This is a genomic window from Flavobacterium piscis, from assembly GCF_001686925.1.
Classification (GTDB): Bacteria; Bacteroidota; Bacteroidia; order Flavobacteriales; family Flavobacteriaceae; genus Flavobacterium; species Flavobacterium piscis.
In genome coordinates this window covers 403,700-461,370 of record NZ_LVEN01000046.1, presented here as the reverse complement: position 1 = coordinate 461,370, position 57,671 = coordinate 403,700, and the positions used below count along the sequence as shown (strand labels likewise).

The window sequence follows — 57,671 nt, the reverse complement described above, 5'->3', positions numbered from 1 at the left end:
CGAAATTCGACTTTATAGCTGCAATGGCTTCACGCATTAAGTCATGCCCCCATTTTCTGTCGCGATAATTGGCATCGACTACAACTCTGCCAATTGAGGCATTGTCAAAACTAATTCCAGCGTCGAATAAGCGTACATAAGCGACGGTTTTACCATCATATTCGCCAATTAGGTGTAATGCTTTCTTATCTTTTCCGTCAAGGTCCAAATAAACGCAGTTTTGCTCTACTACAAAGATCTCGCTTCTTAGTTTGAGTAAATCATATAACTCATGAACGGTTAATGCCTCAAACGGCTTTATTTTCCATTTTAATTCCATTATCTCTTCTGTATTCAATTATAATAAAAAGTTGCAGCAAAATTACATTAAATAAAAATCCCGAATACAAAATTGTAATCGGGATTTTACTATTCGAAAAAAATCAAAACTTTATTTTTTCTTCATAACGATTTCCATGCTTTTATATTCTTTTCCGTTTTTTACGTCAAACATTTCCATTTTACGGGTTGTGGCGTCTACAATGGTATAAATTTCCCTATACGGGGTTTTCTTACCGTTTACGGGATTTACAACATCCCCTTTCAACTCCATACTTTTTGCTTTTTCATCATATTTACCAACAGCCACCATCATTCCGGTGCCCATATTATCAATAAAAGTAGTGGTATATTCTTTGCTGGCATTATTATAGGCAAGAGTACTTTTTCCTTCAAAGGGCTGTCCCATAATCTTTCCCTGAAAATTGGTTTCCTGATAACGCCCGCCAAGAATCATTTTAACATTGGCTGTAGAGCTTGCTTTTTCAGGTTTGGCATCTGGCTCGTACCAAAAAGTCATTTCGCAATTCCAGTTTCCTGTTTCATCTGCCATTAGTTTATGAGGTTCACCGGGTGTGGCATAAGCTTCCCAGGCTTTCATTTGTGCTGCTGAATCTACTGGTTCTTCGGTAATTGGTTCTGTTGTCGAAATGCTGTCTGTAGCATTTATAGTTCCGGATTCTGCTTTTACCTCTTTTTTACACGAAGTAAAAAACAATACTAACATTACTAATACTGTGATCAAATTTTTCATAAGTCTTTGTTTTAATGTTTGTTACAAACAAAATTAAGAAAAATATGAGTTGATCGCATGTAAATTTCAGCTCTTATCGTTTATCAATTTTTACTGATTTTATAATGGCTTCTAAATCGAACATTAAATCTCTTTCCTGATTAGAAGGCGAATAACAAAATCCCTCGATGACCAAAATTCGATTGTATGTTTTGTCTACAATGGCGTAATTGATAAATGGTCCGGCCATGAAATCATTTTTCAGCTCCCAGGTTCCTTTGGTTTCATAGGCTTTTTTTCCGTCCAGCATAGTAGTCGAAAAATAAGGTGCATAAGCTTCTCCTGTTATCATTCGAGTATTGGGTTCGCGGCCTTTTATATAATAGCCAACTGAATCACGCATTTTGGTAATGCTGTTGACCAGGTCTGAACTTTTCTTAAAACTGCGAAGTGGAATCTGATAGATAAGTAAACTTGTATTACCGCTTATAATGTCTTTTTTAAGCCAAATAAAATTCCTTTTGTGCAACATATATTCATAGCCTGTTGGGATTTGCAGATCGATATGAAATTTGTTTTTTATCACTGTTGGATTCAATAGTGATTTGCTGTTATCTTCCTGAATTTTCTGAATTTCGGCATCGCGAATGATCTTAATAATTTGGCCCGAATTGAGTTCGATACTGCAAAGAATATCATCGACTGATTTTCCGTAAATACGAAATGTGTTATGCGGCAAAGATTTACTGTGGGTAATCTCGAATTTTTCTGTAGTTGCTTTTTTAACTACAATAATACTTCGGCTATCGGTGACAAAACCTTCAAGCAAACGCGCGGGATATTGATTTATGGTAAATAAAGGTTCCTCCTGGGTGAGGCCTAATACGGGTGAGGCAAATTTATTTCGAATACTATCTCCTACTTCTCCATACCACAACTGATCGTCTATAATAATAGAAATCGAGTTGGTTTTACCGGATACGGGCTGAGGTTTCTCGCTTTTTAAACAAGAAATTACGAGAAACGGGATGAACAGCAATAAAAAATGGGTTTTATTCATTTTCTTAATTTATGAAATAAAACCCAAATTTATGTAAGATTTTTTAACTATCCGTTTATTTTAAGTTTCATTCCTGGTTTAATCTCTCCGTCTTTAATATTATTCCATTTTTTAATATCCGAGATTGTGACCCCAGGATATTTTTTAGAAATACTATACAACGAATCTCCTTTTTTAACGTAATAATCTTCTCCAAGATTTTTGGCAGAAGTCGCTTTCTTTCTGAATGAATCAATAGACGAATTTGAAGCGATGGCAGTAGTTACATTCTCCTCAACAATTTCCGGAACTGCTTTGGCCACTACTAAACTTTTACCTAAACCAATGTTATTTGAAGTTAGATCATTAAGTTCTTTTAACTCCGCAATAGTCGTACCGAATTTTTTAGCGATGCTTCCTAAATTGTCTCCGGCCGCTACAATATATTCCTGAGGATGTTTATTGTCCTTATCTTTATCATCAGCTGCAGCAATTGCTTCTTCTGATTTTTTCTCAATTGCAATAGTTGATTTTAGTTCTTTAAAGTTTTTAGTAACTGGATCGTAATCTGTTTTAAGTTTTAAATTTCTTCCTAGCGCAACTGCATTTGATTTAAGATTGTTCCATTTTTTTAAATCAATAACATTCACTTTATACTTTGCGGCAATAGTGCCCAGATTATCACCTTTTTGCACTTTATACCATTTAACATCGGTATCAACTGGCTCTACTGTTTTCTCTAGTTTTGCTTTTGCTTTAGGCATAACTTTCAAGGCCAACTGTGCAGGCATTGTTTTATTTCGTGATTGATAAGCTACATAATCATAAATCTTATTTTCGTTTGAAACGAATGTGGCTATTTTATCTTTAGGTAAACGCAGATAATGTGCTTCGCCCTGATAAAATGGAACTACATTTAGTTTATAAGATGGATTTAGAAGTTGTATTTGAGATTGCGGCATGTCTAGCAAATCTGCAATTTGCTTGAATGACATTTGATTTTTAATCTGTACTGTATCTGTTTCAAAATTTTTAACTACAGCTCTTTGCGGATTGATTCCGTGTTCTTTATGATATTCAAAAAGATACATTGTAGCTAAAAAAGCGGGAACATAACCTTGGGTTTCTTTTGGAAGATGGTTACGTATGTCCCAGTATTTTGTTTTTCCGCCAGAGCGACGAATTGCTTTGGTAACATTTCCCGGTCCTGAATTGTAAGATGCTAAAACAAGTTCCCAATCGCCAAAGATGTTGAACATCTTGCTCATGTATTCTGATGCGGCAGCTGTAGCTTTAAGAGGATCACTACGCTCATCAATATACGAATCGATTTTAAGGGCGTATTGTTTACCGGTTCCGTACATGAATTGCCAAAGTCCGGTGGCGCCCATTTTAGAAACTGCTTTAGGATTTAAAGCAGATTCTACAACGGCTAAATATTTAATTTCTAAAGGCACATTTTGTCTGGCAAAAGCGTCTTCGAATATTGGAAAATAATATTCTGATAAAGACATTAATCGTGAAAATGATTTTTTACGATTTTTAAGAAATGACTTTATTATGTTTTCTAAACCCTGATTGTATTCAATGTTAAAGGGTGATTTCTCGTTCATTGCCTGAAGACGCTGTTTAAGCAATTCTGTTGGCAGTTCCTGATCTACAGTAAAATCTGTATTGATCGTCTGAATGTCTTTTGTAAGATCATCGTAAATATCTAAACTTACTAATTCGTTCATCCAGAGACTATCTACGCGAGTTGCAAGTTCATCTCTTTTAAAAGTATTTTTAACAGAATCTAAATACGATATCTTTACAATTGGCTTAATTTCTACATTTGTGTTTGCAACATCCTGCGCAAACATCGACATAGAAAAAAACACCGAAACCACTATTGATATTTTTTTTACAATCATATAACATTTTTTTAAAATTCTATAATTCAAACAATTACAGAAACCTTACTTTTGCAAACTTAAAGAGTTTATGCATGTAAACTATCTAAAAAAATGTTAATTGTGATTTTTTAGTCTAAAATCGCAGCGATTCCAGGTAAAACTTTTCCTTCTAACATTTCAAGCATAGCCCCACCACCAGTGGATACATAACTCATTTTATCTTCGAATCCGAATTGTTTTACAGCAGCAACTGAATCTCCACCACCTACTAATGAAAATGCTCCATTTTCTGTAGCTTCGGCAATATAATCACCTAATGCAATTGTTCCTTTTGCGAATGATTCCATTTCAAAAACTCCTAATGGACCATTCCATAATATAGTTTTTGACTCTAAAATTACTTTTTTGAAGTTTTCTAAAGATTTAGGACCTGCATCAAGACCTTGCCATCCGTCTGGAATTTCTTTTACGTCTACCACTTTTGTATTTGCTGTATTTGAGAAATCATCTGCAGCAATAACATCAACAGGAATATGAATTTGAACTCCTTTTTCTTTAGCCAGTCTTAAAATTTCAAGTGCTAATTCTTGTTTGTCATCTTCACAAATAGAATCTCCAATTTTACCACCTTGTGCTTTAATGAATGTAAAAGTCATTCCGCCTCCAATGATCATGTGATCTACTTTGTCTAAGATATTTTCGATAACGGTAATTTTTGATGATACTTTAGATCCTCCAAGAACTGCTGTTACCGGTTTTTCGCTATTTTTAAGTACTTTATTTAAGCTTTCTATTTCTTTTGCCAACAATGTTCCGAAACATTTTTCTGTTGGAAAGAATTGTGCGATAATAGTTGTTGAAGCGTGCGCTCTGTGTGCAGTACCAAAAGCATCGTTTACATAGATATCTCCAAGTGACGCTAATTCTTTTGCGAAAGCAACATCTCCAGCTTCTTCTTCGGCGTGAAAACGTAAATTTTCAAGTAATAACACTTCTCCTGGTTTTAAATCTTTGGCAGCAGCCTGAGCTACTTCTCCAACACAGTTTTCAGCAAACTTAACCTCAACTCCTAAAATTTCTGAAGCTGTTTTTAAAATGTGTTTTAAAGAGTATTTTTCTTCAACTCCTTTTGGTCTTCCTAAATGCGACATCAAAATTACGCTTCCGCCTTGTGCCAAAATAGCATCAATTGTTGGTTTTGCAGCTTCGATACGTGTAGCATCAGTTACTTTAAAATTTTCATCCAATGGTACATTAAAGTCAACACGGATAATTGCTTTTTTATTCTTAAAATCGAAATCGTTTAAAGTTTTCATTATATAGTTTTTTAGTTTTTTTTGAAAGAAAAACAAATATAGAACTTTTAAAGTATCATAAATATAAAAATAACCTATCTATAACAGCGAAAACGTTATAAGTTAAGAAAAAAAACAAATTTGCCCGTAAAATGATGAAAATGCTCCTTAATCGTGAACCGGACTTTGCGTACAAGGACAGTTACTGATGGATTGTAAGAAATCAAAACCAATAGTTACAGAGTGCGTTCCGGTATTATAGTTTCCTAAATCGTTGAACATTACCTGATACGAATATCCGAAGTAAAATTTAGATTTCATGAAACCTACCATTGGTCCAACTGATAATGGTTTTGGGAACTGATCGTTTAGGAAACGGTATGAAACTCCTACCCAATAGTAATCTTCGTAGCGGTTGTAACGTCTGTACTTGAAATTAAAATCGGTTGTTGAACGTCCGTCACTTGCAAAGTATTGGTAGTAAACAGATGGTTCGTATTCAATACGGCTGTTTTCTCCGTCTTTAAAAACGTATCCGGTATATACCTGATAGTTTGAAAGCAAGTTAGGTTCTACTCCTCTGTATTTGTCTGTGTTTTTCTTTAAAACGTTATTGGCATTAAAACTTACATAGAAGCTTTTATTACGGTATAAGGCACTAATATCAAAATTGTTATTGGCGTTATAACGATTGTCTGTTACAGAAGGATCTATAACAGGATGCTCTATTGTAGTATTGAACTCGTCAGTATCGATACGAAATGTATTGAAGTTGTACGAAAGTCCAAAAGACAAATATTGTTTTGAATAGTAATCTAAAATAATGTGGTGCGCAAAGGAAACTTTAGCTCCTGTTTGGCGGGTATAACCGTTTCTGTCATTGTAAAGTGAGATACCCACTCCGGAACGATCCAGAATTCTAAAATCTGCATAAAGCGACTGGTTTTGTGGTGCATCTTTAATACCGACCCATTGCGTAAGACCGTTGGCCCTGATTCTAAGATTATCTCCAATACCGGCAAAGGCAGGTGAAATAACAAAGGGATTGTCGGCTAAATATTGTGTAAATACTGGTAGGTTTAACTCTTGGCTGTAACTTGTTGTTACAGCCATGAGTACTAAAGATAAAATAAACTTTTTCATTGTAATTAATTTTTTAGACAACATCATTAGGGGCTCTTATTTTGTTATCTGTATAAAGTGAAATGTCCTACAAACTCTCTGTCATCCTTCGCATCATTCAATTTAAGAACATACCAGTAATCTCCTGAAGGTAAATCGGCACCGTTGTATCTACCATCCCATTTTTGACCGTAGTGATACTTAGCAATTATACGACCGTATCTGTCGAAGATAGAGAACTCAAGGTTGTTGTAAATATTTGTACAACCAGGACCCCATGTTGTGTTGGTAGCACCAGCAGGAGTAAAGTAATTATCTAAACAAACATCAATATAAGTTCCAGGAACTGTAATTGTTACCGTACATCCGTTTTTATCTCTTACTACAACTACATAATCTCCAGTTTTGTAGATTTTGTATTTGTTTGAAGATGTAAACGGCTCTCCGTTGAAGCTGTATTCATAAGCAGGAGCTCCACCACCGGCAGTAACTGAAATGATATTCATTTCTTGCTGACCCGGAGTTTCTACAAGTGTTAACGGATCGTATGCTTTGATGTCGAAAGTAGCCGTTACGTCTTCACAAGTATTACTGTGTCTTACTCTCACAAAGTGAGGGCCAGGAGCAACATTTGTAAAAACATTGCTAACTTGAACAGTACCAGTTCCGTCAAGACTGTAATCTAAATCTGCGGGATTATTACTAGGATCAACAGTTATTATTACCATATTAGATTGTGTATTGTTCACACAGTCATAATTGATTTCATACGTTGGTTTAAGAATTACAGATTCTGGCATATCAATATCTATTTGATTCGAACAACCGTTCGCATCAATAATATAAACAGTATGTTTTCCTCCTACCAATTTATCAAATGGAAAAACAATTTGTCCAACTGCGCCTTGAGTAAATGGCCCTTTTTCTACATCTAAACTATATGTATAAGGTTGAGTTCCACCTGTAACGCTAATTTCAAAATAGCCATCTTTATCACCAACGCAATATTCCGGTATCATTGAATTTGGCACTTCAGTTAATTCAATCGGATCTGGTTGTATAATTTCCTGTTCATAATCCTGGAAACAACCGTTTTCATCCTGAACTCTTATTATGTAAATACCTGGTCTTAGGTTTTCGAAAACATTAGAATCAAAGAATTGTTCAAAATTAGGAGCAATTGCATAAACATATCTTCCTGTTCCTCCAACTGCATTCACTGTTATTTTACCATTATTAAATCCTGAACAAGTAATATTTACCGGAACTAATGTGGCAGTTAATGCTTGATCCGGTTCTGTAATCTGAATTATTTCAGATGGTATAGAACAGTCTAAACTTTCTACTCTTACTCTATAGTTTCCTACAGCAAGTTCTGTAAACTCACCTGGGTAAAGCTGCGTTGGTGCTGGAGTAATTGGGTTACCACTAACATCTGTTAATATGTAAACAAAATTACCTAATCCTCCTTTTGCAACTGCAGTTATAGATCCTTTTACATCTCCTTTACATTGAATATCGGTATGATTTAAAGTTTCTAATACTATTGCAGGAACTGGCGAGAATGGTACCGCATTAGACTCTATGCTTAAACAACCATTTGTATCTCTTATATAATATTTATAAGATACATCTGCTGTTGTTTTTGGTAAATCAATTACAACAGTAGAATTAAATGATGTTGGATTATAATTAGTTCCATCTGTACTGTAATAGTATGGAGCAGTTCCTCCAGTTGCTGTAAGAATAACTCTTGGCGTTATAGCACAAGTTTCTGTTCTGTCAACTGATAAAGATGCTTTCACTACATCTGGCTGTGTAATAGTTACTGTATTTGATACATTACTACAAGTCCAGTCATCAGAAGCAGTTATCTGATAAGTTCCTGCACCTAATCCAGCAAATATTCTGTCAGGCTGAGCGTCTCTATAGATTTCTGTACCGTCAGCAAGAGTTCCACGTAATGTAAACGTGTAGTTTCCTGAACCTCCTGTTACATTAGTTACAGTTATTGTTGCATCCTGATCGTCATAACATAGAACTGCTATCTTATCAGCTGCAATTGTAACATCAATAGGAGTTGGGTTTGCCAATGGAACATCAAATGAAGCTTCACATCCTTTGCTATCCATTACATAAACTGTATAGTTTCCTTCTTTTAAATTCTCGAAATCTGGAGAAATATCATACGGACTAATAATAGCTGTACCTATTCTTAACTCATATTTATAGTCGCCTGGCCATCCACCTGTTGCAGATGCTATAATTTTACCATCGTTATTATCGTCAACACAAGTAATTTCTTCTTTTTGTGCTGTTACAGCCAGAGCTGCAATTGGTTGATCAATTGTAAAGCTTCTAGAAACTGTACAATATGGGCTTTCTTTTAAAACTGCAATTACAGTATAGGTTCCAGCACCCAAATTAGGTAAACTAATTGGTCCAGCATTTGCCGTAGTAGGTCCAGTTATAACTGTGTTCCCTAACTCATCCTTAACCACATAATCAAATGGTCCTGCATTATCTGGATTAATCACCGGAGTTGTTGTAATTAGTCTGTCAATAAAAGTAACTGTTGCACTACCATTTGTTCCTGCATAACAAGTAACATTAACAATATTGTCTATTGTTAGATCAAAAGTTTGCGGGTTGTTTACATAATGCACAGATTCTACGCTACAACCAGTATCTAAATTAGTTACTGTGATAATATAATCTGCAATTGGCAAGTCTTTGAACTCTCCATTTGTATTAGTTTGTAAAGGATATATTGCTCCTCTTACCCCATTTGTTTCGTCAACCAAACTATATTCTAAACGAGCTGGTGTTCCGCCAATTGAGCTTACTAAAACCGTGATATCTTCAAAATTTGTACAAGTAACTGCAGTATCAACTCTTACATTTACTTTATCTAAAGCAATATAAGGGTTTATTACAATTTGTGCCGGAGCAGTTCCTACACAACCTTTATCATCGTAAACGTTTACGATATAAGTTCCGCCTGCTAAATCATACACCGTATAAGTTGGATTATCTCCGAAGTAAGCTACAGTATTTGGTGTACCTACTTTTATGAACTCATAATTTTCAAATTTATTAGAACCGCCTGTCACTCCGCTAACAGCAATTGTCGCAAAGTTACCAGCATTTGTTCCAGCGTTACATTTAAACTGAGTTACTGTTGGAGCGGGAACGGTAATAATTAATGGCGAATCAACATCTGTTTCTTCTGTTGCAATACAACCTCTTCCTGATGTAACAGTAATTGTGTAATGACCCGCAGCTAAATTTGGAAAAATGTTAGATTCCTGAGATGTTAAACCTCCATCTATACTGTACATATATTTAGGGTTATCATTAACACCTGCAGATGGCGTAGTCATCGTTGCTACTATTTTACCATCAGCAGAACCAAAACAAGTAACTGGTGTTGGCGCTAACGCGAATCCTGTAATTAAGGTTGCTGTTTCGATAGTTTGAGTAACATCTTTTATACATCCTTCATCTAGATCTCTAACGTAGAATTTATAAGCGTTAGGAGCTAATAAAGAAAATACAGCAGAATTTCCATAAGTTATACCATCTATGCTATACTCATAATTTCCACTTCCACCAGTAGCTTCTAAAGTAATTTGTCCGTTAGCAGGATCATTACAAATTGGCACACCGGTAATATTTGCTTTTAATGTTAAAGGCTCTAAAATTGTTACTTTAAATGGAAGTGGATTTGTACATCCGTTCTTGTCTTTAACAATAACTGTATATTCACCTGCCTTATCAACTGTAAATGTTCCGTTTGACTGGAAACCATTTCCAATGCTGTATTCAGCACCACCTGCAGTTGTTGCAGTAACTGTAAATGTATAAGTTCCTGTTGAACTTGGACATTGACTGAACTTATTTACAGTAAGGTTTGATGGACTTAGATCTTCTGCAATTGTAACATCAACTTTTATGGCACAATCGTTTTTATCTTTTACCCAAACATCCCATTCTGTGTCTACTGTCGGATCAAGAATTGCAAAACTGTCCGGACCATAAACTGGTGTTCCGTTATTTTGAACGAACGCATAACTGTTTCCACCACTTCCTCCAGTAATAGTAGTTAAATCGATCGTAACTTTTGAACCTGTATTAAAACAGTTTTTATTCTCATTGATAACACTAAATCCTGCTAATGGAGCTGGCTCCGTAATAACAACAGGAATTGTTGTCGTAAAATCACAACTTGGGTAAGCCGTTTCTCTAACAAAAACAGTATAATCTGTTCCTGCTACTAATCCATGAGGAAGTACAAAAGAACTTGATGTTGTGCTGTCTCCCGTTCCTGTAAGAGGTGGCGTTAAAGAAACTCCTCCTTTAAGGATCTCATACGTATATGGTCCTGCATAATCTGTAATATTGATTTCAATTGCTCCGGTCGCATTACCGTTACAATCTACATTTGAAGATGCAGTAGCAAAAACTTTGATTTTGTCGAATACTGGTACTTCTATAACATTAGACATAATAGTACATTTTGTATTCTTATCTGTAATTTCAAACTTATAGTTACTACCAGGAGTTACGGCAGGATAAGTAAATCTGTCATTAACAACAGTTACTAATCCTCCTATAGCAACACCGTCTTGGTATACTTGGTAAGTAAATGGATCTGGTGTAATTGTTCCTCCACTAATGATAACCTCAATATCTTGTTTGCCATTAAGACAATCAATTGTTGGATTAAGTTTAGTAGCAACAGCCGCAGTTAATTTAGGGAACGGCTGAATTGTAATTGGAGCACTAACAATACATCCTTTCGCATCTTTTACATAATAGGTAAGTGTTTTTGCGAATCCGTTATCTATAACAGGAAATGTATTTTCATCCTGCCAAGTTGTACCGTTTGAACTATACTTGTAATCATCAAGATCTACCGGGACCGCACCTGCACCTCCGCCCGGAGTAACAGTAACTATTTTATCATTAAAAGCCGTACCAGTACACTCAAATTTGCTTTCGCTTAATGCTATTGTAACTGGTGTAGGAGCGAAAATCTCTGTTTGATGTGTCTCTTCACAACCTTTTGCAGATTTAACAGTAACTTCATAAACACCTACAGTTAATCCCGTAAACACCTTACCATTTTGAGTTTTTGGACTTCCTAGTGGAGCCGGTGAAATTTTAGTTAAGGTATAAGTATAAGGTATATCAGTATTTGTCGTTGGCAATGTAACTGTAATAGTTCCATTGTTTAAGGTTCCTTGAGGAGTAACACAGTTTGGAGCTGTATTCGCTAAACTGAAAGTTACATCTGGTGGAATTACCAGATCCAGATCTGTAGACTTACTACAATTTGTCTCTACATTCCTAACCGTAACGGTATAATTTCCAGGTGCCTTATTTACAAATACCGGATCATTTATCTGCATTGGACTTGTAACCCCAGTCGTATTATTCACTAACGTATATTGGAAATTACCAGTAGTTAGTCCTCCAGTTACTACTGCAGTTATTTCTCCATCTATATTTTTACAAGTTGGTATTTTTGTAAAACTAGCTTTAATTTCTAATGGTGCATAAATTTGAATATCTATAACTGTATTACCACAACCATTAGAATCTTTAACTCTTACAGTATGTGTTCCTGATGATAGATTAGGAATAGTAAATGTAGTAGCAGCTTCTGTTTCAAAATCTCCGCCATCTACACTATAACCATAAGGTCCAACTCCGGTCGTAGTTAAATTTACTACGATACCAAATTTATCTTCTGTTGCAGTACATTGAAATGCTGGAACTGCAGTAATTACCGGTTCTGGATCTTTGTCAACTGTTACTGGTTTAACCTGGATACAACCATAAGCATCACGTACATATACTAAATAATTTCCTGCCTCAACATTGAAAACACTTACTTTATGTAAAGCAAGGTCAAAAGATGCTGCTGCTGGACGAGCATCTGCTGCGTCTTCTCCTATTGCACCGTTATCAGGGAAAAGTTGATATAAGTAAGGAACAGCTGGTTTAGGATTTGTCGGATCCGTATCTGCTTCTAATGTTGTTCCTCCCTGAGCAAATGCCTGTATTTTACCTGCATTTGCAGTACAATTAGCATTTTTAGGTGAATCTGCATTTAAAGTTAATGGCGTAACCGAACCTGTAATAGTAAACGGAATAGAAGCTATACTACAACCTTTTAAAACTGGAGTAGTAGTTCTATCTTTTATTTCTGTTATGACAATAATATATTTACCAAACGGAAGAGCTCCAAAATTATTTATGTTTAAAGTTGAAACCGGTACTGTAGCAGCCGGCACAATACCTTGCTGAGCAGCTCCCATTGGCTGTAAAGTTAACTCATTTAAAATTTGGTAATCAACATCTGTTGGAACTGTGTACTCACTTGAAATTTTAAACGACACATTTCCGTCTGCTGTTGGAGGCGTTGTAAAACAAGTAATGTTATGAGCTTCCACATTTCCTTCAACTTTAAGTTTAGAATTTGTTGGAATTTCGTCTTCTGAAGTTTCAAAATAATAACAACCAGTACCTGTACCACCATGTGCAGCATCACTATCATAAACTATAAAAGTATATTTTACTCCTGGTGTCAAATTAGTAAATGTTGCTTTTTTATCTCCCGGAGCTCCTGCAATTCCTGGATTATCTTCAGGTAACCATGCAAAAGAACCAACTGGATTTGGATAATTCGGAACACTTCCATCATAAATAGCGAAGTAAAATGGTCCATTTCCTATAATACTACTAGGATTAAGAGGATCTGAGCCAACAGCAACAACTGCAGTACCTCCTGTAGAACAATCTACTGGTGGATTTGTTACTGTTATATCTAAATCTTCTGGTGGAGAAGCCACTAATATTTTATCTATCACTTTTAGACATCCATTAGCATCAGTAATTCTAATCTCATAGTAACCAAAATTAACCACTTCAAAAACCTGTGTTCCTCCATCTTGATTTGGGAACGTTCTATCGTAATTAATTCCTTTTACATTGTATATATAGTCTTTTACTCCTCCATCAACCGATTTAATAGTGATAGATCCTAACGACACTCCACCGGCTTTACAAATAATTGGCTGTACATCAAAATCTACAACAAGCGGATCCGGTTGTTTAATTTCAACCCCTGTTTCCTCAGCAAAGCAACCTTTAGAGTCTGTTACTCTAACAGTATAATTCCCTGCCGGAAGTCCAGTAGTCTGTGTACCATAAGGTATACCAGTTGTAGTATTAAGAACACTAATTACATATGGTCCTTCTCCAAAAGCAGTATTAATAGCCACAGTAATAGAACCAGATTCCTGACCATTACAGAAAATAGTTGAATTTGGCGTAGCTTTAAACTGAGGATCTGTTTTCGGCTGAACAGTTCTAGTAGCTGTAGTTGTACATCCTGTAGTTGCATTATCCTTAAATGTAAATACATAAACTGTAGGTGTAATTTTTCCTGCTGGTATACCGCTTGAATCTGTATAACTAAATGTTCCGTCTGCAGCTGTAATAGTATGTGTTGTTGCAGGAGACTCAAGAGTTCCATCAATAGACACTACATAAGTATATCCAGCAGTTCCGCCAGAAACTTTACCAGTAATCACAACATCTGATGTATTACATTTTGGACCAGCAAATAAGTTAGTGCTTGCTGTTAATTCAGTTGTAACAGTTTGTTCTGCTAAATCTACAAAACAACCAGTAGAAGTATCTCTAACTGTAATAACATATTTACCAGGCTCTACATTTTCGAAAGTTCCATTATCTTGAGGAGTTGCTCCATTTAGACTGTATGTATAATTTGCCTGTTTATTTGGAGTTACGTAAATAGCTGCTTTACCAGCATTTGTATAACATAAATTGGTTGTTGCAGCAATACTTGCAGTTACATCAGGTCCAAGTATGATAGTAAATGTTCCACTTACCTCACAGCCTTTTAAATCTTTAACAGTATAGTTGTAAACACCATTTTCTAAATTTTCAAAATAATTATTGTTTTCCTGAACAATTGCAGGACCTGTTGTTGGTGTTACCGTATAAGTATAATTTGTATTCCAGCCTCCAGTTACATGAATTGTAGCTGTTCCTAAATCAGCACACGTTTTTGGAGTAACTGTAGCAGGAGTTAAAACCAATGGATCTAATGGCTCAGCTACAAACTGACTTCTTGAAACTTTACAATTTGTAGTTCCATTTGTTACTTCAATCGAGTGGTTACCTGTATTTAAATTTGGAACCGTGATTTCAAAAGTTGTTCCAGTAGCAGGAGTTACAAATCCGGTTTGCACTGCTCCTCCATCGACAATGTAAGAGTAAGGCGTATTATTACCAAAACCTCCTATTGTAAATGTAACTGTACCATTCGATGCTTCTTTACAGATTACAGTATTATCAACTGTACTAGCAATAGATATTTCTGGTAATTTGTCAATTGTATAAGATACTTCTTTCTTACAGTTATTTTCGTCTTTTACTTCAAACGTATATGTTCCGGGAGCCAAATTTGTAAAAGTACGGCTTGATTGGAATACTGTTTGAGAAGCTACCGGTAAAGAAATACGGTATTGGAAAGTTGCCAATGTACCTTTTCCTCCAGTTACTGTTTCAATTGTTACATCTACTGTATTAGCTGGACATTTTAAAGCTGTATTAGAGAATGTCATAGCTGTTGGAGGAGTCAAAGCCTCAATAGGAGTTGCAACAGAAACTGTTAAAGGACATCCTTTACCATCTGTAATATCTACGCTATAAGATCCAGGAGTAGTTAAACCTGCAAATATACCATCAGTATTTGTTCCTACTACAGTTGTACCTCTTTTTAGTACAAAAGTATAAGTACCATTTCCACCGTTTGCAGTTGCCGTAATTGTAGCTCCGCCATCACAAGTATATGCAGTTGTAATACTTGCAGAACCTTGTAGAACAGCCGGCGCGCCAATTGTAATATCTAATTTTCCTGTACAGCCTTTACTATCTTTAACGTAGAAAGTATGTAAACCTTCTGCTAAACCTTTAAAGATACCAGTTGTATTGGTAAATGTTGTACCGTCATCGCTATATTTATAATCACCTGAACCTTTTTCTCCTGTTACTACAACAGATCCGTCAGTATTGGTTTTACAAGTAACAGGTATTACACTAATCTGCTTAAGTTCAGGATTAGTAATAGCGTCAATTATTGCAGTAGTACTTTTTACACATCCTTTTGAGTCTTTAACTTCAAAAATATAAGTTCCTGCAATACCAATTGTATAGGTAAATGAAGTACCACTTGGGGTTGTTGGCTGTACCAATGTTCCTGTAGCATTTCCAGAAGTTAAACTTACAGTATACGGAGGATATCCAAATGAAATTGTTCCTGTAACTACAGCGTTTCCTGTTGTCGGAGAACAATCTAATGATTTAATACCATTTTTAACAGTTAATTCCTCCTCAATTCTAAATTTAATTGGATCAATCGGAGAACAACCCACAGCATCTGTAACAATGATTGTGTGATCTCCAGTTTCAATATTTGTAAATACGTTAGAATCTTTTTGAGCTGGTTTTCCATCAATGCTATAGCTAAAAGGGCCAGTTCCTCCAGTAACATTAACTGTTACCGAAGCTTTATTTGTGTTATCAAAACAGAAATCTGAATTAATATCTAATTCTGCGCTTACTACAGGCGGAGCTATCACTTTTACAGCAGCACCTACCGCGCTGATACATTTATTGGCATCTTTTACAAATACTTCATAGTCTCCCTCGGGAACATCTTCAAAGTCTGTAGTAACTTGGAAAACTCTATATACCGTTCCTGTTGTTGCGTATCTTAATTCATATTGGTAAGCTGGTGTTCCTTCTGAAGCAGAGGCTCTAATTGTAGCACCAACTGAACATTTTGCAGGAAGAAGTACCGCACCACCCGCCAAAAGTGCTTGTGGAGCTTTAATAGTTGGTGTGAAAGGTGTAAAACAAGTTGCTTGTGTAATCTCATTGTAACGAATTCTTAAATCGTATGTTTTCGCTCCTAATTCTATAATTGTAAAAGGACTAACTTTTACGTTTACCCAATTTAAACCTCCATCTAAAGTATAGTCATAACCATATGAAGTATCAAAATTTGTAGCTGTTATTGTAATTTCACCATCGTTTACTGCACCAGTACCAGAACATGAAACATCTTTTGTAACCTTAGCAGTCGATGTAAATGCTTTACCAGTTGGAACTGTAAAATTTCTTTTTACTTCAGTAATACATGTTTTAGGCAATTGATACACTCTAATATCATCAATTGCAACATCATTACCACTTGTTTCTTGTACATTCGAGCGTACAATAAATTTTAAAGTAGTATTTGTACCCGGATCTAGTGTAACAACTGCTTTAGGATAAACTTCCCATTTTTCTGATTTAGGAATGGAACCTGTACTAAAACTCGAAATTTCTACTCCTGCGGTATTAACTAATGCAATTGTTAAATTAGGATCTTTTTGACCGTTTCCTTTATTTAGCAAATTGAAGGCATAAAACTCGAAATTGATAGGTTGACTCGGGATAATATCTTTAATTTCTTTCTCATATAAAACAGCAGTAACCGGTATCTTATCTCCAATATTTACCACTAAAGCTCTTCCGTCAGCAGTTGGAGGGACAGTTGGAGGCGTATGATCTCCCGGTTGTATCCATGCTCCAAATGGCTGAACTACTTTTGCTGTAACAGAATAATCACCATCATTGATTTCGATAGAACCTCTGCATTGTGTTGCTGCAACCTGTCTTTCAAAACAATAATAAGTTGTATTAATTCCTGGTGATTCAACATCTCCACCGTATCCAAAATTTTCATTTAATAAATTACTGAAAGTTGGAACATTCGTAAGCTTATATTCAATTCTAACAGAATGTGGTCCTGCCGGCACATTTAGGAAAACGTTTGGTGGGGTATTCGTATTAGGAGTCGTACTATTGTCTAAATAATACTTATAGCTATAACTAGCAGAACCCGGATTATTAACTGTAACGGTACTTGTTGCAGAACCGTCACAATTAAAAGTTACTGGAGTCTCTACGCCAATTTCTGGTTCAAGAGGTTTAGGATCAATAACAATTCCCGGCATTGAATATACACACATATTAGCGTCTCTAATATATACCGTATAAGTTCCCGGAGCTTTATATTCCTGATTTGTTGTAACCCACTTTGCAGGATCCTGATTAAAGAAATTGTATTCATAAGGTGCTTTACCCCCTTGAGGATTCGTGATACGAATTCTTCCTTCACCACCTGGTCCACAACCTGCTAATTCAGATACACCAGCAGAAGCGGTTAAAGCAGTTGCTGGCTCAGCAATACTAACTTTTACAGCCGGATCTAAACATTCGACACCACCATAAGTATATTTTACAATAATATTGTAATTACCTTTTTTCAAATTCGTAATTGGCGAAACAGAACTATATTTAGTACCACCATCAATACTATATTGTACTGTATATCCTGAAGTAGCAGGAGTTACTGTAACATCAATAGTACCATTACTTTCACCATAACACTTAGCATCATGAGGTGTAAATTTTACAACTGGTTTTGCAACTGCTACAATTTTAATAGGATCTAATGTAATAGAACAAGAGTTAAAATCTGTAACTACTATTGTATAATCTCCAGCTGTTTTTATCGGAATTACAGGATTTGTTCCGTAATCTACTCCATTAACCGTATAGTAATATCTGGCAGGAGTTGTTGTTGGAGGAATTGGAGTTCCGCCAGATGCTTTAATCGTTATTTCTCCATCACCACATGCAAGTGTTTTGGTTATATCTGCTGTTGCCTTTAATGTTTTATCATTAATAGTAACTCTTTTAGTCTCCGTACATCCGTCTGATGTAGAAACTGTTACATCATAGGTTCCTGGAGCTATACCAAGAAATTCTTTGTAATTAGGAAATGTAATTTTCCCTGAATCTGCTTTAACCAGACCTGTAGCTACATCTGTAACTACAAATTGATAATCTGCTCTAACATTATCTGCAGACGCATAAATAGATCCTCCGTTTCCAGCACAAAATGAATCTTTAGGAGTTACTGTAGTACTAAATTTAGCTGTTAAAATAGTAATTTTTACAGAAAACGGACATGAAGATGTTTCTGTAGTAGCTGCAGTTTGTTTTACATTAATAGTATAATCTCCGGTAGGTAAATTATCAAACACATTTGAAGTTTGAAAATTTGTTCCGTCTTTACTATAGGTATAACCTGTACCTGGTTGAGGGTTTGTAATTGTTATTCTTCCGGCTGTATTACAAATTTCATCTCTTTTATCGTATTCAATTTTTAATGGATTTTGGAAAACACTAAAATAGAATATGTTTTGGCAGTTGTTACCATATGAAACAACCACTCTGTAAGATCCAGACTTATTAGCTGTAAATGTTGGCCCGTTTGGTGCCGCAGTTGTCCAGTTTACTGCATCCTCATAAGCACAGCTTGAAGGGAATCCTGTTGGAGGTACATCTGTAGTTACCTGCCATTTTACAGTTGCATCCGCTGCAGTAATATGAGTATCAATAAATCTTGTATCACTTAAACCACATAAGAAAATCTTTGGAAATTCTTTTTTATCATTGGTACAAAGATATGGTCTTCCAGTGCCAGGATCCTTATTATCAGCATAAGGGCTAATTGGATTGTCATTTGATCCAACTGCATAATCCGTTACGGTATAAGTCTGAAGAATACCTTTACAATCCGGATTACCTCCTGTTTGTACTTTATAAATTCCAGCTTTTGTTACTGTAATTTGTTGCGTATTTCCAACATTATTTCCGGCAGCATCAGTCCAAACATAAGTTTTATATCCGTTTGCTGCTTTTAATATTGCGCTACCACAAAGTGAAACCGCTCTATTAAACAGACAGTCTTCAATACCTACTAAAAAGTTAGTCGAAGTTGGATCACCTACGATACAACCTGTATTAAAAGAGTAACTTCCGTCACCATAAGGGTTACCATTGTTGGTTGGATTTATAACTCCAAAATATTTAGAAGTAGCAGTATTTTTAATAACATTAGAACAAGCATCAACCAATTCATTACAATCCGTTACAACTTTAACACTAAGCTGTAATTTATATTTTGAACCTCCTTGTTTCACTAAAGCATCATTTACTTTAAAGACAAGTGTTCGTGTTGCTGGTGTATAAGAAACTAAATCTATACCTGTGTCTTTATAGATAATATCTGAAGCACTATTAAAGATTACATTTTGCGGTAAAACATCTGTAATAGTAAAGTCCTTCGCATCATCATTTCCTTGATTGTTAAATCCGATTTCGTAGATCATTTCCTGACCTAAAGTAACCGGCTGACCACCTAAGTCATATTCTTCACGTAAACCTGTTGTCGCATTAGCACGAACTCCTTTTACAACTTTAGTCAATACAATTTTAGGCTCAATAACATCAACCGCAAAAGTGGTTACAAAAGCACCATATCCGTCACCATCGGTTGTCAATCTTAAAGTTGCACCTGTTTCTCCATTTGGTATAATTACATTTTTTACTCCATTAACATCGTTTTGAAGCAGGATGTGATCAATATCAAATCCCATGTTATTTATACTTTTGGGAACTCTGTCCTGAATATGTAAACCATTACTGGAAATCGATGCATTAAAGAAATTATTCTCAAAATTCACATCATCTTTCAATTTGGTAAATGCTGTTTTTGAATTCGCTTTAATAGAAAAACTATCTCCATTAGTCTCTTTATCCCCTTCTAAAGCAGCTACTCCTATTTTTGCTATTACAGGAAATCCTAAAGGCAACGTTTGAAAACCACTTACAGTATAATCAACTGTTTTATCCTGAGTTCTTCCAGGGTCAACTCCTACATAACCATCAAAAACAGAAATAAATTTACTTGGAAGACTTGGGCTTTCATAAATTACTACCAAAGTCCAACCTCCGGCACTACCACCATCTCGTTTACCTCTTGCTGCTCTTACATTGGCAACATAATATTCACCATTAGCATCACCTAAATCTTGTAATTTTTTGGTTACATCTTTAAAACATACATATGGAGAATCCTTAAAAGAGTCTTGTACTCTATTTCCATTCTTTTTATAACCATCAAAAATTACTTCTTTAGTATCTGTTTTGCTTGCCGTTAAAACTTCATAATCTGCTTTACCTGGCATTTTAAACATAACTGTATTCCAGTCATCTTCTCTTAAAGTACCTTCGTACTTAACTGATTTATTTGTACTTCTGTCATAAGGATAGATAGCCGACCAATATAAACCTGCAAAAACAATGTTTTTACAAGAATTGTTTATAGTTAATTTGGCCATAGTTGAATTGAAAGTTTTGGGATCACTATCAATATCTATGTATTCTACATAAAAATCATTGTTATTTCCGGTACCGTCAAAGTCCTTACTTGCCTCCGTTGTTAAAGCTGCTAAATTGGTCACCTGTCCAGTATAACGAACACCATCAACCGGAGCAGGATTAAAGTCTACGGGATTTGGATCAAAATTTGAGGGTTTAGGCGTTGGCGTCGGACGATCTTTTACCTTACTGATAACCGTATTACCAATTAAAATAATATCTCCCTTTACTTTGACACTTCCGTCCTTAAGTCTTGCCGAAAATGGTGTTCCGGTCTGTGCGTTTACGAAACTAAAACACATAAGCATAAAAATTCCAAGAATCGCTTTTCGGTTTTCTTTTGCTTTTACAAACAGCGGCTGCATCATTTGTTTTTTATCAAATGATTCCACTAATTTTTCAAACTGATTTTGAGTATCAGAAACCAAATTTTTGATAAAAGTAAAAACAGTTTTAACTGATTTAAAAGTAGTAGGTTTTTCCATAGTCATCTTTTTGTTTACTAGCATTTCATCCTCTAAGGGGCATTAGACAATAAAACAGTTCGTATTCTAAAATATTTATTTTAATGTCCATCTTAACAATTAAGAAGGACTAGCTTTTTTCAATTATTTGATATTAATTCTCCACTTTTACGATGGCCATTTTCCCGTTATATGGCTTGGTTCCTTTTGCTTCTAATGCCTTAGTGGCCTCAGATAAACCTTCGAATTTCTCGTAATAGATATAATACTTACTTGTTGTTACATTGTAAAAGAAATTAACATCTGAACGTCCTGCCGCAATTGCTTTAGCCAGGAACTGATCACGTTTTTCTACACTATTGTGAACGGCAATAATTAAATAATAACCACTATCAGAATTTTTAATGTTCTTGATAATCTGCATATTCGACTGGTCTTCACCAAAATCAAAATCACTTGCGGTTAATGGTGTACTACTTACTTTTGTCGTTTCTTTAATACGTTTTAGAGCGGCAACGTCCTGCGCATATCTTCCCTGATCATTTTCGTAAGCTGCACGTTTGATTCTACGTTTTTTCTCAATTTCAGTCTCGGCTTTAATACGTTCTAAATTCGAAAGTAAAGTCGCACTATCTTCTTCCATTTTTAATTGCGCTGCTTTCAACTGGTTGATCTTATCCAGATACGCTTTATTTAAAGCATCATTTTTATTCGGGAATTTTTTAAGTCTTTCGTTATATAAATTAGTCAGCTTAGCGATTTCATCTTTTTGGATTCTGTTCGCATCAGCAAGTTGTGTTTTTAAAGCCTCTAACTGACTATTTTCGGCCGCAACACTTTTAAAAGGTTTTGGTTCTTTATAAATTCCTTTTTCACTTAAATCATTCTCTTCTTTTAAGTCATTCAAGTCTCTTTGTTTATTAGCCACTGTTGTATTAAACTGTGATAATAAATCTTTTTGATTTTTGCTTGAATTCTCAATAGACTGTGCTAAATCATCTATAGCTTTTGCTGTATCATCTTTTGGAGCTGAGGCTGCTTTTGCAAGTGCATCTGCAGCTAATTTTGCCTGAAGTGCTTCTGCATCGGCTTTTGCTTTTGCATCCGCTAATAATTTTGCTTCACGTGCTTCTTCAGCTAATCTCAATTGTCTCGTTTCTTCTTCAGCCTTTAATCTTTCCGTAGCTTCAGCATCTGCTTGTGCTCTTTGATCTGCCAATAACTTAGCTTGTGCAGCTTGCATATCAGCTTTAGCTTTTGCATCTGCATCTAATTTTGCCTGAAGTGCTTCGGCATCTGCTTTAGCTTTGGCATCTGCAGCTAATTTTGCTTGCATGGCCTGAGCATCAGCTTTTGCTTTGGCATCAGCAGCTAGTTTTGCCTGAAGTGCTTCGGCATCTGCTTTAGCTTTAGCGTCTGCAGCTAATTTTGCTTGTAGTGCTTCTGCATCTGCTTTAGCTTTGGCGTCTGCAGCTAATTTTGCTTGTAATGCTTCTGCATCTGCTTTTGCTTTTGCGTCTGCAGCTAATTTTGCTTGTTGTGCTTCAGCATCAGCTTTTGCTTTTGCGTCGGCTGCTAATTTTGCCTGAAGTGCTTCAGCATCCGCTTTAGTTTTAGCATCCGAAGCAAGTTTTGCTTGTTGTGCTTCAGCATCCGCTTTAGCTTTTGCGTCCGCAGCTAATTTTGCTTGTAATGCTTCTGCATCTGCTTTTGCTTTTGCGTCGGCTGCTAATTTTGCTTGCAAAGCCTGAGCATCAGCTTTCGCTTTGGCATCGGCAGCTAATTTTGCCTGGAGAGCTTCTGCATCTGCTTTAGCTTTGGCATCTGCTGCTAATTTTGCCTGACGTGCCTCTTCCGCTTCTTGTAATTTTTTCGCTTCTGCATCTGCTATCGCTTTAGCAGTTGCTTCTGCATCCGCTTTAACTCTTGCATCTGCAATTAATTTTGCTTGTAACGCTTCCATATCAGCTTTAGCTTTGGCATCTGCAGCTAATTTTGCCTGAAGAGCTTCTGCATCCGCTTTTGCTTTTGCGTCGGCTGCTAACTTCGCCTGTAGTGCTTCTGCATCAGCTTTTGCTTTTGCGTCGGCTGCTAATTTTGCCTGTAATGCTTCTGCGTCCGCTTTTGCTTTCGCATCGGCAGCTAATTTGGCTTGTTGGGCTTCAGCATCAGCTTTTGCTTTGGCATCCGCAGCTAATTTTGCTTGTTGTGCTTCCGCGTCTGCTTTCGCTTTTGCATCAGCAACTAATTTTGCTTGTAATGCCTCTGCATCTGCTTTCGCTTTTGCATCTGCAGCTAATTTTATTTTCAGTGCTTCTGCATCAGCTTTCGCTTTTGCGTCGGCTTCTAATTTTGCTTTGGCAGCAGCTTCAGCATCAGCCTTAGCTTTAGCATCCGCAGCTATTCTTGCAGCTCTAGCTTCTGCATCGGCTTTCGCTTTTGCATCGGCAGCTAATTTTTCTTTCAATGCAGCATCTTCAGCAGCTTTTGCTTTAGCATCGGCAGCTAATTTTGCTTTGTTGGCAGCATCAATGCTCGCTTTGGTTTTTACAGCAGCAGCGGCGGCGGCTTTAGCTTCAGCGGCTAATCTGGCCTGATAAGCATCAGAATCTGCTTTTGCTTTAGCATCGGCAGCTAAAATCGATTGTAAATCTGCGGCTTCAGCTTTTGCTTTGGCATCAGCTTTACGTTTTGCTTCGGCAGCATCAGCTTTTGCTTTAGCATCAGCAGCTAATTTTATTTTTAAAGCTTCGGCATCTGCTTTCGCTTTATTATCTGCTTCTAATTTTGCTTTGGCTGCAGCTTCAGCATCGGCTTTTGCTTTAGCGTCGGCAGCCAGCTTAATTTTCAATGCTTCTGCATCAGCTTTCGCTTTATCAGCTGCTAATTCTGCTTGTGTTTTTTGTGGCGCAGCTGTAGTTTTTGCTTTTGCAGCGGCTGCGGCATCGGCTTTAGCTTTATCTGCAGCTAACTTAGTTCTCAATGCTTCTGCATCAGCTTTAGCCTTATCAGCCGCTAATTGTGCCTGAATCTTCTGAGCGGTTGTTGCAGCAGGTTTATTTGCAATTGCCTGCGCTCTTGCAGCAGCAGCAGCATCTACTCTCGCTTTATTATCTGCAGCTAATTTTATTCTGCGTGCTTCAGCATCAGCTCTCGCTTTGTCTGCAGTTAATTGTGCTTGTGTTTTTTGTTCTGTCGCAACTGCTCTGTTAGTTGTTGCAGTTTGTGCTCTTGTTGCATCAGCTTTTGCTTTGGCATCTGCAGCTAATTTTATTTTTAATGCTTCAGCATCGGCTTTAGCTTTATTATCGGCTTCTAGTTTTGCCTTTGCAGCAGCTTCGGCATCAGCCTTCACTTTTTCGGCTGCAGCCAATCTTATTTTAAGTGCTTCAGCATCGGCTTTAGCCTTAGCTTCGGCAGCAAGTTTTGCTGTTTCGGCACCACTTACTCTCGTTACCGGAGTGGTAGTTTTTTTAGCCATTACTGCTTTTGGTTTCGAAGGATCTATTAAAGAACCTTCTTCATCATCACCATAGTAATAGTTTTTATTTTTGAATTTATAAGCAATTGCAAATTCATGAGAACCTCCAAGATTGGTAAAATTCCCCATACCTCTTTCGTAATTGTATTCGATAGCGATACTTGGCGAAATATTAATACCCAAACCTGCCGAAATTCCGTATAAAGTATTATACCCTGCTTGTGCCCAAACTCCTTGCGGAATGGCAATCATGGCAAGTCCTGAAATTATTGTTTTGTCTTGTTTGATTTCTGTTTTTACAATTCCTGAGAATTTACTTCTGTCAAAAAATCCAAAACTATCAAGATAACCCGTGTACATAGCATGCAATTCGATAGCTCTTTCCGGATCATCTTTTACAATTCCTGAACCGAAATTGTAAAGTATAAGATTGTTTACAGAAACTCCAAAATCAAGAAATGTAGTTCCGTAGTTGATACCCGGATTAACAGTAAGTAATGTATTTGAAGGGTAATCGATATTTAAAAGAGTTGGATCATCAGATATGATTTTTCCTTTGTTTAAGCTACTTTGATATACGCCAACGTTCATACCAAAAGTTAAGTTACTGTCTTGTTCTAAAACGATGTTATGAGCAAAGTTTCCTATTCCTCCAAAAACGGTCATTAAACCATAATTTTGCTGGAATAATCCAAAAGCAAAAGCTTCATTCTCTCTAAAACGGCCTGAATAATTGGCCAGGTAAGTATTTGGTGCATCTTCAAACTGCACCCACTGTCTTTTATTATAAAAACTGGCATATGCATTTGTTTCGCGAACAAAACTAAATGTTGGGTTGATTAAATATCTATTAAACTTTAAAGAATTTCTGATGGGTAATGAAAACGAAACAACTCCATTCTCAGGTTTGTCCTGGGAATAGAGTGTATTTGAAAAACCGTAAAATAAAGTGATGAATAGTAAAATTTTCTTCATATTATCTTATCACAGTTATTGATCCTTTTTTTTCACCTGCGTCGCCTTTAATGACATAGTAATAAACTGGATTTACATTTTTAAAATCTATTGACGTCTGAGGCCAATCTCCCTGGTAATTGCTCACATCGAGAACCATATCGCCATTGGAACTTATAATCATAACCTTGGTATTGGCATTTTTGTATTCGTCCGGGATATTCCAATATGGACTTAAACCACTAAGACTTACAATATTTGGAATAACGGAAGAAGGACCTGCTTTTCCTTTGGCTTTAAAAATAAATTCTTTAGAAGTCACACATCCCGAAGACTGAGAAATTCTCACTTTATAAATACCAATAGCGGCTACCAGATAACTACCCGATGTAGCTCCCGAAATAAGATTATTATTTAAATACCACTCATAAGTTGGACTTGTAGCATCTGTTGTAACGCTAACGTTTATTGTTTCTTCTTCTTTAAGTTCGAATTCATCAGCCACATCAATACTGGCATTAAAACTGTTACTTTTAAGATCTATTGATCCGCTGGCAACGCAACCACCAAAATCAACTTCTACGGTATAAATACCAGATTCAGTTGCTTTAACAGTACGGGTATTACCACCAAATGCAGCACCGTCTTTTTTCCAAGTATATTTATTACCACTTGTCGCTGTTAATACTGTACCGTCGGCACTTGGACAAAAAGGATTTCCTAAACTTGAAGTAATTGTAACTGATGACCCAGAACCAGAGGTACTTACAACAACCCGGTTTGAATAAGAAAGAGATGTACAACTGCCATAATTAGTTTCTACATAATAGGTACCTGCTGTTGTAACAGTATAACTAGAAGTAGAATTACCAGCTAAAAGTGTGGGTTGCAAACCAGTACCATTATCTCTATACCAATTGTATGATAGCGAAGGGTATTTTAATGGTGAATCATTTTCTGGTGCTGTAGAATCCGGATCTATAGACAACACATAACTGCCACCTGAACAAAAAGCAGCACTACCATTAAAATTATTAATGGTATACTGCTTATCGTGTATTTTGTAATAAATAGGGAATGAAGGCTTTTGAGTCGAAGAAAAAAAAGTTGTACTTACAATTCCAGTCGAACTCTTAACTCTTAATTTATAAATATCTGATCCTACTATGGTTGTAGGCACTGTAAATGTAATTGTTTTTCTGTCAGGCGCATCATCTTTGGTAACACCTGTTGTCTTTACGGGAGTTGTAAAACTTCCGTCTTTATCTGACAATTCTACTTCGAATGTTGTTCCTGCAGCAAATCCTGTATGAAGAAATGTTGCATCGTAGGTCGTACTTGAAACACCTGCACATATTCTGTCAAAATTTAAAATTTCTGGTGTTATCTTTTGAGCATACAGATTCGATTTAGCTAAAAATAAAAAGCTAAATAAAATGAAAACATTAAAAAAAGATAAAGTAATTTTTCGAATCATATAGTGCGTTTTCTTGCTAAATCTATATTCTCAAAAAATAAGATGTCAATAAATGTTTCAGAAAAATCATATCTGTAGTTCTCAATAATATCTTTTGCAAGAAGTGAATAAGAAGCTGCCAGTGATGAATTATCCTCGCATTGTAAAGTAGTCTGATCATTAGAACCAGTTGCAATAGGAAGGCTATCCTTGGGGATGGATAGCCCTGCTATAAACTGATTAGAATTCTCTAATTTGTCGATATTTTTGATATCAGACGTATCGTTGTTTTGGTTATTTGACGCAGTCATACTGCAAACAGTAGCGACAGAAACTGTAGGTGTTTCTATCGAACTTTGTGCATATAGACTTAACGTAATAGGTGAAACCAAAAATATTATATTTAAAAAATATTTTTTTCTAGATTGAGCCATTATGTTTTGATCTTTATTTGGTCCGGTTTAAGACGAATACATAAATTGTGTCTGGGGACTTTATTAATAAAATTTACGCTTTGAAATAAAAATCAAGTATATTATCTATTGCCGCTTGAAGCTGTAATTTTTCCTAATTGCAATCTGAAATCTGGTTTTTTAGCATTAGAAATATCAATGAATGTTTCTTTGTTATCACTTTGAGAGTAAACATTAAAGAACACACTGTTTCCGTACCAGCTCTCTAAATCTTCGTTATTAGAATTGTATTCTGTAAAGATGTTTCCGTTACATAGGTTGAAATACATTTCCTCAAATTTGATTTTTTTAAGGTTGGCATCATTGATTTCTGTTTTGCTGTCTAATAATACTGCAGGATTAAATCCAGAGATCACACTTCTTTTCATTTCAAGAGAAGCATTTTCAGCCACATAAACAGCCTCTTTTACTAAACCTGCCTGAATATCAGCTTTAATGTTTTCGCTATCATTAAGCATGGTAATATTAGTTGCAACTACCAAAGTTTGTTTTTTAGTAAAATCGGTTTCGCTTTTCTTTTCGTAAGATTTTACCTCCATGCAACGAGATCCGTCCTTAGTACTAGAGAAGTAAGAAGATCTAACTGCCAATGAGTTATAGAAACGACATTGTACACCTTGAGTAAATTTAAAATCGTCGTTGATTGATTTATAAGAAACAAATTTTGTAGCATTTATATCTCCGCCCATGATACCAAATGAATCTCCGCCAGCGTAGCTCACCATGATGTTTTCAAGAACCGTTTTGCTACCAACACCAGCTAATGTTAAACCATTAAAAGTATCAACACCTTTTACTTTTTTACCTGCAAATTCAATTCTCACAAATCTTAAGATTCCAGAGTTTGATGCTGCATTATCTCCACCGTAAGTAGTAAGAGTAGGATCAAGATCCATGTTGTAAGAACCTACGTTTCCAAATTTATTAATTGGAGCATCTCCAAGAATAACAACTCCACCCCAGTCACCAGCTTTTTTCTGGCTGCGGTTTGAAGTAAATACAATAGGATCTGTTTCTAAACCATCTGCAACAAGTTGTGCACCTTTTGTAACTACCAATGTTCCTTTTGTTTCGAAATCACCAATAATCAAAGTTCCTGGTTCAATCGTTAAAACAGCATTATTAGTTACATAAACATTGCCTTGCAAAACATAAATATTCCTCTTCAGCAATTTTGTATTAACAGAAATGTTTCCTGCTAAAATTTGATTTGCTTCTCCATATTCTACTTTGTGAGGCTTAAATTCGGTCCAGTTGTTCAACCAATTGTTGTAGCCCATAATTCCTTTTTCTTGTTGAGCACTCATACTAGTAACTGTCAAAAGAACGCAGATCATTTGAGTAATTTTTTTCATGATAAGGGGGTATTACGGTTAATAATAAATTTGGGTATGCGGTATGCGTATGCTTAAATGATAAAAACTCATCTCGAGTTTTCTGATAGTAGTCAGAACACATCGAGAACGAGTTGTTTTTTATTTCTTTTTTCAAAATGGCGCAAAAAATTTAACTCATCTACGCAAAAACTTCAAAAAAGGTTTTAAAAAATAATATCTAATATTACATTTCGTTCAATTCGTTGAACTCATGTAAAGATTTCAATGTGCTTTCGTAAAATAAAATTGCTGCAATAAGGTTTCCTTTGTCAGAATATGGCATCATTTTTCTTTGAAATTCTACTGTTGTATCTAAAAAAGAAGTTGTACCAACAGCCTGAGCATCTAAAACTTTTTTGTGTTCGTTGTCGTCCGGAATACCAAGATCGGCCATAGTAACACCAGGTTTTGTAACCAAAGCAATGTAAGGAAGAGTTTTTACCAGAACTTTGATACGCTCAATGTATAATTCTAAAAGTTCTCCTTTTTGCATACCACTCAATTCTTTTTGATCATGGTATTTACGAATAAGAGCTGTTGTGCTAATGATACTTCTTGGTGCATTTTTAGCCTGTGCCGAAACAGCCGCAGTAGTTAAAATAAAAAGTGCACTTAGTAGAGTAATTTTCCCTTTCATAGATTCTTATTATAATTGGTTGTTGATGAAAACAAAAATATATAAATTAACTTAAATTGCAACTTTATTGATTTCTTTTTTCAAAAAAAAAGCTTAAAAAAAGCTTAAAAATTAGTCTTATGTCGAGAAAATGTGCGTTTTAACGAGGTTTTTGTTAAAATTGTTAAAATTCAAACCGTAAGATATTAGCTATAAAAAAGGGTTATATTCACACATTAAATAATAAAAAAAACCTTACGTTTATCGATTTTAGCAAAAAAATATTAACAAAAAAATCTTGATATTCACTCGTATGAAGTAATTTATTAACAACTTTTGGTTGATACATCTCAAAAAAAACATCAAAATAGAAACACAATCTGATAAATGATATCTGGTTCATAATCTTTTGATCTAAAATTTTTGACTACATCATTTTCTTCTATCTTTGCTTCATGCAATTTTCTCAAATTTTAGGTCAAGATTACATCAAAAGTCACTTGATAAAAAGTGCAGCTTCCGGACGAATTCCGCATGCACAATTATTCATTGGGCCAGAAGGTAGCGGCACACTATCAACGGCCATCGCTTATGCGCAATATATTTTGTGCAGTAATACCGAAAACGAAAATTCAAACGGAAATGATTCCTGTAATTTGAAGTTTCAAAACATTTCGCATCCCGATTTACATTTTATTTATCCAACGGTTACTACCGAAGATGTCAAAACAAAACCAAAAAGTTTAGACTTCATTCAGGACTGGCGCACGTTTATTCAGGAAATGCCTTACGGAGGTTTATTTGATTGGTATAAAATCCTGGGCGTTCAGAACAAGCAAGGAGAAATACGTGTGGAAGATGCAACAGAAGTTTTAAAATCACTTTCGTTAAAATCATACGAAGGCGGTTATAAAATCATGATCATCTGGATGGCCGATAAAATGAATATCGCCGCATCGAACAAACTTTTGAAACTATTAGAAGAGCCTTCGGATAAAACCATTTTTATTCTGATTTCTGAAAATGAAGAGGATATTATCCAAACCATACGTTCTCGTTGCCAGGTCATTCACTTTAATGGATTACCAGAAAAAGTGATTGCCGAAGCTTTGATTTCAAAAGAAAATGTAGACGAAAAAACAGCATTTAAAATTGCACATCAGGCTCAGGGAAATTTCAGCAAAGCCCTGCATCTTTTAAAAGAAGATGACTCAGAATATCCTTTTGAGCAATGGTTTGTCAATTGGGTTCGCGCCGCTTTCAGGGCAAAAGGCAATGCAGCTGCTATTCAGGATTTAATATCCTGGAGTGAAGAAATTGCAGCTCTTGGACGTGAAAGCCAAAAAAAATTCATTCAGTTTTGTATCGAAATGTTTCGTCAGGCATTATTGCTTAATTATCAGGCTCCAACTTTAGTATATATTGAGCCAAAAGTTGAAAAATTTAAATTAGAAAATTTTGCTCCTTTCGTAAACGGAAATAACATCCATGAAATTTTCAAAGAACTTTCAGATGCGATGTATCACATTGAAAGAAACGGAAATGCAAAAATAATCCTAACCGATTTGTCTATAAAACTGACTCGTTTAATTCATAAAAAATAGTTTTCAAATGAATAATGTTGCCTCTATTTTATTATTAGCCTTTTTAGCCTTAACCTTCTTACAATCAGGATATGAAAAAATATTTTATTGGAAAGATAATGTCGATTGGCTCAAAGGACACTTTGCCAAAACACCATTAAAAAACCAAGTCCCTCTTGCGCTTTTGCATCTTTTAATTCTGGAATTAATTTCAGGAATTTTGTGTGTAGTTGGAGCTATCCAATTGCTAACAAATAGTGGCCGCGAATTTGGTTTTTACGGAGCCATATTTTCCTGTATATCTTTATTAATGATGCTTTTTGGGCAACGTTTAGCGAAAGATTATGATGGCGCAAGAACCATTGTAGTTTATTTTATACCAGCTGTTATGGCTGTTTATTGGTTGAATTAAATCGGCCGAAATTTTTATAGTTCTAAAATCCATAAAGGATTAAAAAATAGCCACAGATTGCACAGATTAAAAAGATTACCAAAATTGTGTTGAAATAAAAATCCATTAAATCTGTGCAATCTGTGGCAAAAAAAATAAATTTTACATTAAAAAAATGAATCCAAAACACCCTTCAGAATCCTTAACGATATTAACCGATTTAGTTTTACCGAGCGAAACTAATCCTTTGAATAACCTTTTTGGAGGTGAATTATTAGCAAGAATGGATCGCGCAGCAAGTATTGCAGCCCGCAGACATTCACGCCGAATTGTAGTGACGGCATCTGTAAATCACGTTGCTTTTAACAGAGCCATTCCCCTTGGAGCAGTAGTAACAATCGAAGCAAAAGTTTCCAGATCTTTTAAAAGTTCTATGGAAGTATTCATTGATGTTTGGGTAGAAGACCGTGAATCGGGAAGCAGAACCAAAGCCAACGAAGCCATTTATACTTTTGTTGCTGTAGATGATAGCGGAAGACCCGTTGAAGTACCGCCGATTGCGCCAGAAACTGAATTGGAAATTCAGCGTTTTGATGCAGCGCTTCGTCGTAAACAATTGAGCTTATTGCTTGCTGGAAAAATAAAACCTTCTGATGCCACAGAATTAAAGGCTTTATTTTTATAGTGAAATTTGTGACAATTTGGAACAATTGGAGAGAATCAAACTTCAAAAAAAAGAACTAATTTTACAAAATACAAGCCTGATACAAATCTAAATCAGTAAGTTATCATTTCTGGTTTGTTTTTGAGAATGAATTATAAAAATTTACATGAAAGAAAAAGAAAAAAAAGAGATGAGTTCAGAGAAAGAAGCCAAATTAAAAGCGCTACAACTTACGCTTGACAAACTAGATAAAACGTACGGAAAAGGAACCGTAATGAAAATGGGCGATAAAGCCATTGTAGAAGTTGAAACTATTTCTTCAGGTTCTCTTGGTGTTGATTTAGCGCTTGGAGTAAACGGTTATCCTAGAGGAAGAATTATAGAAATTTACGGTCCGGAATCTTCTGGAAAGACTACTTTAACATTACACGCCATTGCCGAAGCTCAAAAAGCGGGAGGAATTGCTGCCTTTATAGATGCTGAACATGCTTTTGATAGAAACTATGCTGAAAAATTAGGCGTTGATATCGAAAACCTGATCATTTCTCAGCCAGATAACGGAGAGCAGGCATTAGAAATTGCTGAAAACTTAATTCGTTCAGGAGCAATTGATATTGTGGTAATTGACTCTGTTGCTGCTTTGACTCCAAAAAGTGAGATTGAAGGTGAAATGGGAGATTCTAAAATGGGTCTTCACGCACGTTTAATGTCTCAGGCTTTGAGAAAATTAACCGGAACTATTAGCAAAACAAACTGTACGGTTTTCTTCATCAACCAGTTGAGAGAGAAAATTGGAGTTATGTTTGGAAATCCTGAAACAACAACGGGTGGTAACGCCTTAAAATTCTACGCTTCTGTTCGTTTAGATATTCGTCGTTCATCTCAAATTAAAGATGGTGAGAATGTTATTGGAAACAGAACGAAAGTAAAAATCGTAAAAAATAAAGTGGCTCCACCTTTTAAAACTGCCGAATTCGACATCATGTACGGAGAAGGAGTTTCTAAAACAGGAGAAATTCTTGACTTAGCGGTTGAATTTGAGATCGTTAAAAAAGCCGGATCATGGTTTAGCTACGGAGATACAAAATTAGGACAAGGTCGCGATGCTGTAAAATCTTTAATCAAAGATAATCCGGAATTAGCTGATGAACTAGAAGTAAAAATTAAAGCTCACATTAAGGAATTAGCAAGCGCTTAATTCTTAATTAGTAGCATTTTATATACTAACCCGACAGTTTTAAAAACTGTCGGGTTTTTTATTTTCAAAAAAAGAATAAAACGACGCAACCATTTTAAAATTTGCCCATCTAATAAAAAGACAAAGCTTTGATTGGTATTAGGCCATAATACACAATTCGAACTTTTTTCAGAATAAATTTGGTTGTTTGTTCTATAAAAATCCGTTAGTTGCAATACTAGCGGGTTTTTTATTCCAGTAATTTTTAAAAGTTTTGGTTTTTCACGCAACCTTTTTTGTTTTCTACTCTCTATATTATTATGACGTTAACTTGAGTTTAAACCAAACTCTTTATTATCAATCCTTAATATTTTTAACCATGAAAGAGAAAATAGAAGTGTTGTACAGTAAAAACCGTAGAAAAACCAAATTGAAATTTAAAAAAGTATTGCGTTTTATTTCAGAGAAAATAATTCATCGATAGTCTTTTTGATATAAAATGGGGATTTTAATTCAAAAGAAAAGCCGGCAACTTTTATGAGTTGTCGGCTTTCTATTTTCTTTATTTTATTTTCTTTCTTCTGTCTTTTTCTTAAACTGAAGTAATCCTTTATAAATCAATTGTCTTACTTCATCGCGAAGTGTTTTTCGGCTTTCACTTGTCAATCCTTTTGTTTCTACGAAAGGTAAAATCTTAACCCGCATTTTGCCAGGACTTCCACTCAAAAAAGTATACGAGAATCGTTCTTTGTTATCAGCAAAAACAATAGGAACAATTGGTATTTGATGTTCTATTGCCAATCGAAAAGCACCATCCTTAAATTCATCCAATAAAATACTTTCGTCATCAGGAACTCCGCCTTCAGGAAAAATACAAATACTAAGTCCCTGATTAAGCCTGTCCTGAGCTCTTTTAAAAACGTCATTTTTACTTCTTGACGAATTTCTATCGACCAAAATACAGGTCCTTTTATAGAAAAATCCAAACAACGGAATCTTCGAAAGTTCTTTTTTTCCAACAAATACAAAAGGATTTCGAACTACAGCCAGCATCAGCATAATATCTGTCATCGAAGTATGATTGGCCACAATCATATAGCTGGTATTTTTAATAAGTTTCTGCTCGCGCTTGACCGTATAATAAAAACCCATCCCGAAAAGGATAAATTTAGCCCAAATGCGGGCCATTTTAAAGAAATAGGGGTATCCGCTTTCTGATATAATAGAAATAAGCAAAAACGGCAGCATAATCAATATCGGAATGGCCATTAAAACATAAAACCAAATTCGCCACAAAACCCAAAAAACAATTTTAATTCCTTTCATAGTTTCAAATGTAATAAAACAGAAATGAATTTTGCAAAAAGAATTTCTAGCTTAAATAATAGGTACCTTTTTTTTACCGCAAAGACCACAAAGTTTTTTCGCAAAGAAAAGAAGAATAACAAAACTTATAATTGCAAGCAATAAGCTCACAAAGCTGTAAGCAGGAAACTTCAATTTGTAAAAATTTGAAATTTTTACAAAATAACTTTGCGGTCAAACTCAATAAAAATAAGAAAATAATTATTAAATTTATTGTTTTTTTATATATGACTGAAAACGAAATATCAAATATAATAATCGGATTAGCAATTGAAATTCATAAAGTTCTTGGACCTGGATTATTAGAAAATGCTTATCAGGAATGTTTATTGTATAAAATTAAACAACGAGGACTAGCTGTTGAAAAAGAAAAAGCAATGCCATTAATTTTTGAAGAAGTTAGATTAGATTGTGGTTATCGTATTGACCTGCTAGTAGAAAACAAATTAATAATCGAAATAAAAAGTGTAGAATCGCTTACCGTAAATCACTTAGCACAAACTCTAACGTATCTAAAACTTGGAAATTACAAATTAGGTTTACTCATCAACTTTAACGAAACTCTACTAAAAAATGGAATCAGAAGAGTTGTCAACAATTTATAAATCCAGCTTTGTGAACTTCAAAAACCTTTCTTTAAAAACTTAGCAAACTTTGCGAAAAAACTTTGTGGCCTTTGCGGTAAAAATAAGACACTTCTTAAAAAAATGCACCCAATCTTTTCTCTAAAAATCATTTCAAAACTTTACCACTCGTACTTTGCGAATTTTGTCTAAAATCATTGCATGCTTTGCGGTTAAAAAAAACATCACGACATTTGCAGTTAAAGAATAAAAAACTAGAATGGCAAAAATACTTACCGGTGTTCAGAGTACTGGAACGCCACACTTAGGCAATTTATTGGGAGCAATTATTCCGGCGGTACAATTATCAAATGATCCGGAAAACGAATCTTTTTTGTTTATCGCTGATTTACATTCGATTACACAAATTAAAGAGGGTAAAACTTTAAGAGAAAACACTTATAGCACTGCAGCTGCCTGGCTTGCATGCGGACTAAATCCTGATAAAGTTACTTTTTACAGACAATCTGATGTGGTTCAAACTACTGAATTAACCTGGTATTTAAGTTGTTTTTTTCCGTTTCAACGTTTGACTTTGGCACATTCGTTCAAAGATAAAGCGGATCGTCTAGACGATGTTAATGCGGGACTTTTTACTTACCCAATGTTAATGGCAGCTGATATTTTACTTTATGATGCTGAATTTGTCCCGGTTGGAAAAGACCAATTGCAGCATTTGGAAATTACTCGTGATGTAGCTTCTCGTTTCAATCATCAAATGGGAGAAACTTTTGTAATTCCGGAAGCTAAAATTCAGGAAGATAGCATGTTGATTCCCGGAACGAACGGCGGAAAAATGAGTAAGTCTGCCAATAATATTATCAACATTTTTCTTGACGACAAAACATTACGCAAGCAGGTGATGAGCATCGAAACAGATAGCACACCGCTTGAAGATCCTAAAAATCCGGATACTTGTAATGCATTTGCAATTTATTCATTATTAGCTAATGAAGCTCAGATTGCCGAAATGAGAGCCAATTATTTGGGTGGAAATTATGGTTACGGTCACGCTAAACAAGCTTTGTTTGAATTGATTACAGAAAAATTCAAAACCGAAAGAGAAAAATACAATTACTATATCAACAACCTTGACGAAGTTGATGCTTTACTGAAAAAAGGTGCTGCAAAAGCTTCTGTTATTGCAGATGGTGTTTTGGCAAAAGTTCGTGAAGTACTTGGCTTTGGTAAATAAAATATTCGAACCCGATAGATTTAAAACTGTCGGGTTTTTTATTTTAAAAAACTCTTTCCTAGCTTACTATAAATTAAAATCATCGAAATTAATTAAATAGAATATTGAGAAAACTATTTACAAAATACATGTTTCTTCTCCTAATATTGCTCTTTACATTGGGGTTTTTGTTAGCTTATTTATTTTCAGATGAACAGTTTTACACTATAAAAAAAACCGTTGGCTGGGCCTATAACTTTTCGAAAGAGATCGTATTAACTGCGTTTATAACATGCTCTCAAATCTCCTTCATTATTGGATATTTTATAATTTATCTCCTAAAAAGAAAGACCAATTATTATATTTCCATAGCTCACTTTGAAATTATTTTATTGACACTCTACTTCATAACTTTTCAAAATTTTACAGTTACCGTTGTTTTTTGTTTGCTTTCTGTAGTACTTTTTTTTGTAAATATTTTCAAGTCACATCACTAGAAAATAAGGTTATTTCTAATCTTAAATTGCTTCAAAAAGTTTGCCTGGCAAAGGCCGAATTACTCCTTTAAGTTCCATATTCAATAAAAGTCCCGAAATTTTATAGATAGGAAAATCACATTGTAAGGCAATCATATCCAGTAATTCTTTCCCGTTTTTCAGCAAAAAATCATACACTTTTTGTTCATCAGCTTCGAGTTCAACAAACAATTGTTTCTGAACCGTTTTTCCTTTATTTTCGATATTCCAATTCAAAATATAAATCAAATCTGCTGCACTCGTTAAAACGTTTGCTTTTTGAGTTTTAATAAGATCATTGCAACCCTGACTGTATTTGTCTGTAACGCGTCCCGGAACAGCAAAAACATCACGATTGTAGTCGTTGGCAAGGTTTGCAGTGATAAGTGAACCTCCTCTATCTGCAGATTCTATGACAATTGTAGCTTCGGTCATGCCGGCAACAATACGATTTCTGCGTACAAAATTTTCCTTATCAGGATTTGAAGTACTCCAGAATTCAGTAATAAATCCGCCATTTTGCTCCATTGCAGCCACATATTTCTTGTGCGTTTTGGGATAAATCTGGTTTAAACCGTGCGCCAAAACGCCAATTGTTTGCAGGTTACAATCTATTGCTAACTGGTGCGCCACGATATCTACTCCATAAGCAAAACCGCTTACAATTATAGGATCAAGCGGTGCCAAATCATCGATCAATTTCTTGCAAAACTCAATTCCGTAAGACGTTATCTGGCGTGTTCCCACAATACTTATTATTTTCTTGTTTTTTAAATTTATATTTCCTGAAGAAAAAATTAAAACCGGAGAATCAAAGCAATGTTTCAAACGTTCTGGATAATTTTCGTCCTGAAAAAAGGAAGTATTAATGTCGTTTGCATGAATAAATTCAAGTTCGCGACTGGCTTTTTCAAAAACAGATTTATCTTTTAAATTATGCAATAAAGCAGATCCAACTCCATCAATAGCAGCAATTTGATTCATTTTTGTTTTAAAAACTGCCTCGGCATTTCCGCAATTAGCGAGTAATTTTTTAGCCATAATATCTCCCACTCCTTCAACTTTTAATAAGGCTAATAAATAAAATAAATCTTGATCTGACATGAATTGAATAAGGTTAAATGGCGGCAAAAAATTGGTTTATCAAACAACTCTTAAATTGATTTTAAAAATGCCAAAGATATAAATTAGAAGTAAATTCTTTCAAAAAATAAAAAAATATACCCATTGTGGTACTTTCATAAAAAGAAAAAATAAATACAACTAACTGAAGATTAATTATCTATAAAATTATACGAATTGTTAATAAAAATTGTGAATAAAATTTTGATAACTATATTCGTTGCATAACTTTGTTACTATGAAAATCGAAAACTATATAGCACAGTTATTGTATCGTTATCAGTGTGTAACGGTTCCAGGGTTTGGAGCATTTTTAACCGAAATTCACTCGGCACAGCTGAATGAAAGCACAAATTCGTTTTTTCCACCTAAAAAATCGATCTCATTTAATAGCCATTTAAAAAACAATGATGGTCTATTGGCAAATCATATCGCTCATGCTGAAAAAACATCTTATGGTTTTGCAGTGAGTGCTATTGCTTTTGAAGTAGTAAGCTGGAAAAAAACTTTAGAAGAAAATGGTGTTATCAGCCTTAAAAACATAGGTGAAATTCGACTTAATACAGAGAAAAATATAATTTTTACACCAAACGACCAAACCAATTATTTGGCAAGTTCATTTGGATTGAGTCCTTTTATTTCTCCAATCGTAAAAAAGGAAAACTTCGAGAAAAAAATCAAAGAAATCGAAGAAAGAGAACCAGTTGCTTTATATGAAAATGAAGAGGAAAGATCGTCAAATTCTTTCTTAAAATATGCGGCAATTCTTGTATTAGGGTTGGGAATTACCGGAAGTATTGGATATCCTTTGTACCAAAATCAAATCGCAACAAAAACGCTTATTGTAGAAAGTGCCGTACAGAAAAAAGTAGAAAACAAGATACAGGAAGCTACATTTTTTATACAAAGCCCAATGCCGGCTGTAACCCTTTCTGTTGATTCTGCAAAAGTAGAAGTTGCTGCAGAAAAAGCGATGTCATACCACATTATGGCAGGTGCGTACAGAAGCGAACAAAATGCACGAAAAGCATACAATCAATTGATAAAAGACGGTTTTAAAGCCAGAATGTTAGGCGAAAACAAACATGGTTTATTTCCTGTTTTATACGGAAGTTATGCTACAATGTCTGAAGCCGAAAAAGCACAGAAAGAGATACAAAAAGGTGAAAATCCAGATGCCTGGATCCTTGTTGAAACACTATAATAAAGAAATCCTATCCGCCACGGCAGATGGGATTTTTTTTTTGCCCTTTTTAATCTTTAAATCTGAAAAACAGCTATTCCGCCCTATTGAATAGTTTTCTTTGTTCAACGTGAAACAATTTTAGCATCCTGAGAAAGAATTACTTTAGTTTTTTGATAAATTCGTAGTCTCGCCGGAGGCGAATTTTTTTCGCCCAAAACTATAATCGAGCATTCATAAAGTAAATTGTCTTTTTTGAATTCGTACTGATGATTTCCGCCTATTCCTTCAACAACCAATTTACCTCCATTAATCACCAAATCAGGCTTCTGAGTCATTTCTTTTTTATTTGACCATGAAGCATATCGATAATTATTATTTCCTAAATTATCAATCCTGATTTTAAATTCAGATGTTTCCAGAATGCAAATAGGCGTCTGAAAGAAAGCGATACTAGGATCAAGCATCTTTTTTTGTGCAGCAATCAGTTTATTTCGATTTTCTGTTTCTGTTTTCGATTGATAATTTACTGCCGTTAAACGTCCGTCGATATCCAGCCAAATACTGCCGTGATTTAACATAATGCCTCGCAAACCCATATCATTCCAGCCTTTTATTGAAGTCGATTTTATAATTTCATTTTTCAATGTTGTATCAAAAATTTCAGAATATCGTTTCAAAAAATCTGATTTATTAGCAATATCAGCTATTGGATATTCCCGCTTTAGCGGATAAACAACCCAGTCACTAATAGCCTCTTTGTTGTCGCTTTTGACATTATCAATGAACTTTTTTACAAATTTCTGATATTCAATATTCGACTCCTGCCCCATAACAAAAGAGCTGCAAAAAATCAGCATCACTAAAAATAGATTTCTTCTTATCATCCTAAAATATTTTTAATTAATTATTAATCTGCCAATTACAATCAAATATAAATAATATAAGCTCGCTTTGAACAAATTCAAAAATGCCTGCAAAACAAAAATCCTATTCGCCGCAACGAATAGGATTTTTGTTTAACGTGGAACAATTTTAGCGTCCTGATTGAGAATTTCTTTCCCGTTTTGATAAATGGTTAAAGTAGCTGGCGCTGAATCTTTTGTACCCAAAACCGTAATATAACACTGATAAAGAAAATTTCCTTTTTTGAAATCGTAGTGATTATTTCCTCCTGTTCCGTCCCGAAACCATTTTCCGTTGGTAATGATTAAATCCGGTTTTTCATTCATTGATTGCTTTATCGACCACGAAGCATATCTGTAATTATCATTTCCTAAATCATCAATTCTGACTCTGAATTTAGATGTTTCTAAAATGACTTCCGGCGCTTTAAACTTTGCAATCGATGGGTGAAGTTTGTTTTTTTCAGAAGCTATCAACTTGTTTTTGAGATCACTCTCCGTTTTTGACTGATAACTAATAGAAAAAACTTTTCCATCCGTATCCATCCACAAAGTCCCCTGATTAAGCATTATACCTCGCCAACCCACTTCTGACCAATCCTTTGCAGGATCCGATTTAGAAATTTCAGCTTTCAGTTTAGCATCAAAAATTTCCGCATATCGCTTTACAAATTCTGCTTTATTCTTGATAGACGGAATTGGGTTTTCTCTTTTTAAAGGATACTTAATAGCTCCCGCGACAGCCTCTTTTCTGTCATTTTTTACATTATCGATAAAACTCTTAACGAACTTTTGATATTCCGGTTTCAAGTCCTGCCCTATCGCATTTTGAATGGTAACGCTTATGAATAAGATATATAATAGTTTTTTCATGTTTTCTATTTTACATAATGTTTATGCAATTTGTTCCAAATTCCAAATTCCAAACCCTAAGTTACAAAATCTAAACTCTAAAATCTAAACTCTAAAATCTAAAATCTAAACTCTAAAATTAATTTATACTCGCTTTGAACATTTTAAGTTCATCCCAAGTAAATTCATCTCCATGTTTTTCCTTCAATGGACTCAAAGATTCTTCCTGATAAAATTCAAAAGCTTCGCGTAATGCCAGGATTTTATCGTATGGCAGAACATCGGAGATCTCCACTTTTTTGGCCTGAATTAGTTTAACCAAATGCATTTCGATAGTTTGTACAGTTAATTTTCGAATTCTTGCGATATCTTCTATCGAATTTTTCTCCAGCCATAAATCGTGCGTTTCTTCAATAGTGGTTTTCTTGTCGGCCTTTGGTACGCTTTTATCCAGCTTACGTGCTGTATAACGCACGACAGGTTCTTCAGATTTAAAAATATCAGTGTTCGACATATTAAATTCCTCGCGAATCTTTGCAACCTTGTCTAATTTGTAGTTTTTAATCGCTGTAGAGGACAATTTCTCTTTACAGATGGTTTCGCCTGCCACCACAATTTCTATTAGCAATTTAGCCTTCATTAAGCGCAAAACGGCTTTGGTTTGCAAATCATCCAAAAAAGCCAGTTCTTCATAGAATTCCTTTACTTTTTTAAACTTCTGGATTTCGGCCATTTTATTCAAAAGATCTGTCACCAGCTTGTCCATTGGTTTAAAAAAATAATCATAGGCCGCCACTACCCTTTCCTGGACAAAAATTAAATCGACGGTTTCTTTATTGAAAATTTTATTAAGCTGATGCACAAATTTCTGCGAAGGATCAATCAGCGAATCGATGGTTTCTAAACGCTTGTGAGCCCACACAGAATGTTTTGATTTTTCTGATGCAACCGCATTTTCGTTATAACTAAAACGGTGATTGCGCCATTCCTGAGCCAAATCTGCCCAATTGAAACTGTTAATCAAATAGTTATGAATAAAATTCTTTGTTTCAAAATGCAATGAATTTTTTAAAACTTCTTCGGTTGCTTTGTTTAAAGCATAATCCATCACATCCTGATCGTTCGAAATACCATTCATTTGCAACGGAGAAAGCAAAATAAGCCCGTTTAAGGATGTTAAACGTGATAAAGCAACATATGCTTGTCCGGGCAAAAAAACTTGCGATACATCGAGCGCAGCTTTCTCAAAAGTTAATCCCTGACTTTTATGCACTGTAATGGCCCACGCCAATTTAAGCGGATAATGTGCAAATGTGCCTAAAACTTCTTCCTCAACTTCTTTGGTAAGATCGTTTACCTTGTATCGAATATTTTTCCATTCGTACTTCTCCACTTCAATGGTTTTGTTCTCTTCTGGAAAATGTATAAAGATCTCTTCAGGCGAAAGCGATTTTACAACGCCCATTTTTCCGTTGAAATAACGTTTTTCAAAAGACAAATCGTTCTTGACAAACATAACCTGAGCGCCCACTTTTAGCTTTAAATTTTCTTCAACCGGAAAAATTTTCTCCGGAAAATCGCCCACAATAAAAGGCTGATAAGCGAATTCATTTCCGGCTAAATCGCCAATTGCCTGTTCGTTAATCGAATCGGCTTTAGCATTATGCGTGGTAAGTGTAATATATCCCGGATTATTTTTTAAATCAAAATCCGGCTTAACATATTCGTTTAAAATCTGAATATCCTGAGGCGTAATCTGATTATTCCGAAGATTGTTTAAAACCGAGATAAAAGTATCATCAGACTGACGATAAATCTTCGATAATTCGATATATAGCGGCGGAAACTGCTGAATTACATGCGAATGAAAAAAGAATTTTCCTTTGTAATAATTGCGTAAAGTTCGCCATTCTTCGTCCCTGATCACAGGCGGAAGCTGCAATAAATCGCCAATAAAAAGCACCTGAACTCCACCAAAAGGACGCGAAATTTTACGCACTGTCTGCATCATAAAATCGATAGCATCCAGTAAATCAGCACGAAGCATACTGACTTCATCAATAATCAAGAGTTCCATGTTTTTGATCACATTACGCTTAACATTGTTCATTTTGAAGTGTCGGCGCAAGGTTTCTTTATTCTCAAATTTGACCGTTTCAGTAAACTGAGAAGCCTCTTCGTACGACGGAATAAAGGCCGAAAATGGCAACTGAAACATGGAGTGAATCGTAACTCCACCCGCATTTAGCGCAGCAATTCCCGTTGGTGCGACCACTACAGTATTTTTATGCGTTGTGGCAATGATTTCGCGTAAAAGCGTAGTTTTTCCGGTTCCTGCTTTACCAGTCAGGAAGATCGATTTTTGCGTTTGATTGATGAATTGTAAGGTGTAAGCAGCTGCTTCTGTAACGTTTTGCATTGGGCGTGTATTGAAAAACTAAAAGTATCGCATTTTTATAAAAGAAAAAACCTAAATCTTGACAGATTTAGGTTTTTAATTTAGTTAGTTAGTTTGGTATTATTTTTTAGCAGCTTCTCCTTCTTTTACTGCCGGTTTTTCTTCTGATTTTGGGCTTGATTTGTACTTGTCATTCAGAGCTTTAATGATATCTTTTGTAATATCATATTTCTCTTCTGCGTATAAAATCGAAGCAGCATCACCAGTACCGTAGATATAAGAATAACCGTTTTTCTTACCGTAATCTTTGATGAATTTTTTAACTCCACTTACTAGAGAATCCATTTCAACACCACTTTCTTGTTGTAATTGCTGAGACAAAGCTTGTTGAGCATAACCCAATTGTTGTTCTCTTTTTTGCAACTCAGCTCCTCTTTGTTGAGCCCAAGCCTGACCGTTCGCCTGTGCCTGACTTTGAAAATTAGCAGCGTCTTGTTTAAAACGTGTAATCTCGGCTTGTAGTTGTCTTCCCTTTTCTTCAGCTTGCCCTTTGTATTTTGCTTCAAGGTCTTTTGCTTCAGTATACTCTTTCATTAAAATCGAAGTATCTACGTAAGCTGTTTTTACTTCCTTTACTTCTGCAGTTTTAGTACATGAAACGGCGAAAATTGAAAGTGCGATAATTACTAATGCTTTTTTCATTTTTTGAATTTCTAATTTTTTAATGTATTGAAGACAAAAATATAAAAAAATAAATAGCATCAACATAAAGTTTAAAAAATGCTAGAATTTTATGATATTGTTTTTATTTATGGAAAGAAAAATGTCAATAATTCTACCCTATCAAAAGTGGCTTTCATAGCTTTTATTAGAAACATTATCTCAAAAAAGACATAATTACTCCTCACTTACACTAAGAAAACGCCAGAAATGCGCTTAAATTGCGTTTTACTTGTTTTTTAAGACATAAATGTGCGACGAATACTCTTTTGTACTCCCCGCTTTTAAATTTGATTTTAAACCAACGAAAAAAGCACTAATGTAATTCATTTTTCCGGTTTTGTATTTTTCGGATAATAAACTCACATAAAAAGAATCAAATTTCATCGGAAGCACTTTTTCTAATTTCATATCGACTTTTTCAAAAAGCAACTGAATGGCTTTTTTAGAGAAATGCCAAAAGTGAATGGGCACATCGTAAGCTGCCCAAAAAGTTTTGTAATGTTGCGCATCGTAAGATTTAAAATTTGGAACCGCAACAATTAATGTTCCAGTTGGTTTTAATAAACGCTTCAGTTCCTGAATTTGTAATTCTAAATTAGGAACGTGTTCCAAAACATGCCACATTGTAATCACGTCAAAAGAATTATTTTCAAGATCGCTAATTTCGTTCACAAAAGAAATCCCTTTTTGTATCGCAATATTTTTTGCTCTGTCGCTTGGTTCTACTCCAACAGTTTCCCAACCATCATTTTTTGCCGTCAATAAAAAATCTCCGGTTCCTGCACCAATATCCAAAATTCTTCCTTTTTGAGATTGTTCGCCGTTGATCAAATTCAGTTTATTTTTTAAAGCAATATTTTTCACAAAGTGATATGCTTTTTCAAATAACGAACGCTTGTTATCGGTGTGCGAAATATAATCTTCGCTTTCGTAATATTTTCCAAGATTTTCTAAATCGGGTTGCGGAAATGTAATTAGCATATCTAAAGTTTCATCGTGATACAATTCGAAAATTTCTTTAGATACAGAATGGTCTTTTACAGTAAGAAAATGTTTTTTGTTTAAAACGTCCATTTTTAAATTTATAGGTATTTTGGTGAATTACATAGCAAACCCTAAAACCAGAATTCTGGTTTTAGGGTCTATTTTTTATTATATTTTTTTTTCAGCGCTTCCAATTAATTTTCACCGCCGAAAGTTTTTCATTTTCAATTCTTATTTCTGAACAAACTATAAAATCATTTTTAATATAAAATTGCAATGGCGATTTATAAAATGTTGCATTAAGTTTTATTTCATTCTCCTGATCAATTACCCAACCATTCAAACTTGTATTATTCTTTTTTATTTCATGCATCAAAAGAGAACCAATTCCTTTGCCATGTATTTCACTATTTAAAATTATAGCAAACCAATTTTCATCTTCTCTTAAAAAAGTAAAAGCCCAACCATTAATTTTATCTGAATCATCAAATAACAAATAATGTTTGGTTTCTGAAAGTCCGTTCAATATAATTCGAAATCGTCGATCGTTTTTAAATTTAACTTTGCGGGATATTCATTGTTCCATAGTTCGTGCAAAGTCTCCTTTTCTTCTAATGATAAAATTTCTTTTTGAACAATTTTCATACAATGAATTCTAGTTTTTTTATTATAACTCCAATTTAAACTTTTCTGAAATCTAAAATAATTATAATCTGTTTCACGTGGAACAAGTTTGATTTTAGATTAACATTTTTTTTTCGTCACGAGCCATTTCAATTTGCAGCATTTTGTCATTCCGAAGAACGAGGAATCACCGTGCAATATCGACAAAAATTATTCTTTTGATTGCGGAGTTACTTACGGAGATTCCTCGTTCCTCGCAATGACAAACTATATCAAATAAGTTTCACGTGGAACAATTCAATAAACAATCTCAGTAAACATCATCCAGCATTCACTGAAAACTTTTTACTGAGACTGAAAACTTTTTACCTTCCCATATAAATCAACAAAACCGAAATATCACTTGGTGACACTCCGCTTATTCTTGAAGCTTGAGAAATTGTTACAGGACGAATCTTGCTCAATTTTTGTTTTGCTTCAATCGACATTGATTTAATTTTATTGTAATCGAAATTCTCCGGAATCTTCACTTCTTCTAAACGAGTTAGTTTATCAGCGTTATTTCTTTCCTTTTCTATATAACCAGAATATTTGACCTGGATTTCGGCTTGTTCCAAAATTTCCTGATCAACATCATTTGCTTCAATATATTCCTTTACTTTTTCAAATTTCATCATATCCTCCAAATCGATTTGCGGACGAGAGAATACTTTGAACATTTTATCACCTTGCGTAATCGGAGCCGTTTCTTTCGCTTCCAAAATTGGATTTGTTTCCGCAACTGAAACACTTGTCTCTCTAAAGAAAGCAACCATCTTTTCAGACTCGTTCAATTTCTTTTCCATTCGGCGTAAACGAGCTTCCGAAGCCAAACCAATTTCGTGCGACATTGGCGTTAATCTGAAATCGGCATTATCTTGACGCAACAATGTTCTATACTCTGCTCTTGAAGTAAACATACGATATGGTTCTTCTGTTCCTTTCGTAATCAAGTCATCAATCAAAACTCCAATATAAGCTTCGTCACGTTTTAAAATCAACGGCGCTTTTTCGTGCACTTTTAAATGCGCATTTATTCCAGCCATCAATCCTTGTGAAGCTGCTTCTTCATATCCTGTTGTTCCGTTTATTTGTCCGGCAAAATATAAACCTTCCACTAACTTTGTCTCCAAAGTATGTTTCAATTGTGTTGGCGGGAAGTAATCATATTCGATTGCGTAACCAGGACGGAAGAATTTCACATTCTCAAATCCAACAACAGAACGTAATGCTTTAAACTGAATATCCTCCGGTAACGAAGTCGAAAATCCATTTACATAAACTTCACAAGTATTCCAGCCTTCCGGCTCCACAAATAATTGGTGACGCTCTTTATCAGCAAAACGATTTATTTTATCTTCTATCGAAGGGCAATATCTTGGTCCAAGACTTTTGATTCTTCCGTTGAACATTGGCGAACGATCAAAACCTTCTCTCAAAATATCATGAACATCCAACGACGTATACGTCATATGACAAGATCTTTGATGCGTTAGCGGAACGGTTAAATCCGAATAAGAAAACTTATCCGGCTTTGCATCTCCTTTTTCTTCGTTCATTTTCGAATAATCCAAAGAACGTCCATCAACACGTGGCGGCGTTCCTGTTTTCATTCTTCCTGACTCAAAACCAACTTTTACTAAATCTTCTGTGATTCCGGTTGCAGCACTTTCTCCTGCTCTTCCTCCTCCAAATTGTTTTTCTCCAATATGAATCAAACCATTTAAAAAAGTTCCGTTTGTCAACACAACCGACTTAGAACGAATTTCAACTCCCAACGAAGTTTTGATTCCTTTTATCTTTCCATCCTCAATAATCAAACCTTTCACCATCTCCTGGTAGAAATCCAAATTTGGAGTTCCCTCCAACATCATTCTCCACTCTTCAGCAAAACGCATTCGATCACTTTGAACTCTTGGCGACCACATTGCAGGCCCTTTCGATTTATTCAACATCTTAAATTGAATTGCCGTGCGATCGGAAACAATTCCTGAGTATCCACCAAGCGCATCAATTTCACGCACTATCTGTCCTTTTGCAATTCCTCCCATCGCTGGGTTGCAAGACATTTGTGCGATGTTCTGCAAACTCATTGTAACCAATAAAGTTTTGGATCCCAAATTTGCGGCCGCTGCCGCGGCTTCAGATCCAGCATGACCTGCACCAACTACAATAACATCGTATTCTTCTAAAAACATTTTATCTTTTATTCTCTGGGAAACCATTTAAGTCGGTTCTCAGAATTAACTTCTTTATTCTTTTGTTCCACGTGGAACGTATTAAAAGTTTCATGTTTCAGGTTCTCGCTTTACAAAAAGTTCCACGTGAAACATTTTGACTTCTTTTTTAAACTTCAAATCAAGTGTTCCACGTGAAACGTTGAAATTTTCATTTTCAAAATTAAACATGTTTCACGTGGAACGTTCTGATTCTTTATTATCAAAACTGAACATGTTTCACGTGGAACACTAACTCGTTTTAATAACTTGAAACTTTAAACCAAAAAAACCTAAAAACAAATCCCTCTACTGTTCCACGTGAAACATCATGATTTTTTCATCTTCCTTTGAGCGCATTAACTCAGCATCTTTATCTGATTTATCTTTGTATCCACAGTAATGTAATATTCCGTGAGCCAAAACACGCTTCAATTCTTCTTCGAAAGAAACATTAAAATCTTTTGCGTTATCTTCTACTCTTTCTACAGAAACAAAAATATCTCCGTTTAGTTCATTACCAACTGTGTAATCAAAACTGATAATGTCCGTGAGTGTATCGTGATTTAGATATTCTACATTTATTTTATGAAGATATTCATCATCACAAAAAATGTAATTTATCTCGCCTTCGTTTTTACTTTCAGAAACGATTACAGCACTTAACCAATCTGCAAAGGCTTGTTCGTTATCTAAAGTAAATTCGGTTTCGTAATTAAAATTGATCATTTTGTATTAAAATATTCTTGAACCTTTTGATTAAAATTCGAGCGCAAAGGTAGTGATTGTCTGTTTAATATCTCTACACTGTTTAAATAATCCAATAGTGAACTTGGTAATGCATTTGTTCTATTAGAAAATTCAGCCTTATTAGTTTCAGATTGGCGCTTTGTATCTTGACCTTGTTGCTGAACTGCATTGTTTAATTTTAATAATTCCTGCTGGATATTAAGGATGCGTTGTAAGTTTTCATTCTTAAAACCTTTATTTAAAAGTTGTTTTTCTGAAGCTTTCATTTGATCAATTACAGATTTACCCTGAGAATCTAAACCTTGTTTTGCTAACTCTTTTTGTAGTGCTTCGCGAAGTTTTACTTGTTCTTTATAGATTTCCATAATGGCTTCCGCATCTCCTTCTCCATCATTTCCGTCTTTACCTTCATTACCTTTTCCTCCATTTTTATTTCCCTGACCATCCTTACCTTCTCCATTTTTGCCTTGGCCATCTTTACCTTGCCCCTGCTTTCCTTCTCCGGATTTCCCTTGTTGACCTTCTCCCGGTTTGTCGCCAGGTTTATCTCCGGGTTTCATTCCAGCTTTCATTTTATCAGCCAAACCTTTTTGTTTTTGAATAATATCCGGCAATTGCATTCCTTGTCCGTCACCTGGTTTTGGTTTTCCTGCTCCCGGTTTAGACATAGACATCTGCATATTATTTAATAAATCGCTTAAAAAGTCAGCCAATTTATTTGCAGAAGAAACTGCATATTGTTGATGCGAAACTCCTTTTGGAACCTGAACGTCGCTTAAAGTTTCAATAGCTTTATCTATATTGTACTGTACATTTCCAATTTCTTTCGTTACATCTTCAGCTACTTTTGGGTTACGTAATGACAATGCAAACAAACTATCATCGACATGTTTGAACTGTTGTTTCAAGTTTTGCTGGACTTTAATGTTCTTTGTAAAAGCCGAAGAACCTAATTTCATAGATTTAAATTGTTTCATAACATCTTCTTGAGACAATGAATAAGCAAGAAGATTATCCAAAACCTGACGAAGCATTGCAACATCTTCTTCTAATTGTTCTTGTTCTCCGCCCTCCATACTTGAATCCATTTGCTCTGCCATACTCTTCATTTTCTTGGCTGCACTTTTTTGTTTTGGCTTAGCCGAAGAAGAATTCTTTTTACTCAATTCTTCAGAAGCTTTCTTCAAATCATCCTTCACATCTTTCTCTTTTGAAGCATCAGCAGGAATATCCAAAGGCGCTTTTAAAGTTTTATTCTCTTCTTTCAGATCTTTTAAATCCTCTTGGATTTTATCAAAAGCTTTAGTAATATCGTCTTGCTTCTCTTGTGTATTTTCTTTTTCTTTATTCGAAAGTTGCTCTTGTTCGTCTGCTAACTTCTTTAATTTATCTGCAACTTGTTCTGCTTTTTTAGAAACATAAAAACGTTTGGTTAGTTCAACCAATTGCTCCAGATTACGAGATTGGTTCTTGCTGATCTGTTTGAATTTTTCCATCTTATCAAACAAATCTTCACTGTTCAATTTATCATTTAAGTTCTTCAATTCATCCATTAACTTCTGATTCTTTTCTAAATCTTTCTCTGCATTATCTAGACGTTTTTGCAAATCATCAGCTGTTTTATCTTTCTTTTCAGATTGAAATTTATCCAGATTCTTATTCATTTTCTCACCAAATTGTTTCATCAATTCGTCTTGTTGTTTCTGACGTTTGATAAAATCATTTACTTTTTGCTGATCTTTAAACTCTAAATTATCTTTCTCTTTTCCTGCTTTTTGAATCTTATCCATTTCAGAAAATTGCTTGGTTTGATTCTTTAAAGACTTTTCTAAACTATTGATATTTTCGTTTTGTTGTTGTAATTCCATATCGTGAACTTCATCTGTAGTCGAAACACGATCAGAAAAAACAGAAGACTTTGTACTCTTAAAACCATGCGGTGCATCGTTATCAAAAACCTCAAAATAGTATTCATAAGATACTCCTTCCTGCACGGCAAGATTACTTGGAAAGTTAAAAACAAACTGATCAAATACTCCAGACTTAACCGGTATTGTTCCACGCTTGGCAGTGTTTGGTTTGTTACGTTCGTAATACACGACCTGAAGTTTAGACAATCCGTAGTCATCGCCTAACCTACCCAAAACATAATTTTTATCCAGCTTTAAACTGTCCGGTGCAGGACTAACTGTGATCGTTGGATGCTGATCTTTGATCACCGATAGCTGATAATCCAGTTTTTCGTAATTTTTGACCTTATTATTCGATGTAAGAATTTGATATTCTGTATTTTGACTAATATTTTTAGCCAATTTAAACTCATTTTCGGCTTTATTGAACTTGAAAGTCGAATTATCATCTTTCCAAACAATTTCCTGAGTCGATTGTGTATTCATTTTCCAGGTTACCAAAGTTCCTTCGGGTACGATTGCATTACCTGTTCCCTGAATTGTTTCTGATTTCTTTTTTAAATAAGATGGAAAATTCAATACCATTTCGAAGTTGGCAATCGATGGAACCGTGATTACTTTCAACTCGTATTCCTCTGAAGAAACTGAATTTCCTTCAAAAGAAAATTCAACATTCGATACTGGTTTCTCAATCTTGAATTCAAACTTTCCTGGTTGAGAAGATTCCATAAAATAACTTTCGTTACCAATATGAATCATTACATTTTCCGGAACTACTTTCCCAACGGATTCCATCTTGATAGTAAAATCTTTGTTTTGTTCAGTCTGCAAATTCTGATTTAGGACCACAAATTTGAATGGTGCCGGTGGTAAAAATGTAGCATTGAAATGCACTACTCTATTTAAACTTTGAGAAATTACATTGCTATTTCCTGAAATATAAAACACTGCAAAAAGCAAAATTGGAATGATTGCTAATGGCAAATATTTTTTATTTGCTTTAAAATTGATAGCATTCCCAAACGGAATTGGCTGCAACGAATTTGCTTTTTGTTCTATTGAAGCCAACATCAACTCTGAACTTTCTGTCGAATTCTCAGAAGCTGACAATTGCAAAAAGTTCGTCAGTTTATCACTTACTTCTGTAAAATGATTTCCAATAATTGTTGAAGCCTGATTATAATCGATCCCTTTTTGAAGTTTGAACAACTTAAAAATCGGGAACAAAATAAAACGAAACAATAGAAATACTTCTACTCCTATAAATACCCAGAATAATAATGTTCTTCCTAATGGTTTTAACCAAAGAAAAAATTCTATAAAAAGCGTAAACAGAAAGTACAATAATCCAAAACCAATAAAAAGAAGTCCTCCTTTTATCAATTCATTGGTATAATATTTCTTTATAAAAGCTTCTAACTTTTGGTATATAGCAGATGTTGTTTTCAAAGTGAATCTGTTTTATTTATAACCCATAAAAGTAGTAATTTTAATAATACCTTTTTAAGATTCTAAGTTACTAAGAGGCTAAGGTTCTAAGATAGAAAAATCTAAAATCAACATTCTAAAATCTAAAATCATAAAACGTATCTTTGCATCAAAATTTAAACAAATGTCAAAGCAAGTTCGTGTGCGTTTTGCACCAAGTCCAACAGGACCTTTACATATTGGCGGCGTTCGTACTGCCCTATTTAATTATTTATTTGCCAAAAAAAACAATGGTGTTTTTTATTTAAGAATTGAAGATACAGATCAAACGCGTTTTGTTCCTGGTGCCGAAGCTTATATTATGGAAGCACTGGAATGGTTAGGAATTTCTCCTGAAGAAACTGTTGGGAAAAATGAAAAATTTGGTCCGTACAGACAAAGTGATCGTAAAGATTTATACCAAACTTATGCTGATCAACTGATCAATTCAGGTTGGGCATACTATGCTTTTGATACTCCGGAAGCTCTTGATGCTATGAGAAAAGAACAAGAAGCTGAAGGAAAAACATTTATTTATAATCATACGATCCGTGAAAAACTGGATACATCTTTGGTAATTTCTACAGAAGAAGTGGCTAAGAGAATTGCTAATGGAGAACATTATGTCATCCGTTTTAAAACTCCGGTTGATGAAACTTTACATTTGAAAGATATCATTCGTGGTGATGTAAAATTTGAAACCAGTTTGCTTGACGATAAAGTATTATTCAAAAGTGACGGAATGCCAACGTACCATTTAGCGAATATTGTCGATGATCATTTGATGGAAACTTCACATGTTATTCGTGGTGAAGAATGGTTGCCTTCGATGCCGCTTCACGTATTATTATACAGAGCTTTTGGTTGGGATGCTCCTGAATTTGCACATTTACCTTTGATTTTAAAACCGGTTGGAAACGGAAAATTATCAAAAAGAGATGGTGATAAATTAGGATTTCCTGTGTTTCCGTTAGAATGGAAAACCGAAGAAGGGATTTCATCAGGTTACAGAGAGAAAGGATTTTTCCCGGAAGCGGTTATAAACTTCCTTGCTTTGTTAGGCTGGAATGACGGAACTGATAAAGAATTATTTTCTTTAGAAGAATTAGTTGAATCTTTCGACTTGAACAGAGTTCATAAATCGGGAGCAAAATTTGATCCGGAGAAAAACAAATGGTTCAATCACCAATATTTAATCAAACAAAATAATGAAGATTTAGCGAAAAGCTTCACTCCTATTTTGGTTGAAAAAGGTGTTGATATTTCTAAATATGACGTTACAAGAATTGTTTCTTTGATTAAAGAAAGAGCTCATTTTGTTTCTGAATTTTGGGATTTGACTGATTTCTTTTTCCAAGCGCCAACATTATATGATGAAAAAGCAAGCAAAAACTGGAAAGAAGAAACACCGGCTTTAATGCAGGAATTGATTTCGACTCTTGAATATATTGATGGATTTGATTCGGCAAATATCGAAGCAATTGTAAAAGACTGGTTGACTAAAAACGAAATTGGAATGGGTAAAGTAATGCAGCCTTTCCGTCTAAGTTTGGTTGGAGCTCTTAAAGGTCCTCACCTATTTGACATTGTTGAAATCATCGGAAAAGAAGAAACTATTTCGAGAATTCAGAAAGCAATTGCAAATTTATAATTTTTTCTACCATTAAGAGATTAAGAAAATTAAGTCAAGCTTTATGAACTTAATATCTTAATGGAAAAATAATCTAAGCGCTAAGAACATTATTAAAATGTACTTAGCGTTTTTTTTACGCTAAAAAAAATTGAATTTGGCAGATTATTCGTAATTTACCAGATCATAAAAACTAAATCAATATCATTATGAATCCAGCACTTATTATCTTTTTAGTCCTCGCATTCTTTATTTTCATGTCTTCTTTTTTTACCGTGAAACAACAATCGTCTGTTGTAATCGAAAGATTTGGTAAATTTTTAAGCGTAAGAAATTCAGGTTTACAACTTAAAATTCCGATAGTCGACAGAATTGCAGGACGTGTAAATCTTAAAATTCAACAGTTAGATGTTATCATCGAAACCAAAACCAAAGACAACGTTTTTATCAAAATGAAAGTTTCGGTTCAGTTTAAAGTGATTCAGGAAAAAGTATATGATGCTTTTTATAAACTGGAATATCCACACGATCAGATTACCGCTTATGTTTTTGATGTTGTTCGTGCCGAAGTTCCAAAACTAAAACTGGATGATGTTTTTGAAAGAAAAGATGACATCGCAATTGCAGTAAAAAGAGAATTGAATGAAGCAATGACTACTTACGGATATGATATTATCAATACTTTGGTTACTGATATTGATCCGGACATTCAGGTTAAGAACGCCATGAACAGAATTAATGCTGCCGACAGAGAAAAAACAGCTGCTGAATTTGAAGCTGAAAGTTCAAGAATCAGAATCGTTGCAAAAGCAAAAGCTGAAGCAGAAAGTAAACGTTTACAAGGTCAAGGTATTGCAGATCAGCGTCGCGAAATTGCAAGAGGTCTTGTAGAAAGTGTTGAAGTTTTGAACAGCGTTGGTATTAATTCTCAGGAAGCTTCTGCCCTAATTGTTGTGACTCAACATTATGATACATTACAAGCAATTGGTGCCGATGCCAATTCAAACTTAATCTTGTTGCCAAACTCACCACAAGCCGGAAGTGATATGCTAAACAATATGGTTGCATCATTCTCAGCATCAAATCAGGTTGGTGAAATGATGAAGAAAAACAACAAGAAAATAGAGAAGAAATCAAAACCTATTCAACCTCAATCTGGTTATGAAGATGATATCTTACCAGAAACAGAACAATAACACAAAACAAAAAAGAGGCTTAATTGCCTCTTTTTTTATTGATAAACCAATTGATAATATAGGGTAAAATTGATTGCAAAATCTGTGGATATGATCTGGTGAAATATTCTTTGTAAGAAGAAAAAACTCCGCCAACTATACTTTGTGGCGTAATAGATTCCTTTGTTCTTTGAAAACTTAAAACCAGTTTCTGGTAATTAATCTCTTTCTCCAGTTTTAAAATCTCCAGATCTCTTTCGATTGCTGCGTATGATGAGTATTTTTTATTTTCCATAATTAGTCATTAAAAAAGATTTCTGAAAATTTCTCTAATATCGGACCTTCAACAACTTTATCTTTCAGGAAGAAAAGTAAAATTGTAAAGATTAAATAGATCCCTCCTACTGCCAAGAAACCAAGTGCGTTACTTTCGAACAAAGATCCAAAAGCATATGCTGCAGCAAAAGATCCAAAAATCATTACCATACTAAAACACAATAAAATCAAAGTAAACTTTAAAATTAAAGTTGTTGACTTCATGGCCACCTTAAAACCCCAAAGTTTGTAATAAGCTAAGTGGCTTTCCATATAAACTTTAGCCTGATCCTGAATATTTTCGGTGTTTTCTTTTAATTCTTCAAATGCCATAATTGTAATTTTAATTAAAAAAAGAAGCACAAAACTCTTGACTTAATAACTGCATTCGATTATTCTAAAATTAAAATAACCAAAACAAATCATCAAAATCACATTGAGCTTTGTGCTTCCTGGATTATTATTTTTGAAGCTTAGCGTTTTGCGCTTTTAAATCAGCTAATTTAGATTCTAAAAAACCAATTACTTCTTCAGTTTTATAACTCATATTCGAAAGTAACTCTCCATAAGTTCCGTCTAAATTTTCTTTTGCTTTTGTAAATTTTTCACGTAGCACTTCAGAACTTGCCGAAAGTGAGTCCTGCAAATTATGTTTGGCATCATCTAAACCTTCCTTAAGTTTAGCACGGGTTTTTGATCCTTTTTCCGGAGCAAATAAAATTCCGATTGCTGCTCCTACCGCAGCACCAGCTAAAATTGCTGCAACTGTATTTAAGTTTTTTGACATAATAATATTAAAATTTAAATGAATACTAAAGGTACTGCTTTTTTGAATTATAAATTATTGGTTAATTGTAATTTAATAAAAATTAACACTAAATTTAATACACATAAGCTACAGCTTCATACTTACCATCTGCTTTTTCAACAATACTAACAAACGGATATCCGCTTGAAGCAGATTGTGTCTTGATTCTCATAGCAGTCTGGTTTTTATTTGCAATTGGCGGTTCACCTTTTGTCTTTGTCGAGACTCCTGAAAAATTGGCCACTTGTTTTAAACCAATTGTCTTGTCCTGAGATAAAACGGTTACTAATTTATAATCTGATTTTGAATCTACTATAACTTTATCAGAAACTTTTTGAGTTTGATTAGATTGTTTATTGGTAATTTTTGAAACGGCATATTTGCTAATTTTATGTTCTTCGGCACTTCCATTGAAGGAATAATAAACCAAATCATTTTCGGCTTTTATAAAATTAACATCCAGTTCTTCACCATTGTGTTTTGTAATTTGGTGTGTTTGAGAAATTGCAATATTTGCAAATAAAATCGATAGCGTAAAAAATAGAATTTTCATAATATTAAAATTTAAGGATTAAAATTGTTTTTGTCAAAACGAAAGACAAAATTTCAAATAAGCCATTAAAATTAATTTCATGAAATTTTCAAATTATGAACTACCCTCTGAAAAATACTTTTACGCTAGAAGTATTATCAAAATACAATCACAATTACAATCGACCATAAAACCAATCTTTAGAATTCAGATTTAGAATTAACCCCAAAACCAAAAATTATGCATTTTTAAATTTTAGAAAAAATTCAGATTCGATTCTTAAGTGTATTTTGAAATTTGACACTTTAGATTTGACCTTTGGATAAAAATACCAACTTTATAAACAATTGTATGTTAACAACCCGTTAAACTAAGAAAATAGAGCTCAAAAACTTAAATAAAGCTTAAAAAACGACAATAATTCAAAAGATGATTAATGGCATGGAAGAAATTAAAAAATAGCTTAAAATCAATTTATGAAGGCTGTTTTTAATCAAATTCATCTATTAAAAATATATTTTATATAGTTTTCATGAATAATAATTAAAAAACATTAATAAATCAATTACAATCAATTTTAACGATTATATAAAACAGAATAATTTTTAAAATTATTCGATAAAATAGAATTTGAAATTGATAACAAAATAATCATGACATTGATCTTGAACAACAATTTTAGATTAAAAAGCCGTAAAATAGGTAAAATAAAATCGAAAATTAAAATAAGGATCTCTGTTAAATGATTTTTTAAAAGATGATTAATGAGCTAAAAGAATTAAAAAATTAGCTTAAAATTAATTTATGAAAGTCACTTTTAATCATTAAAATTTATGTAAAATTAAATAGTAATAATTTTAATATATAATAGTAAGAAACTTAAAAAATATAAATTACAATAATAAAAATTGATTTTATAAATTTAGTAGTTGAAAATAAAAAGTG

The 57,671-nt window shown here is 34.5% G+C and carries 36 protein-coding genes (1 of these 36 cut by a window edge); 9 read left to right on the top strand and 27 right to left on the bottom strand.

Annotation, left to right across the window (positions count from 1 at the left end):
- From FLP_RS23075 to FLP_RS23020, 12 genes are all read right to left on the bottom strand, one after another.
- Positions 1 to 319, bottom strand: partial view of a GNAT family N-acetyltransferase gene (locus FLP_RS23075; protein WP_065451832.1) — the 5' portion only. Its footprint begins 128 nt before the window's first position; the window shows 319 of its 447 coding nt (coding positions 1-319); it begins with the start codon at positions 317 to 319; its stop codon lies off the left edge, out of view.
- Between the two features lie 111 nt (positions 320 to 430).
- The gene (locus FLP_RS23070) at positions 431 to 1,072 is read right to left on the bottom strand and encodes a DUF1579 domain-containing protein (protein WP_065451831.1); all 642 of its coding nucleotides are present in this window, start codon (positions 1,070 to 1,072) and stop codon (positions 431 to 433) included.
- A gap of 73 nt (positions 1,073 to 1,145) precedes the next feature.
- Complete coding sequence (locus tag FLP_RS23065) at positions 1,146 to 2,111, bottom strand: DUF4837 family protein (protein WP_065451830.1); 966 nt, start codon at positions 2,109 to 2,111, stop codon at positions 1,146 to 1,148.
- Between the two features lie 47 nt (positions 2,112 to 2,158).
- Positions 2,159 to 4,003 (bottom strand): LysM peptidoglycan-binding domain-containing protein, encoded by a 1,845-nt coding sequence (locus FLP_RS23060; RefSeq protein ID WP_065451829.1) that lies wholly within the window; start codon positions 4,001 to 4,003, stop codon positions 2,159 to 2,161.
- A 110-nt stretch (positions 4,004 to 4,113) separates the two neighbouring features.
- Positions 4,114 to 5,301: a phosphoglycerate kinase gene (locus FLP_RS23055; protein ID WP_065451828.1), complete on the bottom strand. Its 1,188-nt coding sequence runs from the start codon at positions 5,299 to 5,301 to the stop codon at positions 4,114 to 4,116.
- Positions 5,302 to 5,448: 147 nt separating this feature from the next.
- Positions 5,449 to 6,423, bottom strand: coding sequence for a PorP/SprF family type IX secretion system membrane protein (locus tag FLP_RS23050; protein ID WP_065452020.1), 975 nt, complete (start codon positions 6,421 to 6,423; stop codon positions 5,449 to 5,451).
- Positions 6,424 to 6,467: 44 nt separating this feature from the next.
- Entirely contained in the window at positions 6,468 to 21,266 is a 14,799-nt protein-coding gene (locus FLP_RS23045; RefSeq protein ID WP_065451827.1) for a T9SS type B sorting domain-containing protein, read from the bottom strand.
- Between the two features lie 133 nt (positions 21,267 to 21,399).
- On the bottom strand, positions 21,400 to 25,701 hold the full coding sequence (locus tag FLP_RS23040; protein ID WP_065451826.1) for a PorP/SprF family type IX secretion system membrane protein: 4,302 nt from the start codon (positions 25,699 to 25,701) through the stop codon (positions 21,400 to 21,402).
- 1 nt (position 25,702) lies between these two features.
- Entirely contained in the window at positions 25,703 to 27,157 is a 1,455-nt protein-coding gene (sprC, locus tag FLP_RS23035; RefSeq protein WP_065451825.1) for a gliding motility protein SprC, read from the bottom strand.
- Positions 27,154 to 27,570 (bottom strand): hypothetical protein, encoded by a 417-nt coding sequence (locus FLP_RS23030; RefSeq protein WP_065451824.1) that lies wholly within the window; start codon positions 27,568 to 27,570, stop codon positions 27,154 to 27,156. The genes sprC and FLP_RS23030 overlap by 4 nt, the downstream gene beginning before the upstream one ends.
- Positions 27,571 to 27,671: 101 nt before the next feature.
- Positions 27,672 to 28,964, bottom strand: a complete 1,293-nt coding sequence (locus FLP_RS23025; protein WP_065451823.1) for a hypothetical protein — start codon at positions 28,962 to 28,964, stop codon at positions 27,672 to 27,674.
- A 205-nt stretch (positions 28,965 to 29,169) separates the two neighbouring features.
- Positions 29,170 to 29,622, bottom strand: coding sequence for a hypothetical protein (locus FLP_RS23020; RefSeq protein ID WP_065451822.1), 453 nt, complete (start codon positions 29,620 to 29,622; stop codon positions 29,170 to 29,172).
- Between the two features lie 434 nt (positions 29,623 to 30,056).
- On the opposite strand from FLP_RS23020, the gene FLP_RS23015 reads away from it, so the two are divergent.
- The 4 genes from FLP_RS23015 (at position 30,057) to recA (ending at position 33,437) form a co-directional block, all read left to right on the top strand.
- Positions 30,057 to 31,205, top strand: a complete 1,149-nt coding sequence (locus FLP_RS23015) for a DNA polymerase III subunit (RefSeq protein WP_065451821.1) — start codon at positions 30,057 to 30,059, stop codon at positions 31,203 to 31,205.
- Between the two features lie 7 nt (positions 31,206 to 31,212).
- Positions 31,213 to 31,596, top strand: a complete 384-nt coding sequence (locus FLP_RS23010) for a DoxX family protein (RefSeq protein ID WP_065451820.1) — start codon at positions 31,213 to 31,215, stop codon at positions 31,594 to 31,596.
- A gap of 154 nt (positions 31,597 to 31,750) precedes the next feature.
- Positions 31,751 to 32,260, top strand: a complete 510-nt coding sequence (locus tag FLP_RS23005) for an acyl-CoA thioesterase (RefSeq protein ID WP_065451819.1) — start codon at positions 31,751 to 31,753, stop codon at positions 32,258 to 32,260.
- A gap of 169 nt (positions 32,261 to 32,429) precedes the next feature.
- Positions 32,430 to 33,437 carry a recombinase RecA gene (gene recA / locus FLP_RS23000; RefSeq protein ID WP_089477425.1) on the top strand — a complete coding sequence of 336 codons (1,008 nt, stop codon included), beginning with the start codon at positions 32,430 to 32,432 and terminating at the stop codon, positions 33,435 to 33,437.
- A gap of 546 nt (positions 33,438 to 33,983) precedes the next feature.
- On the opposite strand, the gene FLP_RS22990 is transcribed toward recA, so the two are convergent.
- Positions 33,984 to 34,742: a lysophospholipid acyltransferase family protein gene (locus FLP_RS22990; protein ID WP_065451816.1), complete on the bottom strand. Its 759-nt coding sequence runs from the start codon at positions 34,740 to 34,742 to the stop codon at positions 33,984 to 33,986.
- Positions 34,743 to 34,873: 131 nt separating this feature from the next.
- On the opposite strand from FLP_RS22990, the gene FLP_RS22985 reads away from it, so the two are divergent.
- A complete protein-coding gene (locus FLP_RS22985; protein WP_317044549.1) occupies positions 34,874 to 35,386 on the top strand; it encodes a GxxExxY protein in 513 nt (170 codons plus the stop codon).
- A 238-nt stretch (positions 35,387 to 35,624) separates the two neighbouring features.
- Positions 35,625 to 36,599, top strand: a complete 975-nt coding sequence (trpS, locus tag FLP_RS22980; protein ID WP_065451815.1) for a tryptophan--tRNA ligase — start codon at positions 35,625 to 35,627, stop codon at positions 36,597 to 36,599.
- 497 nt (positions 36,600 to 37,096) lie between these two features.
- On the opposite strand, the gene dprA is transcribed toward trpS, so the two are convergent.
- Positions 37,097 to 38,197 carry a DNA-processing protein DprA gene (gene dprA / locus FLP_RS22975; protein WP_065451814.1) on the bottom strand — a complete coding sequence of 367 codons (1,101 nt, stop codon included), beginning with the start codon at positions 38,195 to 38,197 and terminating at the stop codon, positions 37,097 to 37,099.
- 256 nt (positions 38,198 to 38,453) lie between these two features.
- Between dprA and FLP_RS22970 the strand changes: the two genes are divergently transcribed.
- The gene (locus FLP_RS22970; protein ID WP_065451813.1) at positions 38,454 to 39,419 is read left to right on the top strand and encodes an HU domain-containing protein; all 966 of its coding nucleotides are present in this window, start codon (positions 38,454 to 38,456) and stop codon (positions 39,417 to 39,419) included.
- Positions 39,420 to 39,523: 104 nt separating this feature from the next.
- On the opposite strand, the gene FLP_RS22965 is transcribed toward FLP_RS22970, so the two are convergent.
- The 9 genes from FLP_RS22965 to FLP_RS22925 form a co-directional block, all read right to left on the bottom strand.
- Positions 39,524 to 40,285, bottom strand: a complete 762-nt coding sequence (locus tag FLP_RS22965) for a hypothetical protein (RefSeq protein WP_065451812.1) — start codon at positions 40,283 to 40,285, stop codon at positions 39,524 to 39,526.
- Between the two features lie 132 nt (positions 40,286 to 40,417).
- The gene (locus FLP_RS22960; RefSeq protein ID WP_065451811.1) at positions 40,418 to 41,176 is read right to left on the bottom strand and encodes a hypothetical protein; all 759 of its coding nucleotides are present in this window, start codon (positions 41,174 to 41,176) and stop codon (positions 40,418 to 40,420) included.
- A 118-nt stretch (positions 41,177 to 41,294) separates the two neighbouring features.
- Complete coding sequence (locus FLP_RS22955; protein WP_065451810.1) at positions 41,295 to 43,574, bottom strand: helix-turn-helix domain-containing protein; 2,280 nt, start codon at positions 43,572 to 43,574, stop codon at positions 41,295 to 41,297.
- A 99-nt stretch (positions 43,575 to 43,673) separates the two neighbouring features.
- Positions 43,674 to 44,255 (bottom strand): OmpH/Skp family outer membrane protein, encoded by a 582-nt coding sequence (locus FLP_RS22950; protein WP_065452018.1) that lies wholly within the window; start codon positions 44,253 to 44,255, stop codon positions 43,674 to 43,676.
- A 246-nt stretch (positions 44,256 to 44,501) separates the two neighbouring features.
- Positions 44,502 to 45,350: a class I SAM-dependent methyltransferase gene (locus FLP_RS22945; protein ID WP_065451809.1), complete on the bottom strand. Its 849-nt coding sequence runs from the start codon at positions 45,348 to 45,350 to the stop codon at positions 44,502 to 44,504.
- A gap of 91 nt (positions 45,351 to 45,441) precedes the next feature.
- Positions 45,442 to 45,756, bottom strand: coding sequence for a GNAT family protein (locus tag FLP_RS22940; RefSeq protein WP_243397617.1), 315 nt, complete (start codon positions 45,754 to 45,756; stop codon positions 45,442 to 45,444).
- A 493-nt stretch (positions 45,757 to 46,249) separates the two neighbouring features.
- The gene (gene mnmG / locus FLP_RS22935) at positions 46,250 to 48,121 is read right to left on the bottom strand and encodes a tRNA uridine-5-carboxymethylaminomethyl(34) synthesis enzyme MnmG (RefSeq protein ID WP_065452017.1); all 1,872 of its coding nucleotides are present in this window, start codon (positions 48,119 to 48,121) and stop codon (positions 46,250 to 46,252) included.
- Positions 48,122 to 48,448: 327 nt separating this feature from the next.
- Positions 48,449 to 48,868 carry an rRNA maturation RNase YbeY gene (gene ybeY / locus FLP_RS22930; protein ID WP_065451808.1) on the bottom strand — a complete coding sequence of 140 codons (420 nt, stop codon included), beginning with the start codon at positions 48,866 to 48,868 and terminating at the stop codon, positions 48,449 to 48,451.
- Positions 48,865 to 52,248: a DUF4175 family protein gene (locus tag FLP_RS22925; protein ID WP_065451807.1), complete on the bottom strand. Its 3,384-nt coding sequence runs from the start codon at positions 52,246 to 52,248 to the stop codon at positions 48,865 to 48,867. The genes ybeY and FLP_RS22925 overlap by 4 nt, the downstream gene beginning before the upstream one ends.
- A gap of 163 nt (positions 52,249 to 52,411) precedes the next feature.
- On the opposite strand from FLP_RS22925, the gene gltX reads away from it, so the two are divergent.
- Together gltX and FLP_RS22915 are read left to right on the top strand one after the other, a co-directional pair.
- On the top strand, positions 52,412 to 53,917 hold the full coding sequence (gene gltX, locus FLP_RS22920; protein WP_065451806.1) for a glutamate--tRNA ligase: 1,506 nt from the start codon (positions 52,412 to 52,414) through the stop codon (positions 53,915 to 53,917).
- Positions 53,918 to 54,105: 188 nt separating this feature from the next.
- A complete protein-coding gene (locus tag FLP_RS22915) occupies positions 54,106 to 55,092 on the top strand; it encodes an SPFH domain-containing protein (protein WP_065451805.1) in 987 nt (328 codons plus the stop codon).
- Between the two features lie 19 nt (positions 55,093 to 55,111).
- On the opposite strand, the gene FLP_RS22910 is transcribed toward FLP_RS22915, so the two are convergent.
- The 4 genes from FLP_RS22910 to FLP_RS22895 form a co-directional block, all read right to left on the bottom strand.
- Positions 55,112 to 55,366, bottom strand: coding sequence for a DUF6327 family protein (locus FLP_RS22910; protein WP_065451804.1), 255 nt, complete (start codon positions 55,364 to 55,366; stop codon positions 55,112 to 55,114).
- A 2-nt stretch (positions 55,367 to 55,368) separates the two neighbouring features.
- Entirely contained in the window at positions 55,369 to 55,719 is a 351-nt protein-coding gene (locus FLP_RS22905) for a competence protein (RefSeq protein ID WP_065451803.1), read from the bottom strand.
- Positions 55,720 to 55,846: 127 nt separating this feature from the next.
- On the bottom strand, positions 55,847 to 56,173 hold the full coding sequence (locus tag FLP_RS22900; protein WP_065451802.1) for a YtxH domain-containing protein: 327 nt from the start codon (positions 56,171 to 56,173) through the stop codon (positions 55,847 to 55,849).
- A gap of 94 nt (positions 56,174 to 56,267) precedes the next feature.
- On the bottom strand, positions 56,268 to 56,747 hold the full coding sequence (locus FLP_RS22895; RefSeq protein ID WP_065451801.1) for a hypothetical protein: 480 nt from the start codon (positions 56,745 to 56,747) through the stop codon (positions 56,268 to 56,270).
- Positions 56,748 to 57,671: the final 924 nt, after the last annotated feature.

What these genes read in the sequence shown, in the direction of transcription:
- FLP_RS23070 (WP_065451831.1), bottom strand. Translation starts at nt 1,072, where the DNA reads ATGAAAAATTTGATCACAGTATTAGTAATGTTAGTATTGTTTTTTACT.
- FLP_RS23065 (WP_065451830.1), bottom strand. Translation starts at nt 2,111, where the DNA reads ATGAATAAAACCCATTTTTTATTGCTGTTCATCCCGTTTCTCGTAATT.
- FLP_RS23060 (WP_065451829.1), bottom strand. Translation starts at nt 4,003, where the DNA reads ATGATTGTAAAAAAAATATCAATAGTGGTTTCGGTGTTTTTTTCTATG.
- FLP_RS23055 (WP_065451828.1), bottom strand. Translation starts at nt 5,301, where the DNA reads ATGAAAACTTTAAACGATTTCGATTTTAAGAATAAAAAAGCAATTATC.
- FLP_RS23050 (WP_065452020.1), bottom strand. Translation starts at nt 6,423, where the DNA reads ATGAAAAAGTTTATTTTATCTTTAGTACTCATGGCTGTAACAACAAGT.
- FLP_RS23045 (WP_065451827.1), bottom strand. Translation starts at nt 21,266, where the DNA reads ATGGAAAAACCTACTACTTTTAAATCAGTTAAAACTGTTTTTACTTTT.
- FLP_RS23040 (WP_065451826.1), bottom strand. Translation starts at nt 25,701, where the DNA reads ATGAAGAAAATTTTACTATTCATCACTTTATTTTACGGTTTTTCAAAT.
- sprC (WP_065451825.1), bottom strand. Translation starts at nt 27,157, where the DNA reads ATGATTCGAAAAATTACTTTATCTTTTTTTAATGTTTTCATTTTATTT.
- FLP_RS23030 (WP_065451824.1), bottom strand. Translation starts at nt 27,570, where the DNA reads ATGGCTCAATCTAGAAAAAAATATTTTTTAAATATAATATTTTTGGTT.
- FLP_RS23025 (WP_065451823.1), bottom strand. Translation starts at nt 28,964, where the DNA reads ATGAAAAAAATTACTCAAATGATCTGCGTTCTTTTGACAGTTACTAGT.
- FLP_RS23020 (WP_065451822.1), bottom strand. Translation starts at nt 29,622, where the DNA reads ATGAAAGGGAAAATTACTCTACTAAGTGCACTTTTTATTTTAACTACT.
- FLP_RS23015 (WP_065451821.1), top strand. Translation starts at nt 30,057, where the DNA reads ATGCAATTTTCTCAAATTTTAGGTCAAGATTACATCAAAAGTCACTTG.
- FLP_RS23010 (WP_065451820.1), top strand. Translation starts at nt 31,213, where the DNA reads ATGAATAATGTTGCCTCTATTTTATTATTAGCCTTTTTAGCCTTAACC.
- FLP_RS23005 (WP_065451819.1), top strand. Translation starts at nt 31,751, where the DNA reads ATGAATCCAAAACACCCTTCAGAATCCTTAACGATATTAACCGATTTA.
- recA (WP_089477425.1), top strand. Translation starts at nt 32,430, where the DNA reads ATGAGTTCAGAGAAAGAAGCCAAATTAAAAGCGCTACAACTTACGCTT.
- FLP_RS22990 (WP_065451816.1), bottom strand. Translation starts at nt 34,742, where the DNA reads ATGAAAGGAATTAAAATTGTTTTTTGGGTTTTGTGGCGAATTTGGTTT.
- trpS (WP_065451815.1), top strand. Translation starts at nt 35,625, where the DNA reads ATGGCAAAAATACTTACCGGTGTTCAGAGTACTGGAACGCCACACTTA.
- dprA (WP_065451814.1), bottom strand. Translation starts at nt 38,197, where the DNA reads ATGTCAGATCAAGATTTATTTTATTTATTAGCCTTATTAAAAGTTGAA.
- FLP_RS22970 (WP_065451813.1), top strand. Translation starts at nt 38,454, where the DNA reads ATGAAAATCGAAAACTATATAGCACAGTTATTGTATCGTTATCAGTGT.
- FLP_RS22965 (WP_065451812.1), bottom strand. Translation starts at nt 40,285, where the DNA reads ATGATAAGAAGAAATCTATTTTTAGTGATGCTGATTTTTTGCAGCTCT.
- FLP_RS22960 (WP_065451811.1), bottom strand. Translation starts at nt 41,176, where the DNA reads ATGAAAAAACTATTATATATCTTATTCATAAGCGTTACCATTCAAAAT.
- FLP_RS22955 (WP_065451810.1), bottom strand. Translation starts at nt 43,574, where the DNA reads ATGCAAAACGTTACAGAAGCAGCTGCTTACACCTTACAATTCATCAAT.
- FLP_RS22950 (WP_065452018.1), bottom strand. Translation starts at nt 44,255, where the DNA reads ATGAAAAAAGCATTAGTAATTATCGCACTTTCAATTTTCGCCGTTTCA.
- FLP_RS22945 (WP_065451809.1), bottom strand. Translation starts at nt 45,350, where the DNA reads ATGGACGTTTTAAACAAAAAACATTTTCTTACTGTAAAAGACCATTCT.
- mnmG (WP_065452017.1), bottom strand. Translation starts at nt 48,121, where the DNA reads ATGTTTTTAGAAGAATACGATGTTATTGTAGTTGGTGCAGGTCATGCT.
- ybeY (WP_065451808.1), bottom strand. Translation starts at nt 48,868, where the DNA reads ATGATCAATTTTAATTACGAAACCGAATTTACTTTAGATAACGAACAA.
- gltX (WP_065451806.1), top strand. Translation starts at nt 52,412, where the DNA reads ATGTCAAAGCAAGTTCGTGTGCGTTTTGCACCAAGTCCAACAGGACCT.
- FLP_RS22915 (WP_065451805.1), top strand. Translation starts at nt 54,106, where the DNA reads ATGAATCCAGCACTTATTATCTTTTTAGTCCTCGCATTCTTTATTTTC.
- FLP_RS22910 (WP_065451804.1), bottom strand. Translation starts at nt 55,366, where the DNA reads ATGGAAAATAAAAAATACTCATCATACGCAGCAATCGAAAGAGATCTG.
- FLP_RS22905 (WP_065451803.1), bottom strand. Translation starts at nt 55,719, where the DNA reads ATGGCATTTGAAGAATTAAAAGAAAACACCGAAAATATTCAGGATCAG.
- FLP_RS22900 (WP_065451802.1), bottom strand. Translation starts at nt 56,173, where the DNA reads ATGTCAAAAAACTTAAATACAGTTGCAGCAATTTTAGCTGGTGCTGCG.
- FLP_RS22895 (WP_065451801.1), bottom strand. Translation starts at nt 56,747, where the DNA reads ATGAAAATTCTATTTTTTACGCTATCGATTTTATTTGCAAATATTGCA.